This window comes from Streptomyces apricus, assembly GCF_008369065.1.
In the GTDB taxonomy this organism is placed as follows: Bacteria; Actinomycetota; Actinomycetes; order Streptomycetales; family Streptomycetaceae; genus Streptomyces; species Streptomyces apricus.
In genome coordinates this window covers 1-57,671 of the sequence record NZ_VDFC01000006.1, presented here as the reverse complement: position 1 = coordinate 57,671, position 57,671 = coordinate 1, and the positions used below count along the sequence as shown (strand labels likewise).

46 protein-coding genes and 4 pseudogenes (1 of these 50 running past the window's edge) are annotated in these 57,671 nt (G+C 70.6%); 22 read left to right on the top strand and 28 right to left on the bottom strand.

The genetic code is table 11. The features are described from left to right. From FGF04_RS02705 to FGF04_RS02695, 3 genes are all read left to right on the top strand, one after another. Positions 1–179 carry the final stretch of a hypothetical protein gene (locus FGF04_RS02705; RefSeq protein ID WP_149509570.1) on the top strand. Its footprint begins 322 nt before the window's first position, so the window shows 179 of its 501 coding nt (coding positions 323–501); its start codon lies off the left edge, out of view; it ends in the stop codon at positions 177–179. Positions 180–281: 102 nt separating this feature from the next. Continuing rightward, positions 282–1,736: an MFS transporter gene (locus tag FGF04_RS02700; protein WP_149509569.1), complete on the top strand. Its 1,455-nt coding sequence runs from the start codon at positions 282–284 to the stop codon at positions 1,734–1,736. Further along, positions 1,733–2,338 carry a TetR/AcrR family transcriptional regulator gene (locus tag FGF04_RS02695; RefSeq protein ID WP_149509568.1) on the top strand — a complete coding sequence of 202 codons (606 nt, stop codon included), beginning with the start codon at positions 1,733–1,735 and terminating at the stop codon, positions 2,336–2,338. The genes FGF04_RS02700 and FGF04_RS02695 overlap by 4 nt, the downstream gene beginning before the upstream one ends. A 9-nt stretch (positions 2,339–2,347) precedes the next feature. Here the strand turns inward: FGF04_RS02695 and FGF04_RS02690 are convergent, their stop codons facing one another. From FGF04_RS02690 to FGF04_RS02680, 3 genes are all read right to left on the bottom strand, one after another. After that, complete coding sequence (locus FGF04_RS02690) at positions 2,348–4,351, bottom strand: flavin monoamine oxidase family protein (protein WP_235882150.1); 2,004 nt, start codon at positions 4,349–4,351, stop codon at positions 2,348–2,350. A gap of 102 nt (positions 4,352–4,453) precedes the next feature. Then, positions 4,454–5,650: an exo-alpha-sialidase gene (locus FGF04_RS02685; RefSeq protein WP_235882149.1), complete on the bottom strand. Its 1,197-nt coding sequence runs from the start codon at positions 5,648–5,650 to the stop codon at positions 4,454–4,456. A gap of 89 nt (positions 5,651–5,739) precedes the next feature. Then, the gene (locus FGF04_RS02680; protein ID WP_149509566.1) at positions 5,740–6,378 is read right to left on the bottom strand and encodes an isochorismatase family protein; all 639 of its coding nucleotides are present in this window, start codon (positions 6,376–6,378) and stop codon (positions 5,740–5,742) included. A 239-nt stretch (positions 6,379–6,617) separates the two neighbouring features. Here FGF04_RS02680 and FGF04_RS02675 point away from each other — a divergent pair, with 239 nt between their 5' ends. Next, positions 6,618–7,223, top strand: coding sequence for a TetR/AcrR family transcriptional regulator (locus tag FGF04_RS02675; RefSeq protein WP_149509565.1), 606 nt, complete (start codon positions 6,618–6,620; stop codon positions 7,221–7,223). A 296-nt stretch (positions 7,224–7,519) separates the two neighbouring features. Here the strand turns inward: FGF04_RS02675 and FGF04_RS02670 are convergent, their stop codons facing one another. Beyond that, on the bottom strand, positions 7,520–7,924 hold the full coding sequence (locus tag FGF04_RS02670) for a MerR family transcriptional regulator (RefSeq protein WP_149509564.1): 405 nt from the start codon (positions 7,922–7,924) through the stop codon (positions 7,520–7,522). Between the two features lie 70 nt (positions 7,925–7,994). On the opposite strand from FGF04_RS02670, the pseudogene FGF04_RS02665 reads away from it, so the two are divergent. Further along, positions 7,995–9,246: pseudogene (locus FGF04_RS02665) on the top strand (MFS transporter). A gap of 220 nt (positions 9,247–9,466) precedes the next feature. On the opposite strand, the gene FGF04_RS02660 reads toward FGF04_RS02665, so the two are convergent. Both FGF04_RS02660 and FGF04_RS02655 read right to left on the bottom strand, forming a co-directional pair. Further along, on the bottom strand, positions 9,467–10,063 hold the full coding sequence (locus FGF04_RS02660; protein ID WP_149509563.1) for an NADPH-dependent F420 reductase: 597 nt from the start codon (positions 10,061–10,063) through the stop codon (positions 9,467–9,469). Positions 10,064–10,106: 43 nt separating this feature from the next. Continuing rightward, positions 10,107–11,078, bottom strand: coding sequence for an alpha/beta hydrolase family protein (locus tag FGF04_RS02655; RefSeq protein ID WP_223146336.1), 972 nt, complete (start codon positions 11,076–11,078; stop codon positions 10,107–10,109). A gap of 176 nt (positions 11,079–11,254) precedes the next feature. Between FGF04_RS02655 and FGF04_RS02650 the strand changes: the two genes are divergently transcribed. Together FGF04_RS02650 and FGF04_RS02645 are read left to right on the top strand one after the other, a co-directional pair. Continuing rightward, a complete protein-coding gene (locus tag FGF04_RS02650) occupies positions 11,255–11,863 on the top strand; it encodes a TetR/AcrR family transcriptional regulator (protein WP_235882148.1) in 609 nt (202 codons plus the stop codon). A gap of 96 nt (positions 11,864–11,959) precedes the next feature. Then, positions 11,960–12,175: pseudogene (locus FGF04_RS02645) on the top strand (rhodanese-like domain-containing protein); the annotation flags it as partial. On the opposite strand, the gene FGF04_RS02640 reads toward FGF04_RS02645, so the two are convergent. Then, complete coding sequence (locus FGF04_RS02640; RefSeq protein WP_235882147.1) at positions 12,165–12,635, bottom strand: EthD domain-containing protein; 471 nt, start codon at positions 12,633–12,635, stop codon at positions 12,165–12,167. The pseudogene FGF04_RS02645 and the gene FGF04_RS02640 sit on opposite strands and share 11 nt — an antisense overlap. Before the next feature lie 109 nt (positions 12,636–12,744). On the opposite strand from FGF04_RS02640, the gene FGF04_RS02635 reads away from it, so the two are divergent. Next, a complete protein-coding gene (locus FGF04_RS02635) occupies positions 12,745–13,614 on the top strand; it encodes a helix-turn-helix transcriptional regulator (protein WP_149509559.1) in 870 nt (289 codons plus the stop codon). A gap of 219 nt (positions 13,615–13,833) precedes the next feature. Here FGF04_RS02635 and FGF04_RS02630 read toward each other — a convergent pair whose 3' ends face one another. Both FGF04_RS02630 and FGF04_RS02625 read right to left on the bottom strand, forming a co-directional pair. Further along, the gene (locus FGF04_RS02630) at positions 13,834–14,820 is read right to left on the bottom strand and encodes an NADPH:quinone reductase (RefSeq protein WP_149509558.1); all 987 of its coding nucleotides are present in this window, start codon (positions 14,818–14,820) and stop codon (positions 13,834–13,836) included. Positions 14,821–15,103: 283 nt separating this feature from the next. Beyond that, positions 15,104–15,940, bottom strand: a complete 837-nt coding sequence (locus FGF04_RS02625; protein ID WP_149509557.1) for an enoyl-CoA hydratase/isomerase family protein — start codon at positions 15,938–15,940, stop codon at positions 15,104–15,106. 143 nt (positions 15,941–16,083) lie between these two features. On the opposite strand from FGF04_RS02625, the gene FGF04_RS02620 reads away from it, so the two are divergent. After that, on the top strand, positions 16,084–16,440 hold the full coding sequence (locus FGF04_RS02620) for a winged helix-turn-helix transcriptional regulator (RefSeq protein ID WP_149509556.1): 357 nt from the start codon (positions 16,084–16,086) through the stop codon (positions 16,438–16,440). A 159-nt stretch (positions 16,441–16,599) separates the two neighbouring features. On the opposite strand, the pseudogene FGF04_RS02615 reads toward FGF04_RS02620, so the two are convergent. Next, a pseudogene (locus FGF04_RS02615) lies at positions 16,600–17,701 on the bottom strand (hypothetical protein). 154 nt (positions 17,702–17,855) lie between these two features. Then, positions 17,856–20,708, bottom strand: a complete 2,853-nt coding sequence (locus FGF04_RS02610; protein ID WP_235882146.1) for a helix-turn-helix transcriptional regulator — start codon at positions 20,706–20,708, stop codon at positions 17,856–17,858. Positions 20,709–21,131: 423 nt separating this feature from the next. Between FGF04_RS02610 and FGF04_RS02605 the strand changes: the two genes are divergently transcribed. Beyond that, complete coding sequence (locus FGF04_RS02605; RefSeq protein WP_235882152.1) at positions 21,132–21,992, top strand: MBL fold metallo-hydrolase; 861 nt, start codon at positions 21,132–21,134, stop codon at positions 21,990–21,992. Positions 21,993–22,070: 78 nt separating this feature from the next. Here FGF04_RS02605 and FGF04_RS02600 read toward each other — a convergent pair whose 3' ends face one another. The 3 genes and pseudogenes from FGF04_RS02600 to FGF04_RS02595 form a co-directional block, all read right to left on the bottom strand. Then, positions 22,071–24,308: a WD40 repeat domain-containing protein gene (locus FGF04_RS02600; protein WP_235882145.1), complete on the bottom strand. Its 2,238-nt coding sequence runs from the start codon at positions 24,306–24,308 to the stop codon at positions 22,071–22,073. Positions 24,309–24,371: 63 nt separating this feature from the next. Next, positions 24,372–24,578, bottom strand: a pseudogene (locus FGF04_RS41975) (hypothetical protein); the annotation flags it as partial. Positions 24,579–24,663: 85 nt separating this feature from the next. Continuing rightward, the gene (locus tag FGF04_RS02595; protein WP_149509552.1) at positions 24,664–24,999 is read right to left on the bottom strand and encodes an ArsR/SmtB family transcription factor; all 336 of its coding nucleotides are present in this window, start codon (positions 24,997–24,999) and stop codon (positions 24,664–24,666) included. A 169-nt stretch (positions 25,000–25,168) separates the two neighbouring features. Here FGF04_RS02595 and FGF04_RS02590 point away from each other — a divergent pair, with 169 nt between their 5' ends. Beyond that, a complete protein-coding gene (locus FGF04_RS02590) occupies positions 25,169–26,311 on the top strand; it encodes an FAD-dependent monooxygenase (protein ID WP_149509551.1) in 1,143 nt (380 codons plus the stop codon). Between the two features lie 384 nt (positions 26,312–26,695). Here FGF04_RS02590 and FGF04_RS39875 read toward each other — a convergent pair whose 3' ends face one another. Then, positions 26,696–26,929, bottom strand: coding sequence for a hypothetical protein (locus tag FGF04_RS39875; protein WP_188113937.1), 234 nt, complete (start codon positions 26,927–26,929; stop codon positions 26,696–26,698). Between the two features lie 422 nt (positions 26,930–27,351). Further along, complete coding sequence (locus tag FGF04_RS02580; protein ID WP_149509549.1) at positions 27,352–28,095, bottom strand: SDR family oxidoreductase; 744 nt, start codon at positions 28,093–28,095, stop codon at positions 27,352–27,354. A 135-nt stretch (positions 28,096–28,230) separates the two neighbouring features. On the opposite strand from FGF04_RS02580, the gene FGF04_RS02575 reads away from it, so the two are divergent. Continuing rightward, on the top strand, positions 28,231–29,157 hold the full coding sequence (locus FGF04_RS02575) for a LysR family transcriptional regulator (RefSeq protein WP_149509548.1): 927 nt from the start codon (positions 28,231–28,233) through the stop codon (positions 29,155–29,157). A gap of 90 nt (positions 29,158–29,247) precedes the next feature. Here the strand turns inward: FGF04_RS02575 and FGF04_RS02570 are convergent, their stop codons facing one another. Then, a complete protein-coding gene (locus FGF04_RS02570; protein WP_149509547.1) occupies positions 29,248–30,258 on the bottom strand; it encodes an aldo/keto reductase in 1,011 nt (336 codons plus the stop codon). 276 nt (positions 30,259–30,534) lie between these two features. Beyond that, entirely contained in the window at positions 30,535–33,054 is a 2,520-nt protein-coding gene (locus FGF04_RS02565) for an ATP-binding protein (protein ID WP_188113936.1), read from the bottom strand. A gap of 756 nt (positions 33,055–33,810) precedes the next feature. Between FGF04_RS02565 and FGF04_RS02560 the strand changes: the two genes are divergently transcribed. Next, positions 33,811–34,443, top strand: coding sequence for a hypothetical protein (locus FGF04_RS02560; protein ID WP_149509545.1), 633 nt, complete (start codon positions 33,811–33,813; stop codon positions 34,441–34,443). Positions 34,444–34,493: 50 nt separating this feature from the next. Here FGF04_RS02560 and FGF04_RS02555 read toward each other — a convergent pair whose 3' ends face one another. Beyond that, positions 34,494–36,569, bottom strand: a complete 2,076-nt coding sequence (locus FGF04_RS02555) for a glycoside hydrolase family 36 protein (protein ID WP_149509544.1) — start codon at positions 36,567–36,569, stop codon at positions 34,494–34,496. Positions 36,570–36,963: 394 nt separating this feature from the next. Between FGF04_RS02555 and FGF04_RS02550 the strand changes: the two genes are divergently transcribed. The 5 genes from FGF04_RS02550 (at position 36,964) to FGF04_RS02525 (ending at position 42,248) form a co-directional block, all read left to right on the top strand. Continuing rightward, a complete protein-coding gene (locus FGF04_RS02550) occupies positions 36,964–37,752 on the top strand; it encodes a GntR family transcriptional regulator (RefSeq protein WP_223146334.1) in 789 nt (262 codons plus the stop codon). Between the two features lie 371 nt (positions 37,753–38,123). Further along, complete coding sequence (locus tag FGF04_RS02540; RefSeq protein ID WP_149509543.1) at positions 38,124–39,311, top strand: SIS domain-containing protein; 1,188 nt, start codon at positions 38,124–38,126, stop codon at positions 39,309–39,311. Between the two features lie 49 nt (positions 39,312–39,360). Further along, complete coding sequence (locus FGF04_RS02535) at positions 39,361–40,353, top strand: N-acetylglucosamine kinase (RefSeq protein WP_149509542.1); 993 nt, start codon at positions 39,361–39,363, stop codon at positions 40,351–40,353. Continuing rightward, the gene (locus FGF04_RS02530; RefSeq protein ID WP_149509541.1) at positions 40,350–41,300 is read left to right on the top strand and encodes a DMT family transporter; all 951 of its coding nucleotides are present in this window, start codon (positions 40,350–40,352) and stop codon (positions 41,298–41,300) included. Before FGF04_RS02535 ends, FGF04_RS02530 begins: the two co-directional genes overlap by 4 nt. A gap of 96 nt (positions 41,301–41,396) precedes the next feature. Next, entirely contained in the window at positions 41,397–42,248 is an 852-nt protein-coding gene (locus FGF04_RS02525) for a class II fructose-bisphosphate aldolase (protein WP_149509540.1), read from the top strand. Positions 42,249–42,305: 57 nt separating this feature from the next. On the opposite strand, the gene FGF04_RS02520 is transcribed toward FGF04_RS02525, so the two are convergent. Further along, positions 42,306–43,139, bottom strand: coding sequence for a helix-turn-helix transcriptional regulator (locus FGF04_RS02520; RefSeq protein WP_188113935.1), 834 nt, complete (start codon positions 43,137–43,139; stop codon positions 42,306–42,308). A 190-nt stretch (positions 43,140–43,329) separates the two neighbouring features. On the opposite strand from FGF04_RS02520, the gene FGF04_RS02515 reads away from it, so the two are divergent. Then, complete coding sequence (locus FGF04_RS02515) at positions 43,330–43,515, top strand: hypothetical protein (protein WP_149509538.1); 186 nt, start codon at positions 43,330–43,332, stop codon at positions 43,513–43,515. A gap of 316 nt (positions 43,516–43,831) precedes the next feature. Then, positions 43,832–45,283: a glycoside hydrolase family 43 protein gene (locus FGF04_RS02510; RefSeq protein ID WP_149509537.1), complete on the top strand. Its 1,452-nt coding sequence runs from the start codon at positions 43,832–43,834 to the stop codon at positions 45,281–45,283. 109 nt (positions 45,284–45,392) lie between these two features. On the opposite strand, the gene FGF04_RS02505 is transcribed toward FGF04_RS02510, so the two are convergent. Then, positions 45,393–46,337 (bottom strand): AraC family transcriptional regulator, encoded by a 945-nt coding sequence (locus FGF04_RS02505; RefSeq protein WP_149509536.1) that lies wholly within the window; start codon positions 46,335–46,337, stop codon positions 45,393–45,395. Positions 46,338–46,410: 73 nt separating this feature from the next. Here FGF04_RS02505 and FGF04_RS02500 point away from each other — a divergent pair, with 73 nt between their 5' ends. Next, a complete protein-coding gene (locus FGF04_RS02500) occupies positions 46,411–47,388 on the top strand; it encodes an SDR family NAD(P)-dependent oxidoreductase (protein WP_149509535.1) in 978 nt (325 codons plus the stop codon). Positions 47,389–47,524: 136 nt separating this feature from the next. On the opposite strand, the gene FGF04_RS02495 is transcribed toward FGF04_RS02500, so the two are convergent. After that, positions 47,525–48,133: a YdcF family protein gene (locus FGF04_RS02495; RefSeq protein ID WP_149509534.1), complete on the bottom strand. Its 609-nt coding sequence runs from the start codon at positions 48,131–48,133 to the stop codon at positions 47,525–47,527. A gap of 194 nt (positions 48,134–48,327) precedes the next feature. On the opposite strand from FGF04_RS02495, the gene FGF04_RS02490 reads away from it, so the two are divergent. Continuing rightward, entirely contained in the window at positions 48,328–49,512 is a 1,185-nt protein-coding gene (locus FGF04_RS02490) for a PP2C family protein-serine/threonine phosphatase (protein WP_149509533.1), read from the top strand. A gap of 333 nt (positions 49,513–49,845) precedes the next feature. On the opposite strand, the gene FGF04_RS02485 is transcribed toward FGF04_RS02490, so the two are convergent. The 6 genes from FGF04_RS02485 to FGF04_RS02460 form a co-directional block, all read right to left on the bottom strand. Further along, the gene (locus FGF04_RS02485; protein WP_188113939.1) at positions 49,846–51,384 is read right to left on the bottom strand and encodes an MDR family MFS transporter; all 1,539 of its coding nucleotides are present in this window, start codon (positions 51,382–51,384) and stop codon (positions 49,846–49,848) included. A gap of 160 nt (positions 51,385–51,544) precedes the next feature. Then, positions 51,545–52,264: an acyl-CoA-like ligand-binding transcription factor gene (locus tag FGF04_RS02480; protein WP_149509531.1), complete on the bottom strand. Its 720-nt coding sequence runs from the start codon at positions 52,262–52,264 to the stop codon at positions 51,545–51,547. 79 nt (positions 52,265–52,343) lie between these two features. Next, positions 52,344–53,816, bottom strand: coding sequence for an FG-GAP and VCBS repeat-containing protein (locus tag FGF04_RS02475; protein ID WP_235882144.1), 1,473 nt, complete (start codon positions 53,814–53,816; stop codon positions 52,344–52,346). A 149-nt stretch (positions 53,817–53,965) separates the two neighbouring features. After that, positions 53,966–55,288, bottom strand: coding sequence for an FAD-dependent monooxygenase (locus tag FGF04_RS02470; RefSeq protein WP_149509529.1), 1,323 nt, complete (start codon positions 55,286–55,288; stop codon positions 53,966–53,968). Next, positions 55,285–56,691, bottom strand: a complete 1,407-nt coding sequence (locus tag FGF04_RS02465; RefSeq protein WP_149509528.1) for an MFS transporter — start codon at positions 56,689–56,691, stop codon at positions 55,285–55,287. Before FGF04_RS02465 ends, FGF04_RS02470 begins: the two co-directional genes overlap by 4 nt. 260 nt (positions 56,692–56,951) lie before the next feature. Then, on the bottom strand, positions 56,952–57,671 hold a 720-nt coding region (locus FGF04_RS02460; RefSeq protein WP_149509527.1), incomplete at its 5' end, for an SAM-dependent methyltransferase.

The following is a 57,671-nucleotide window of genomic DNA, read 5'->3' as shown; positions in this document are numbered from 1 at the left end:
AGAAGTACAAGCTGACCTGGCTCGACAGCGCGGCGATCTACGGCGGCACGTACCTCGTCGGCCCGCAGTGGGCCATCAGCGCGAAGCCGGAGATGCTCGAACCCCTGCGCGCGAAGGTCGGCGGGACGATCCAGGATCTGGACGCCCGACGGACGGCAACGCCCAGCAGTGACAAGTGAAAAGTAATTCACCGACGCTTCCGCAGGGTTGGTGAACAGCCATTCACCAGATAAGGTGAATGGCTGTTCACCTCTTTCTGTATCGCGTTCGGGGGAAGTGCCATGGAGAGGCTGCGTGCCCGCCTGACGGTCCCGGTCCTCGCCTACGGCGGCATCCTGATGGCGGTCATGCAGACCGCCGTCGTCCCGCTGCTCCCCGACCTGCCGCGGCTCACCGGATCCAGCGCGGCCACCGTGTCGTGGACCGTCACCGCGACCCTCCTCGCGGGCGCGGTGCTCACCCCGGTCCTGGGCCGCGCCGGGGACATGTACGGCAAGAAGCGCGTCCTGCTCCTGGCCCTCGCGCTGATGACGACCGGCTCGGTGATGTGCGCCCTGACCTCGGACATCCGGGTGCTCATCGCGGCCCGGGCGCTGCAGGGCGCCGCCGCTGCCGTGGTGCCGCTGTCCATCGGCATCCTCCGGGACGAGCTGCCGCCCGAGCGCACCGTCTCCGCCGTCGCCCTGATGAGCTCCACGGTCGGCATCGGCGCGGCCCTGGGCCTGCCGCTCGCCGCGCTGATCGTCCGGTACGCGGACTGGCACACCCTGTTCTGGGTGTCGGCCGCGCTCGGGGCGGCCGGGCTGGCGCTCGCCGGATGGGCGGTGGACGAGTCGCCCGTACGGCAGCCGGGCCGGTTCGACACGCCGGGCGCCCTCGGCCTCGCCACCCTGCTGACCTGTCTGCTGCTGGCGGTCTCGCAGGGCGGGGAGTGGGGCTGGACCAGCGCGCCGGTGCTCTCCCTGTTCGCGGGCTTCCTGCTCGTACTGGCCCTGTGGTGGTGGCAGCAGCTGCGGACCGGGCGGCCGCTGGTCGACCTGCGGCTGGCGGTCCGCCCGCGCGTCGCGCTGCCCCATCTGACCGCGCTGCTCGTCGGGTTCTCCTTCTACGCCAACTCCCTGGTCACGGCGCAGCTCGTGCAGGCACCGACGAGTACCGGCTACGGGCTCGGCCTGTCGATCGTGGGCGCGGGGCTGTGCCTGCTGCCCAGCGGTCTGACCATGCTGCTCCTGTCGCCGGTCTCCGCGCGCATCTCGACGGCCCGCGGCCCCCGGGTGACGCTCGTGCTGGGGGCCGCCGTCATCGCGCTCGGGTACGTGACGCGGATCGCGGACAGCCGTGACCTGTGGGTGATTGTCCTGGGCGGCACCGTGGTGTCGGCCGGCACGGCCCTCGCCTACTCCGCCCTGCCCACCCTGATCCTGAAGGCCGTGCCCGCCGCGCAGACCGGCTCCGCGAGCGGGGTCAACGTCCTCATGCGTACCATCGGCCAGGCTGTGTGCAGCGCGGCCGTGGCCGCCATACTGGTGCACCACACCCACCCGGCCGGCGGGTTGCCGCTGCCCGCCCTGCGGGGGTACCTGCTGGCCTTCGCGACGGCCGGGGCGGTCGCCCTGGCCGCATGTGTGATGGCGTTGTCGATACCGGTGGGGGACGGGCCCGCGAAGGCGGGGCGGCCGTCGCGGCGGCGCGGACGGGCCGCCGACCCGCTGCTGGAGGGAGCAGGAGAGTCATGAGGTCCCCGAACGCGCCTGCCGCCACGTCCGCGCCGGCCGCCCCCGACGGCGGTCCGGGCCGCCGGGACGCCGGAGCCACCAAGGCGGCCATCCTGCGCGCGGCCCGCCACCTCCTCGCGCGGCACGCCCACGGCGACATCACCCTCAAGGCCGTGGCCGAGCGCGCCGGGGTCAGCCCGCCCCTGATCATGAAGTACTTCGGCAACAAGGAGGCCCTCTTCGCCCAGGTGATGTCCTTCGACGAGGACGCCGCCGCCCTGCTCGACGCACCCGTGGCGGACCTCGGGCGTCACATGGTCCGCCACGTCCTGGTGAGCCAGAGCGAACGGGGCGCCGACCCGCTGCTGCGCATCGTCTTCGCCCCGTTCCACGGCAGCCAGGGGGACACGCTCCGCACCAACTTCCGCACCCAGGTGAGCGACCGGCTCGCCCTGCGCCTCGACGGCCCCGACGCGGGCCTGCGCGCCGAACTGGCCGTGAGCATGCTGCTGGGCCTGGGCGTGATGTACGGCATCGCGCGGGGCGGCGAACTGCGCGCGACCCCCCTCGACGACATCGTCACCCGCTACGCCCCCGCCGTACAGGCCTGCCTGACACCGTGACCGGCGGCCTCAGCCGGTGTGGACCTTCAGCGCGGTACGGACGGCGGACTCCAGGGCGCCCTCGATCCACGCGGGCTTGACCGACGTGTGGCACCCCGCGAAGTGCAGCGGTCCCTCCGATCCGGGGATGTCCGGGAACAGCTCCGTGTGCTGGCCGGGGAGGAGCACGGACGCCTCGCCGTAGGCGTAGGGGTCGCGCATCCACGACTGGGTCCTGCACCTGCCGGTGAAGAACACCTCGCAGCGGCGCCCGAAGACGGCCTGCACTCCGGCGAGCGCCCGCAGGTACCGCTCCTCGTCGGCGTACGCGTCCCACTTCAGGGCGTCGTCGGACCAGCTGTAGGAGGCGAGGACGACACCGCCGTCGCTGCCCTCCATCGGATGCGCGTGCTCGAAGAACATGAAGCGGTTGGCGTTGTCGCTCACCGAACCGCCGCCGCGGACGTGGGCGGCCCCGGGATCGCCGCCCGAGGCGGGCCGGAAGGCGCTGAAGCACTTCTTCAGGTCCTCGGGGAGGGTCACCCCCAGGTCCCGTACGGAGGCGTGCGCGCCGAGATGCCTGCCGTCCCGGACCCGGCCCGCCCGGTACCGGGCGTGGAGGCCGTCCTCGACGGAGTCCAGCGCCTCCTTCCACTGCGCCTCGGTGAACTCCCACCAGCGCCGGGAGAATTCGAGCAGCACCTTGGTCGCGGCGTCGTAGTGCAGTTCCGTGATGGCGCGCCGCTTGCCGTACGTCAGCGGCGGGTCGAAGGCCACGTGGCGCAGCCCGGAGAAGGGCACGGTGACGATCACCTCGTCGCCCTCGAAGACCTCCGTGACGCCTCCGTCGCCGGTCTGGCAGTCCTCCGACACGGTGTGCACCCGCACCCCGCCGTCGCCGCGTTCGATGCGCACGGCCCGCCGGTCGAGCCGCACCTTCCCCTTCACCGGCGCGTACAGCGCGTCGACGAGGATCGCGGTGCCGCCCTTGAGTTCCCAGAACTTGGTCTTCGGGTCGATCAGCGCGCTGCCCAGGAAGCTGTGCAGGAAGGACAGGTGCAGCCGCGAGGTCAGGTTCTGCACGGTGCCGATCAGGTCGATGGTCCTGGTGTCCAGCCCGGCGGCCTCGGTGAGGTACCGGTACATGGACCAGTGGCCGTACCGCTTGAGGACCTTGACCCACCCCTCGACGAGGGCCGTGCCCTCCTTGCCGCGGATGAGCAGGTGCGCGGGTTCCAGGGCGGTCGCGAGGACGGCCGCGGCGGTCCTCGTACGGTCGGCGCCCCGGACGCCGAAGGTGTCGTTGATCCTCTCGGGGTGCTTCTCGTAGTCGGCCCGGCGCATGCGGACGCCGTTGATGTGCATCCAGGCGCGGTTGGCGCGCCGCTCCGGATGGTCCACCTCCACGTCCACCAGCAGGAACTCCTGGCGGGGCAGGTCGAACTTCTTGATCAGCGCCATCAGGAGCGGATGGCTGTCGGGCAGGCGCATCGCCCCCGCCTCGGCGTACTGCCTCGGGTCGGCGAAGGGCTGCTCGCCGTTCTCGTGGCCGCCCTTGCGGAAGGTCTTGACGCGGCCGCCGACGCGGTTGCCGTTGGCCTCGATCACCACGACGTCGTGGCCCACCCGGTTGAGCAGGTCGGCGGCGAGCAGTCCGGCCGGCCCGGCCCCGACGATCAGGACCCGCTTCGACGCCCTGGCCCGGCTCGGCGGCAGGCCGTTCTCGACGGCCTTCAAGTAGGACGGGACGAGGGGCTTGTCGTGCTCGTCGTAGACGACGATGGCGCGGGCGACCGTGGTGTAGGCCGCGGGATCCGTGCCGGGCGGCGCCGCGGCCGGCGCCGCCTGCGGCACGACGGCGGGGCTCAGGGCGGTCGCCGGCGTGGCGGTGGTGGCGACGGCGCCGGTGAGCCCGGCGGCCAGGACCGTGGCACCGGTCGCCGTCACCACGGAGCGCCGCGTGGGCGGCGCTCCGGGCGTACGGGGGGACGGGAGCGGGGAGTCGTCCGGTGCGTTCGTGTCGTGTGTACTCATCGCGATCATGCTTGGCACACGATCGTCGCGCCGCCAGGGCATTCACACGGACGGGGAGCCCAAACCACTCGTTCCGTCACAGGACGGGCCGGTGGCGTGCGCTCAGGCCGCGGGCACCGTCTTCGTGGCGAAGTACGGCTTGCAGGTGGTGCCCGACCAGTCCGTGGCGATCTCCAGGAGACTCGTGCCGTTCGCCGAAGGCAGCAGGGCGGAGCTGTAGTTGGGGCAGTAGTCCACGACCGTCGACTCGACGGTGACGGGTGCCGCGATCTCCCGCCACGCGCCCGTGCCGCCCGTGCTGTTGACCCACACGGTCCGGCCGCTGCCGGCGGCCACCGTGCCGTCCCTGTTGTAGAGGACCTGGCCGATCAGGAAGAGCCGCCCCAGCGGATTGCCGGCCTCGGGCGCCCAGGCCACCGTCGGGGCGTGCTTGAAGTACTTGCCGTCGGCCGTCTCCGGGCGGTACCCGAGGAACGGCCCGCTCGACCAGTCCCAGCCGTCGGCCGAGGTCCGGTAGTGCACGACGCACTGGTACTGGCCGGGGGCCGAGCAGATCTCGTACGACATGAACCAGGTGCCGTTGCCCAGCTTGCGGACGACCGCCATGCCGGGCCGGTCGGAGACGAGGGGGCTGACGACGGTGGCGTGGTGGCCGGTCCAGGTCGTGCCGTTCGCGGTGCGGGCGGCCATCAGCTTCTGGCTGTGCGCCGCGTCGGTCTCGTCCGAGTAGTGCGCGACCAGCTGTCCGGAGGCGTCCACGGAGAACTCGGGCTCCCAGAGGCCGCCCGTGCTGCCCGCGGTGGCGATCGTGGAGAGGTAGCTCCAGGTACGGCCCACGTCGTTGCTCCTGAAGACGCGCAGCGCCATGCGCCGGTTCGTCTCGTCCTGGCCGACCGAGGCCGCCCACAGCAGGGTGCCGGCGGGCAGATTGCCGATCTGCCGCGGGAGTTCGAAGAGCGTGGAGCAGCACAGGCCCTGTCCGCCCGCCGCCTCCGGGTCGCCGACCGAGCCGACCTGGCGGAAGGACGCCCCGGAGTCGGTGCTCTCGTAGACGGCGCCGAGGCCGTCGTTCCCGGAGAACGTGACCACCGACGCCAGGACGCGGCCGTTGGCGCCGCCGCTCTGCGCGAGGCGGATCGCCCGGGGGTACAAGCCGGTGCCGTCGCGCAGGACGGCGCCGGTCGCGGCGTCCGCCGTCCCGGTCTGTGCGGTGAGCAGCGCCGCCAGGAGCGCGACCAGCGCGGAGACGAGCGCCGCCAGGCGCAGCGGACGCCGGGGTGACAGGGGCGGGGGTGACACGGGCAGGGACGACAGGGAGGGCGCGGATGGAATCGGGGGCGTGGTGTGTGTGGGGGGGCCCCGCCTCCTCCCACTCACGGTCAGTGGTCTCAGGCCGCGGTGCGCTTGCCCAGTTCGAGGGCGTTGCCGAAGGAGCGGGCGCTCATTGCCATGGCTGGCACGTTCTCCATCATCAGGCGCATGCGGTGCGGAGCGTCGTGGAATTTGGGGTCGAGCTGGAACTCGGCGGCCAGGGAGAACCAGGTAACCGGGACGACACCGGCCTGGACCATGCGCTGCACCGCCGCGTTGTGGGCCTCCAGCGAGGGACTGGCGGAGGCGTCGACCGCCACGTGTACGCGGTAGCCCTCGCGCAGGCCGCCCAGCGCGGTCTGCAGCACGCACCCGTCGGTGGCGATGCCGCCGATCACCAGGTTCTGCCGGCCCTGCGCCCGGACCGCCTCGGCGAACGACTCGTCCAGGAAGGAGTTGAAGTCGACCGCGCGCTCGATGACCGGCTGGTCACCGATGGCCTCCAGCAGTTCCGGGTACAGCGGGCCGGACGGCTTGCTGGACTGACCGTTGGTCACCACCAGGCCGCTCTCGTACCACTTCGCGGTCTTCGCCAGGCCCACGACGTTGTTCATGTGCTCCGCGAGGCCGTGGGAGCGCAGGAGGTTCGCGAAACCCACGGCGTAGTCGACGAGAACGACCGTGGTGTTGGCCGGGGTGAGGGGTTCGAGTGCCATGGCTGGCTCTCCTTCTCTGCAGCGAGCAGCGGCAACGGTGCGGCCGCCGAACGGACGGGTTTTTTAGTATCCGATTGGTCATTAGAACGTAGCGATCTGACGCCTTAATGTCCAGGTGGATACTTACGGGGATGCGTAACATGGAGATTCAGAAGGTTATGTACCGCCATGGGGCAACCTCATAGCTCTGCCACAAGCAACGGTGACCCAATTCAAATAACCGAACGTACACTTATGGAATGGATACGCCACCGCCTCCCCGCGCCGATCCGGACGCCGCTCCGGCCAAGAAGCGCCGACGGGACCCCGAAGCAAGCAGAGCCGCGATCCTCGAAGCCGCTCGGGCCGCCTTTGCCGAGCGCGGCTACGCCAAGACGACCGTCCGCGATGTGGCACGCCGGGCCGGAGTGACCCACGGCCTCGTGCTGCGGCACTTCACGTCCAAGGAGCAGTTGTTCCTTGCCGCGGTGCCCAGTCCCCGCACGCTCATGGCGGAGGTGGCCGGTGACCCCAAGACCTTGCCGGTGCGCATCGCACGGTCCTACGTCCGGCGCATGGCCGAGAGCGGAGGCAGCGACCCGTTCGTGGCCATGCTGCGCGCGGTGGCTTCGGAGGAGGAGAGCGCCAAGCGGTTGTTCACCGCGATGCAGCAGGACAGCCTGGAGATGTACCGGGAGGTGATCCCCGGCCCCGAACTGGAGGAACGGGTGGCGTCCGTGGGCGCCTATCTGACTGGGGTGACCTTCTCCCGGTACATCTTCGGACATGGGCCGCTCGCCGAGATGTCGGACGAACAGCTCGTACGGCACCTCGTGCCCAACCTGCGCGGCATCCTGCTGGCCTGACGGCCGTCTCGAGCCCGATCACCGCCAGCCCGGGGTCGCTCTGGATGACGACGCGGGCGTTCGTGTTCGCCACGACACTCCTGAATCGATAGGGGGGAGCGACGGTAGCTTCGTCAAAGGCACCCAGCCGCTGTGCGTGAGGGCCGACAGGAGCCCGTATCGACTGTTGGGCAAGACCCCGGCAGGAATCAAAAGGAGATGCGATACGCAAGGCCGCACTCGTCCCGTTCGTGGCACTGGCACTGGCACTGGCAACGGCACTCGCTCGCCCTAACACCGCAGCTCTGCTACACCGCTTACACGGAGTTCGGTGTCCCGTGAGAACCGCCAGGCGTCAGCGCCCGGCATCCTGCGACTTCGGTCAGGTACTCGCTCATCGCATCACGGTTGCGGATGAGTACGTCGATCCGCTCGGTGAGCCGGTCCCGCTCGGCGGTCAGCAAGGCGAGCATCTCCGGTGTCGCATCGGGAAAGTGGATCGATCGAGGCTTGTCCAGGCACGGAAGGATCTGCTTGATGATGCGGGTGGGGAGCCCTGCATCCAGCAGGCCACGGATTTGGTTGACCCGGTCCACGTAGCGGTCGTCGTACTCCCGATACCCGTTCGCACGCCGGTCCGGGACGATCAGTCCCTGCTCCTCGTAGTAGCGGAGCAGCCGACGGGACGCACCCGTCAGTCGCGACAGTTCACCGATCCTCACACCCGCCGAAACTACTCGGCGCACCTCTGCTTGACCATCACACCTATGTGAAGGTTTCAGGATTCGGTCCATGACCACCACGTCTTCTGACGCACCGTCTCGTACGCGACAGGCCGGCTTGCCCTGGTCGGCGCTGTTGGCACTGGGGACCGCCGTCTTCATCACGAGCTTGACCGAGACCCTGCCCGCCGGTGTGCTCCCCGAGATGTCGGCCTCGCTGGGCACCAGTTCAGGTGCTACCGGCCAGGCCGTCACCGTCTACGCGGCCGGTACGGCGCTGACCGCGATCCCGCTCGCCACGGCGACAGCATCCGTTCCGCGGAAACCACTGCTGCTCGGCGCCATGGCCGTCTTCCTGGTGGCCAACACCCTGACTGCGGCCGCACCGGGGTACATCGTCCTGCTTGCGGGCCGGTTCCTCGCCGGAGTGGCCGCGGGCCTGGCGTGGGCGATCCTCGCCGGCTACGCCCGTCGAATCGCGCCTGCCGGCTCGGAAGGGCGCGCCATCGCAGTGGCGATGACCGGGATCCCTGTGGCGTTGTCCCCGGGGGGTTCCGGCCGGCACGCTGATCGGTGAACAGGTGGGATGGCGGGCGGCGTTCGGCGCCGTCTCCCTGCTCACTCTTGCCGTCATCGGCTGGATCGGCCTGTCCGTCCCCGGCGTGGGGCAACCCGTCATTGAGCGAGCTGACATAGACCGTTCGGGCCTTGCACCGGGATCGGCGAAGTCGCCCCTGCGGCAGACCCTGGCGGTACCCGGTGTCGTGGCGGTCATGGTCACGGTCACGACGTTCGTTCTCGGGCACACGATCATCTACGCCTACATCGCTCCCTATCTGCAGCACGCCGGGCTCGGGTCGGCGACCGACGCGGTTCTCCTTACTTTCGGCGTCGCGTGCCTGGTGAGCATCTGGTACGTCGGTCGCCATGTCGACCGCCGGCCAAGGACTTTGATGATCATCGGCGCGGTGCTGTTCACTCTCGCCACCGCGGCCCTTGCCGTCACCGCAACTCACGCGATCGTTTGGGTCGCCGCGGTTCTTTGGGGCCTCGGGTGGGGCGGCGCCCCGACCTTGCTGCAAACCGCAGCCGGACAGGCCGGAATGCGGCACAGCACCGCTGCCGCCGACATCGCGCAAGCCGTCCTCGTCACGCTCTGGAACACCGCGATGGCATTCGGCGGCATCGTCGGCGGTCTCCTGCTGCAAAGCTGGGGCGTCACTGTGGTCGCCGCGTCGGCCGCCGGCCTCGGGGCAGTCAGTCTGCTCGTCGTCGCCGGGGCCCGGCKCCACGCCTTCCCCACCACTCAGGTCGCGCCATGACCCACGCCGACGCACCCTGAGTACTGAAGGACGCAGGCGTCCGGTCAAGCGTTGCCGCACTCAGCCCCTCGCGTACGTCGCCTCGGTGGGCCGTGCGGCGAGGGTGGACTTGCCCGATGCGCCGGCGCCGATCAGCGGCATGCACCGGCCACGTCTCATCTCGTACCGGGTCCGCGTTGCGGTGCTGTCCTACCGACTCCGCGCTCCGGCGCTGCCCCTGTTATCGCGAAACCGTGAGGTTGAACCTCGCATCGCCGAGGGCCCGTACGGTTGCGAAGTACAGCGAGCCGGCTTGTTCGGTCGCGGTGGCCGTGTCGATGTCGCCCAGGTCGATGATGCCGGTGTCGGGCCAGCCCAGGTCGCCGAGCAGGGCGGTGACCACCGTCTTCGCCGCGGCGTCGTCACCGCTGACGAAGACGGTGGCCGCGGGGACCGATGCGAGCGGGTCGACCATGATGGTGAAGTTCATCGTGTTGAGGGTCTTCACCACGCGTGTACGCGGGAAGCGTCTCTGGACCTGGGCGGCCGCCCCGGCGCTGATGTGCCCCATGGCGGTCTGCGGGGTGATCGTCGCTGAGGGGTCGAGCAGGATCTTGTCGCCCAGCGCCTCCTCCCCGATCTCGCCCAGGACGTCGAGCACGTCGCCGCCGGGCAGGGCGGTGACGACGAGGTCGGAGGAGGCGACGGCGCTGCGGTGGTCGAGCCGGTCCGCTCCTGCGGGCGTCCGGGATCCGTAGAGCACACGGTGGCCTCGTGAGGCCAGGCGCGCGCCCAGCGCGGAGCCGACTTTGCCGGTTCCGAGGACGGCGATGTTCACAGACTGCTCCTTCTCGGCTCTTGGTGAGGGCGACGTCGCGTACTCACCTGGTCTCCACCGTGGCGAGAGGTTCCGGCAGGGACGAGAGCACGTCGAGCGCCGTTTCCCAGGACCGGTCGCCGAGGAGTTGGGAGCGCAGGTACGACAGGATCAGTGCGCGCAGTGCGGCGACGCGGGCCGGGTTCTCGTCCGTGGTCTCGGCCGCGTCGTAGCCGGAGATCCCGCCGAACAGGTGCCCGGCTCCCCGCATCATGAGAAGCGTCTTGTTGCCGCCCGGGCTGTGCGTGTAGGCGTCCCAGCGATAGCTCAGGCGGCTGGAGAAGTTCGGGTTCAGGTCCTCGTCGCCGGCCACGACCAGCGTGGTGCCGGTCATCGTCGCGAAGTCGGGGTACTGCAGCGACGGGTAGTTCTCCCTGGCCCACGAACCGAAGTGCTCGTCGGCGATGCCGGGGCCCCCGATGACGACACCTGCCGTCAGGCGTGGGTCCGACAGGTCCTTCTCCCGGGAGTCCTGCGGTTGCAGGACCTGCATGCCCATCAGCAACGACACCGTGTGGCCGCCCAGTGAGTGGCCGACCGCCGCGATCCTGCTGGTGTCGACGCGTTCCGGCAGTCCGGGAACGGCGCCGAGGATCTCCGGCAGGCGGTCCAGGACGGTGTGCATGTCGAGGGCTCGGTCGCGCCAGAAGAGCGGCGCGTCGGGCAGGTCCTGCTCGCGCAGTCCGAGCACGGTGGAGTCGAGGTGCGTCGGCTGCACGACGACGAACCCGTGGGCGGCCCAGAAGTCCACGAGCGGGCCGTAACCGCGCAGCGAGGAAAGGAAGTTCGCGCCGCCGTGCCCGTGGGAGAACACGATGACCGGGAGCCCGGTGCCCGTCGCGGGCGCCGTGACCTTGAGCTCCAGCCGGACGGGTCTGTCCGGGACGTCAAGGACGACGGGGCTGTAGCTCAGGATCGACGTCGGATCACCGACCGGGAACCCGGATGCGTCGGCGTATGCAGTGTTCAAGACCATCTCCTATGTGCGCGCGGTCCGCAGGCAGTTGCCGTCCGTTCGGACACTGTTGAACCGGCAATGAAAATCTTGCCATCGAAGGCAAGTTTGCGCAAGGAGGCATTTATGCTAGGTGAGGTGTGTATGCTGCGTATGGCAAGAATCGCGTAATGACGAATGGGGAGAGGGAGGCCACGGTGACGGCAGGCAACGGTCCCGGACTGCGGGAGCGGAACAAGGCGCGCCGTCGGCGCCACATCCTGCACACCGCTCTGCGCCTGTTCGTCGAACACGGCTATGAGGGGACGACCATCGCCGACATCGCCGCGGCCGCCGAGGTCGCCCCGCGAACGGTGACGGGCTACTTCCCCTCCAAGCTCGACTTCGTCACCGAGTGGCCGGCCGAACGCGAGCAGCGGCTCATCGCGCTCTACCACGCTGATCCGTCCGTGGGCTTCGTCGAGCTCGTCGACAAGTGGTGGCGGGACCTACGTGACCACCTCGACCACGAGGAGGCGGCGCTGACCCGCGCGATGACGCTCGCCAATCCCGGCGTCGCCGCCCTGGCCGAGGTCGAGGTGTCGCGCCGGACCCCCGGGGCCGAGTTCCCCTTCGACGGCACCGATCAGCAGGACCCGTTCGAGGCCGCCGGTCGTGCGGCGATCAGAGGTGTCAACCGGTCCTTCGAACGCAGTGTCGCCGAGGGCCGCATGACCGACCGCCTGCACGAGGACCTGCTGAACCTGATCCGCAGCATCGCCGAGACGACCCGTGTCGGCCACGGCGCACTCAAGCTCGACCGCTGACACGCGGGCCGCGCCGACCTCAACCGGCCTCGCCGCGGCCCGCGTTGCCTGAAGGACAACGACGGGATGGCGTGATCGCGGACGTACCAGTGGAACAGGGTTCATATCCCCGGCGCCGTGCACCTGCCGCCCGAAACGCTGTCGGCGCGTCTGCCTGAACTGCCCGAGGACCGTTTGCTCATCACCTTCTGCACCGGCGGTATCCGCTCGGCGGGAGCCGCCAACCTGCTCATGGAGAACGGCTTCGAAGCAGCCAACATGAGCAGAGGGCTCTTCGAGTGGCGCGCGGCCGGCGGTCCCCTCACCCCGTGAGGTCGGCGCCGATGACGACCTCCTCTTCGGAGATGATGCTTCCGAAGCTGTTCAAGTCGACGAAGTTCTTGTGGTCCGGGTCGACGGTCTTCAGGAAGTTCTCGCTGAAGAGGAGCGCGTTGAGGTCGTCCATCGTGTCGAACCATGTCTCGACCACAGAGTCGTAGTCCGGTTCGGGACAGTTCGGCACGGGGACGGGATATGACACCACGAAGCGGCGGATGTACTGCTCCGCCTCCGGGATGGACATGAGCAGCGGTCGGTGGACGTTCCGCTGGTAGTGGGTGAACTCGTCATGAGTCATGCCTTCGCGACGCTTCAACGTCATCACCATTTTGATCATGATGCCTGTCCGTTTCTGTTCGATGAGTGATGATTCGCCGGCCGGGAAATTCGCCGGGACGGGACGGGTACACATCACCGTTGACGGCAGGCCCCCGGCGGCGGGGACTGCCGTCAACGGTGATCTGTGCGTTGTCCGTGGCAGCAAGCCTGCGCCCGGCTGCGGAGCTGATCCAGGCACTGGCGGTGCCTGGATCAGCCCCACAGCACCCACGCACACTGGGGGTATGGACAGACAAGAGCTGGCCGGCTTTCTGCGTGGCAGGCGCGAGCACATCGCCCCTGCCGACGTGGGTCTGCCCGTCGGGCCGCGCCGACGCACACCTGGGCTGCGCCGCGAGGAAGTGGCGCAGCTGGCGTTCATCTCGACCGAGTACTACACGCGTCTTGAGCAGGCCCGCGGTCCGCGCCCTTCGCGCGAGGTACTCGCCGGCCTGGCCCGAGCCCTGCGCTTGTCGGACGCCGAGCGGGACCATCTGCACCACCTCGCCGGTGCGCCGCCCGGCCCGTCGGCCGGGCCCTCACGTGAAGTGCCGCAAAGCATCCTCGACCTGTTGCGGCGGCTGCCGCACACCGCGGCGATCGTGCTCTCCGCGACCTACGAGGTGATCGCCTGGAACGATCTGGCCGCCGCCCTCCTGGAGGACTTCTCCCCAGTGCCCCGGCGCGAGCGCAACCTCGTGCGCCGTGTCTACCTCGCACCGCCCTCGCGGGAGCGGCCGCCGTACGACCCGTTCGACGCGGAGGCCTTCGCCCGCGCCGCGGTCCGGCGCCTGCGCGCCGCCGCCGCCCGCTACCCCGACGACCGCGAGGTCGCCACGCTGGTGGGCGACCTCCTCGCGGGCAACACGGAGTTCGCCCGGCTGTGGGCCGCGCACGACGTGCGCCCCGAGCCCACCCTGCTCAAGACCGTCGACCACCCGCTGATCGGTCCCATCACCCTCAACTGCACCTTCCTCGACATCGCCGACCGGGACCAGCAGGTCGTGCTCTTCACGGTCGAACCCGGCTCTCCCGCGCAGGAGGCGCTGCGACTGCTGTCGGTCATCGGCACACAGCGCATGGATGTATCGGATGTATCGGGTGTATCCAGCTGAGGAGTCCTCGCGGACGGTCCTCGCGGACGGTCTTCGTGTGCTTGTCTGCCCGTCAGCAAGGAAGTCTTCGTCGGAATCGGCACCCGCATCGACACCGACACCCACCGCGCCGAGCGCAGCCGACCTGACGGTGGGCAAGCTCAACGCCCCCGGGCCCTGGTCAGCTGCTGCCCTCGGCTGCGGTCAGGAGCTGACCCCTCGTACGAGTCCTTCGAGCGATCAGCGCAGGTCGAGTACGGCCTTTCCGATGAGGCCGTACTCGACGGCCTCGTGTGCGAGCGCCACGTCGTCGAGGCTGAAGGAGTGCACCGGCAGGGGTGTGAGAGCGTCCTCGCGCAGGGCAGCGGTGATCTCTGTGGCGGCGCGCAGCAGCGCCTCCCGTGGTTCGGTGAGGAACAGTGCGAACCGCAGCACCAGGTTGGACCACATGAGCCGGAAGACCGGCAGGGTCGGGTCGTCGGGCTGTGCCGCGTAGGTCACGATGGTCGCGCCCGGGCCGGCGACGGCCAGGTCCAGTTCGAGGTTGTCGGTCAGCGACACCTCGATGATCCGGTCGACGGGCCCGGCTCCGTCGAGGATCTGCCGGGCGACGTCGGCGTCGCGGTAGTTCACGACGAGGTCCGCACCCGCGACCCTGGCCAGCGCGGCCTTCTCGGGGCCGCTGACCGTCGTCACGACCCGGGCGCCGGCGATCCGGCCGAGTTCGATCGCGTAGTGCCCGACGGCGCCCGCACCGGCCGCAACAAGTACGGTGCGGTCGCGGGGCGAGCCGTCGGCGTGCAGGCACCAGTGCGCGGTCATCGCCGGGATGCCTAGGCAGGCGCCGAGTTCGTCGGAGATGCCGTCCGGCAGTGCGACGGCCTGCTCGGACGGCACGACGGTCCATTCGGCAGCGGTTCCCCAGGGATGGCCGGCGCCGGCCATCCAGATCCACACACGCTCGCCGATCCGGCTCGGGTCGACGCCCGCGCCGACCGCGTCGATCGTGCCGGTGCCGTCCTGGTGCGGGATGCGGCCGGTGTGCTCGCCGACGCGCTGGAAGTCCTGCGGGGTGGAGTTCAACCGCATGAACATGTCGCCCGGGTTGATCGCGGAGAGTGCTACGCGGACACGCACCTGGCCGGGGCGGGGTTCGGGGCGCTCGACGTCCAGCACCCGCAGCACGCTCTTGGCGGGACCCGGTGTGTCGTAGAAGGCTGCCCTCATTGGTTCATCTCTCCTCTTGAGTGTGGAGCGATCCGCGGCACGGGCCGGGGAACGCGCACGTCACGACGGCGGGGGCCTTCCCCACGTCGTGGCCCGCAGCTGGATCTCGTGATCCTCTGCGCATCGGCGAGGCACCGGCCGGGCTGGCACGGACGAAACGTGCCGACGAAACACGCCCGGCATGCCGCTCGCCGGCGCGGACGGATTCCGTCCGCGGGCTTCCCGGCCCGTGGCTCCCGCTCTGCAGACCGTCCTCTACAGACCGGCCTTTACAAACCGGCTTCTACAGACCGGCGGCGACGCTTCGCATGACCGATTCCAGATCGCGCTCGCCCGCGGGGGTCTGCGCACCCTGCTCCAGGGCTCCTGTCATGAGCCGTGGAGGCAGGTCCCCGCTCACCAGCTCGGCCCATGCGTCGTTCTCCGCCCGCAGACCGTCGGTCAGGTCCGTCGGCGGGACCAGTTGCTTGGCGGCGGCGATGAGCTCCGGGGAGAGCGCGGCGATCTTTTTCGCCACCCCGTCGACGAACGCGTCCAGCTCGGCCGCGGGCACCGCGCGGTTGATCCACCCGTAGGCGGCCGCGGTGTCCGCATCCACCAGATCGCCGGTGAGCAGCAGTTCCAGTGCCCGGTTGCGCCCGACCCGCTCGCGCAGGTACTGCGTGCCTCCACCGCCCGGCACGATGCCCATCAGCACCTCGCTCTGCCCGATACCCGCGCTCTCCCGCGCGGCGAAGGTCATGTCGGCCGCCGCGACGAACTCGGCGCCGCCGGCCCGCGCCTTGCCCGCCAGTTCGACGATCGTCACCTGCGGCTGGTGGCGCAGCAGTTCGCCGACCCCCTGGAAGAGATTGGCGTCCGGGTTGCGGTCCGCGATCCCCCGCAGCTCGTCCATCTCGTCGAGGATGTGGATGTCGACGTGAGCGATGAAGAACTCGGGATTCGCGCTGGAGAACACGATGACGCGGACCGAGCGATCGTCCCGCAGCGTCCCGAGGACGTCGTGCAGTTCCCGGATCAAGGTGCCGCTGAGCACGTTGACAGGTGGATTGTCCAGGATGATCCGCGCGACTCCGGCGTCGACGGCCACGCGCAGCGTCGTGTACTGGTCCAGGTTCATGAGTGTTCCAAGGTGTGCGGTGAGCAGGTAGGTTTGCAACGCATACCTACCCTGGGCGCTGCGCCGAGGACGGTCAATAACGCACTTTTCGACAACCAAGGATCGTGATGGATACCAGCCCCACGCCCCTGCCACCCCGAGGTATGCCGCGTTTCAGCGCCGAGTGCCCGAGCCGGCCCATCCTCGACCAGATCGCCGACAAGTGGTCGATGATGGTCCTGGCGGTCCTGGAGCGCCCGACGCGGTTCAACGAGATCAAGCGACAGCTGGAGGGCGTCACCCAGCGGGTGCTGACCCAGACACTGCGCAGACTCGAACGCAACGGCCTGATCCGGCGCCGGGTGCTTGAGACCTCCCCCCTCGGCGTGGAGTACTCCCTCACACCCCTCGGCGAGTCCTTCCGTGAGCCCTTCACCCGCCTGTACGACTGGACGGTCGAGCACAGCGACCAGGTCATGACGGCGCAACTCGCATACGACGCACGGTCATCGGGCCAGTGAACAGCCACCAGCCGCCCGACCAGTAACCGCCACGTCCCCAGCGAAAGACGGACCATGCGGCCTGTACGGCGGCGCGGGCGGTGGACCGGCCGGCTGGTACCAGGTGTACCAGGTGTACCAGGTGCGCGGAGCCGGCCCCGGTAGAGCCGGCAGCGGACCTTAGAACAGGTCGGCCGCGGCGCCCCGTGTCAGGTTTTCGAGGATCGCACGCAGCCACGGACTGCGCACGGCCGGCAGGCGGACCAGGGTGCGCCGGAACGTTTCCCGGTCGGCCCGGAACAGGCAGCGGGGCAGCAGCGGGAGCGGGTCGTCGCGGAGTACGTCCTGAGGTATGCGGCCTGACGCGGGAACCGGCAGGTACGGCCGGGGAGAGACCAGCCACAGCCACACCCCCAGCGGCAGAGGCACCGGGTATGCCGACGCAGCCGCTCCGGCGAGGGCCCAGGTCTGGCCTGTCTGCGGGTGGACCGGTACGAGGAGGATGTCGACGCCCGCGTCCGGGCAGGGCCGGTCCAGCCAGAACGGCTCGCCGCTTCGGGGGACCGGGGGGCAGCAGGACGTCGAGCGCGCGTTGGAACACGTCCGAGGCCAGACCCCCTGGTACCTGCACCGGCTGCCCCTGGGAAGCAACCAACAGGTGGGCGAGGGCCTGGCCGGCTGCCGCCTCCCACCGCGGGCTCCACGACCAGTAGTGGCCCGGCCCCAACCGACCTCCCCACGTGGCGATCGGCTCGAACGGGGGCGTTCGCTCCCCCTTCGCCGTCAGCTCCGCCCAGGAGAGGGGTGCGGCGCGGGTACCGCCGACGGGGACACGGCGCACGGCGTCCGGGCTGAGCCATACCGCCTGCCAGAGCGAGCAGTCGTCGATCCTGGTCGCCACGGGCAGGTCGCATGCCTCGCAGGCCATGTTGGGCCCGTCGGCTCCGTCAAGGCCGCAGCACGCACCGCCGCGCTTCTCGGGAATGAGCCGGGTTCCACGGATATCACCGGGCGCGACGACACTCGCCCCGGGCTTGCTGTCGGACAGAGCCGGGACCGGCGCGTAGATGCCGCGTGCCTGTGCTTCACCCGGATCGATCTCGTCCCGGACCCGCCACGGCCCTCCCCAGGGATCGGGGTCCGCGGCGAACGTCCCGGACTCCATGAGCACCGGAAGCTGAATTCCGTTCCCGTACTTCTGACGGGCATGGACCGGCAGGGCGACCTGGGACAGCGGGGCGGTCAACTCGGCCCCGCATCCCGCACACACGAAAACGAACAAACGTCCTCCACCTGGGAAACCAACGCATCGTCGCAGCCCCCTGGCAGTCGGCCAACACGTTTTTCGGTGTGCCGTGTGGCAGAAGGAGCAGCGGGGTGCGCGAGGAGTTGGAGGCATAGGTGTGAGCCGAACCGTCGACCATGGTGCGCGGCGGTCATGGACCGCCCCTCGCGTCGATGTCCCGACCCGCCTCGCCGCCGCCGGCGGTCATGGTGTCGACAACATCCCTCAGTTGGGAGCGTACGGTGATGCCCAGTTTGGGGAACGCCCGGTAGAGGTGCGAGCTGACGGTACGTGGGGACAGATACAGCTTCTCGGCCACCTCACGGTTGGTCAGTCCTAGCGCCGCCAGCCGCACGATCTCCTGCTGTTGCGGGGTGAGGCCGGCGAAGGCGTCCGGTCTCATGGTGGCGTTCCGGGCACCGGCGGCCCTGAGTTCGGACTGGGCCCGCGCCACCCAGGGCTGTGCGGTCAGCCGCCGGAAGAGGGCCTCGGCCTCGACCAGGGGCGGACGGGCATCGGAGATACGGCGGCGTCGGCGCAGCCACTCCCCGTACGCGAGCAGCGCCTGGCCGTGCTCGAAAGGCCGGCGGGCGAGCGCGGGGGGCTCCAGCGCCGCCGTGAAGTGTTCCTCGGCCTTCTCGGCCTCCTCGGCCGGGGCGAGCACCGCCCGGCTCAGACGGACCAGCGCGGCCCTGCGCGGCGCCAGCGCGCCCGCGTCCGCCAGTGACCGCTCGACTCCGTCCACGATCCGGGTGGCCTCCTCGCGACGGCCGACCCGGGCCGCGGCGGCCGCCAGCTCGGGCAGCGCCGGGTAGGAGAGGTGGTAGTGCGTGGGGTTGCCCCGGTCGTCGAAGAGCGCACGGCAGTGCTGGTAGGCGGTCTCGTGGTCGCCTTCCGCGGTGGCGGCGGTGCCCAGCGCGCGGTGGGCGAGCACGAGGACGGAACGGCTCTCCCGCGGGTCGACGAGCGAGAGGGCGTACCGCGCCCGGGCGCGGGCCCCGGCCGCGTCACCGCGCAGCGCGCACAGCAGCGCCTGCGTCGCGGCGGCACAGGCCGCCGCGTGATCGAGACCGAACGACGAAGCGACGTCCGCGAGTTCGGCGCAGGCCGTCTGCGCACGGGCCCACCGGCCCTGTTCCAGATAGGCGAGGGCGGCTGCCCCGCCGAGGCCGTCCGGCAGCGGTCCCTGCGAGGTCCACGAGGCGAGCGCCGCGTCGTACGTACGCGCGGCCAGTTCCGTCTCGTCCAGCAGCCAGGCAGCGGTGGCGAGCAGGATCAGCGTCTGCGGTTCCTCCCGCGCGCCCACGGCCAGGGCGGGCAGCCGCAGGGCGAAGCGCGCGTCGGCGGCCTCCGGATGCGCGACGACCCAGGCCCAGTCCGCCAGGAGCCCCTCCCGCTCTCCGAGCCGGTGGCCGGGGGGCGTCGAGGCCAGGGGCAGCAGGCGTTCGATCTCATACAACTGGGCCGCGTCACCGGAGTAGAAGCGCACCACAGAGGCGGCGGCCAGGGCCTCCGACGCCGCCGCGGGATCGCTGTCGGCGAGGGCGGCGGCAGGGCGCATCAGCTGTCCGAAGGCCGCGTTGTGCGAGCTGGTCAGTGTCATGAGCCGGCCGACCTGGAGGGCGGCGAGGGCCGCGGCGGTCGGGTCGTCGGTGCCGACGCGGGTGCGTGCGGCCAGCCGTTCGACGGAGTCGAGCCTGCCGGTCAGGACCGCCGCACGGGTCGCGGCGACCAGCAGCCGAGTGCTCTCGCCCCGGTCGGGGTGCAGGTCCGCGGCCCGTTCCAGCATGTGGGCGGCGGCTGCGTAGCCACTGCGGTGACGTGCCCGGTCCGCACCGGCTTCGAGCCGGGCCGAGACCGACGCGCTCAGCCCGGAGGTGGCGGCGGCAAGGTGCCAGGCGTGCCGGTCGGGATCCTGGTCGCCGAACAGCTCGGCCAGCCCCAGGTGCGCCGCGCGCCGCTCCTCGGCGGGGGCCGTGTGGTGGATCGCGAGCCGGGAGAGCGGATGGCCCCAGCGCAGTCGTCCCCCGCTTCGCCGCACGAGTCCGGCCTCCTCGGCGGGCGCCCACACCGGATCGCCGATGTCGGGAAGCCAGGACAGCACTGTGTGCGACGGGTCCTCGTCGTCGACGGCGGCCAGGCGCACCACCGCGCGGCGCGTCCGGGCGGGCAACGCGGCCAGCCGGTCGGCGTAGAGCCGCCCCAGCCGTTCGGTGACGGGGAGCGGGCCGTGGATCGTGCGGGACGTACTGTCGTGGTCGCCGACGGCCCGGGCGAGCTCCACCAGGGCGAGGGGGTTGCCCTCGGCCTGGTCGAGGACGGCTGCCCGGATGGGTCCGGCGGGCACCCGCGGTTGGAGGTCCAGCAGCCGTTCCGCCGCGCCGCGGTCGAGGGGGTCCAGGGTGAGGGTCGGTTCCTGAGCGGCGAGCCCGCGCAACGTGGGGTCCCTGGTGGCGACCAGCAGCGTCACCGGTTCGTCGGCCAGCCGCCGGGCGGCGAAGGAGAGGGCGTCCAGCGAGGCGCGGTCGGCCCACTGGGCGCCGTCCACGACCACCAGCAACGGGCGCTCGGCGGCGAGGTCCGGCAGGAGAGTGAGGACCGCTGTCCCGATGAGCATCGGGTCCGGCGCCTCGCTTCGCTCCCCCGCTCCGAAAGCGACGTGCAGCGCCCCTCGCTGCCTGAGGGGCAGGAGGTCGATCCGCCCGCGGACCGGACGGAGCAGCTGGTGCAGGACCGAGAACGCCAGGTGGGTCTCGGACGGGCTGCTGTCGGCCTTGAGCACCCGGCCGCCGTCCGCGGCGAAGCGCTCCGCGACCGCCTCCACCAGGGTGGTCTTGCCCGCTCCGCACTCCCCCACCACGGTCAGCAGAACGTCCGCCGTCCTCGTCACGGACTCCGCCGTACGCGGCGTGGTCACCGCTGCGACCAGCCTGTCCCACTCGGCTCCTCTGATCACGGCGGTGCCGCTGGGGCCGCAGGCGGTTGTCGCTGTGTACTCGTCCACCGGTTCTCCAGACGTGGCGGGATCTTCCGGGGCTCGACGCCTCCGGTCATCGCATCCCGCATCCCGCATCCCGCGCATCGACGCTACCAGGGCGTTCTCGGTGTACCTCGGGTGCAGTCACATGACGAACGGCTCGGGCTCGCCAGGACGGCCTCGGGCCCGCCGCCCTGGAGACCGGAGACGAAGACCGGTGAAGTGCAGTCACGTGTCCGATACCTCCGGGGCACCGCATGCTCGCAGGCTGGAGGACGACGTCCGAACCTTCGAAGGAGAACGATGAACCCCCTTGCCACCCCGTCCTCCGAGACCGGAACAGGAACCGGGACCAAGACCGGGACCGGCACCGACACCGGGACCGGGACCGGGACCGGGACGCCGACGGTGAGCACCATCGAACTCGGTGATGTGCGGATCCACCGCGTCATGGAGTACTCCGACACCACTCCGATGACGACGGATGTCTTCTTCCCCGGCAGCAAGCCCGAGGAGTGGCAGCGGCACACCGAGATGCTGGCGCCCCACCACTGGGATCCGGACACCGATCTCACCCGTACCGCCACCCAGTCCTGGGTACTGCGCAGCGAGGGCAGGATCATCCTGATCGACACCGGCGCGGGCAACGACAAGTACCGCCCGCTGCAACCGATCTGGTCCTACCTCAGCACCGATTACCTGGCGAATCTCGCCGCTGTCGGCGTGCGGCCCGAAGACGTCGACATCGTCGTCAACACGCACCTGCACGACGACCACGTCGGCTGGAACACCCGGCTCGAAGGCCGCGACTGGGTCCCTACCTTCCCCAACGCGACCTACCTCATGCCGCGGCGTGACGTCGAGTACTGGAGGCCCGAGAACCTCCACAACACGGTGTTCGGGCGGGGCAACCAGAACGTCTACGAGGACAGCGTCGACCCGGTCGTCGAGGCCGGACTGGTGGAGACCTGGGACGAGTCGTACACCATCGACTCCCACCTCCGCCTCGAACCGGCACCCGGCCACACGCCCGGCTCCTCGATCATCCATCTGGAGTCCGGGGGCGACCGCGCGATCTTCGCCGGCGACCTCCTGCACGGCGCGATCCAGGTGCACGAGCCGCACATCAACAGCTGCTTCGAGGAGGACGAGGACGGTGCTCGCGCCAGCCGTGCGCGCATGTTCGCGTACGCCGCGGACAACAACGCCCTCGTGCTCCCGGCGCACCTGCCCGGACACGGTGCCTTCGAAATGCGCCGCCGGGGTTCCGGCTTCGAACTGACCGACTGGGCGCCGTTCTCCCGCACCTGATCCGACCGCCCGTCCTTCGTGAAGCGACACCTGCCGCCCGGCGAAGACCGTTGCTGCCCCGGCGAGGTCCCTGGCTTGTCAGGATGCCCTCGACAGCACCCCGACCTCGCAACCGAACCCCACCGCGAAGCGCCCGCCCGGCGCCGCTACGAGGGAGTGCACGGGGAACGGGAGCAGGTGGTCGGTACCGGCTGGGGACCCTGCGATGAGATCGCGGAACCGCACGGTGCGGTCATCGCCGAAGGCCGCGACGAGCCGTCCGTCGGCCGTCGCCGAGACCGCCAGCGTGTTGCCGGAGCCTGACTCGGCGGCCTGGACGGCGTAAATCTCCTGGCCTGCGGACAGGTTCCACAGGCGTATCGTCCGGTCCCGGCTCCTGCTGACGGCGAGGGGGACTCCGTCCAGGGTGGCGGTGGCCACGGCGGTCACCCAGTCGGTGTGGCCGGTCAGGGGTTCGCCGAGCTGCCGACCGGTGGCGATGTCCCACAGTCGCACCGTCTTGTCCCAGCTGCCCGTGACTGCCACGGGCCGTCCGTCGAGAACCGTGGTGGCGACGGCCGTGATACGGCTGGAGTGGCCGGTGAGAGGTGCGACCAGGGGCTGCCCGGTGGTGAGGTCCCAGACGCCCACGACGCGATCACTGCCCGCGGTGAGGAGGACGGGCAGACCGTCCAGGGCCGCCGAGGCCATGGCCAGGACTCTGCCGTGGCCGCTGAGGAACGGACGGTGGACGGTTCGGCCGGTGGCGAGTTCCACCATGTGCAGGGTGGCATCGGGAGCGGCCGTGACGACGACCGGAGCTGCGCCCACCACCGCAGTCGCCATGGCGGACACCTCTGCGCTCAGGGAGTCGGAAACCTGCGAGCCGGTGGTCAGGTCCCAGGTGCGCACGGCGTGGTCGGCGCCTGCACTGACGAGCACTGGGGCACCGTCAAGGACCGCTGTGGCGACCGCCAGGACGGACGCGGTGTGTCCGGTACGCAGCCGGCCGCCGTCTCCCCGGGCAGCGGTGAGGTCCCAGGTGCGGACCGTGTGGTCCTCCCCCGCGGTGACGGCGACGGCGCGTCCGTCCAGCGTGGTGATGGCGACGTCCCACACCTGTCCGGTGTGCCCGGTGAGGGGCTCACCCTCCTGTTCGCCGGTGGCGAGATCCCAGACCCGTACGGTGCGGTCGCGGGATGTCGTGACCGCCAGGGTGCGCGTCCCGACCGGGGTGCCGGCGACGGCCCATACCCGATCGGTGTGACCGGTCTGCACACCGCCTGCGGACGACGGGTCGGGCGTGTGCCGAAGCGTTACGGTGCCGTCCGGACCGGAGAGGAGGGAGAAGGGCGTGTCCCCCGGAACCAGGTTCCGGGAAGTGGCCTCCGCCCAGGTTTCCCCACTGCCCTCGGTGGCGAGCAGGCCGTTGGTACGGGCGGAGATCAGGCGTGCCAGGTCGACGAGGTCTCTCGGTTCGCCCTTGGTCAATTCCTTGCCCGCGGCTGCTTCCAAAGGAATGCTGCGCATGCTGTTGTGCATGTTCCGCGTACCGTCAGAGCCTGTGGGGTCCATGGGGCGCGTCGACAGGTCCCAGAAGCGCAGGGTGTGGTCCACCTCCATGCCCACGCCCACGCCCACGGCGAGCGCGACACGGCGCCCTTCCAGGATCAGTGTCGCGGACGGGTCGTCGGGAAAGACAACAGGGGTGAGGTCGCCGACGAGTTCTGGGGCGCCCTCGTAGTGGGAGTCGAGGACCACGACCCGGTCGTCGACGACCGTCAGGGCCGACACCGTGTCGACGGCCGCCAAGGCTGACAGCGCGTCACCGTACTCGGCGTCCGTCAGCAAGTCCCGCAGATCGGCTGCCAGCAGCACGTGGCGGTCCAGATCCCATACACGGCCCGGCCCGCCCTCCTCTTCGGTCACGGCGATGTGCCGTCCTTCGAGTGTCCACGGCCCCTGGGCTGGCAGGCACTCGCCGACCTCGCGGCCGGTGGCCAGGTCCCACACCTGCGCAGGGTGGTCCGGTGGGCACGTCACGACAACCTTGCGTCCGTCCAGCGTCCCCATGTCCACCATCCAGGGGAACACGCCGAGCCGACTGCCGGTCGCCCGGTCCCACACGCCCAGCGTCCGGTCCGCCTGAACGGCCAGCACCACATGCCGACCATCCAGGACCAATTGCGCGAGGACCAGGGCCAGTTCACCCGCAGAACGCCCCGTCTCCGGATCCCAGAGCCTCGCGGTCCCGTCGGTGTGGCACGTGAGCACCAGAGGCCGCCCGTCGACCACCACCGTGGCCAGGGCCACCAACTCGGGCGACAACGACGACATGGGATCGGGAGGAGCTGCCGTCAGCGTATGCAGCCGTTCGCCTGTCGCCAGGTCCCAGACGCACACCGTCGCGTCGCGGCTCGCGGAGACGACAACCGGACGCGCGTCGACGACCGCCGTCGTCACTGCGACTACGGGGGCTCCGTGACCGCTGAAGGTGCGGAGCAGCCGAGGATCGGACGCGGAACCGCACGTCCAGTCCGCCCGCCAAGAGGCAGGCAGATGCGAGGAATTCGCTTCCCGGGACGCCGGATCAGATCTTTCCGTCATGACCCCAAAGCTATGGGGCCGCACTGACAACGACTTGTGGAGTACGAAACGCTCAGCATGGTGTCGAGGGCGCGCCCGCCCGCGCTCAGCAAGATGCGGCGCCGCCCGTAGCCTGCGCTTCCAGGAGCGCGAGCAGCCCAGGGAACTTCTTCTCGACATCGGTGCGCCGCAGTCGGACGCCCTTGCGGTTGCCGTAGTCGATCTCGTCGATGAGGCCTGCCTCGCGCAGGACCCGGAAGTGGTGGGTCTGGGTCTGCTTCGAGATCGGCAGGTCGAACGAGTTGCAGCCCCGCTCGTTGTCGCCGCGGTCGGCGGCCAACTGCATCATCACCGAACGGCGGTGCTCGTCGGCGAGGGCGCGAAACACCGCACCCAGATCGAGCGCATCGGCCTGCGGACCGGCCAGGTTCTTCCCTGCCACGCGGCACCCTCCTTCAGGTACGACTTGAATCGTACCTGAAGGACATGCTCCACTGAGGTACGAAATTTTTCGTACCTGCCCTGACGGCGCCACCCCATGCCGCCGCGCCCCGATGTCCACCCGGCACTCGCCGGATGCCTGGTCATCGACACTCCGAAAGGTCGTCGTCATGAAGAAGCCCGAAGTGCTGATAGTCGGTGCCGGAATCGCAGGACCCGCACTCGCGTACTGGCTCTCCCGGAACGGCTACCGGCCGACGGCCGTCGAACACGCCCGGCAGCTGCGCTCCGGTGGCAGCGCGATCGTCGTGAAGGGGCCCGCCATCCCGGTCGCCGACCGCATGGGCATCCTTCCGCAGCTCCGCGCGCTCGCCACCCGCAATCGCTCCCTGACCCTGCTCGACCCCGACGGCAGGCGGATCCTGCACCTCCCGCTCACCTCGGACAAGGCGCCGACGGTCGAGGTGACCCGAGCCGACCTGTCCGAGGTGCTCCACCGGTCGGCGCGGACCGGGGCCGAGTTCCTGTTCGACGACACGGTCACCTCTCTCGACCAGGACGCAGGCGGGGTCGACGTCKCCTTCCGGCGGTCGGCGCCACGGCGCTTCGACCTGGTGGTCGGCGCCGACGGGATGCACTCCACCGTGCGGCGCCTGGTGTTCGGCCCCGAGCGGCAGTTCGCCGGCGACCTGGGCCTGTACGGCGCGACCGTGCCGCTGGAACCCGACGCCGTCGAGGACCCGAGCGAGATGACGATGCTGACCGTGCCGAACCGGATGCTGGTCGTCCACCCCTCGCGGACCACTCCGCTCGCGATCTTCACCTTCCGGGCCGAACGGTCGGCGCCCCACGACCGCAAGGACATCGCCCTTCACAAGCAGACCGTGGCCGACGCCTACGCCGACGTGCGGTGGCGGGCACCGGAACTCGTGGCGGCGTTCCTCGACCACCCGGCTCCCTTCTTCGACCCCCTGACGACCATCCGGGTGCCCTCGTGGTCCCGCGGGCGGGTCGTGCTGCTCGGGGACGCGGCGGCCGCGACGGCCCTGCTGGGTGACGGCTCCAGCATGGCGATGGCGGGCGCGTACGCCCTCGCGGAAGAGCTCGCCGCACGCCCCGGTGACCACATTCGCGCCTTCGCCGCCTACGAGGCGCGGCTCCGCCGTGAGGTAGGTCCGCGGCAGCGACGCGTCGGCCCGCTCTCCAGGCTCATGGTGCCCCGCACCCGGCCGGGCCTGGCGGTGCGCAACGCGGCTGCTCGCGCGGTCGGTCGCACGAACCGAATCCCTTCCCGCGAAGCCGCGAACCGGTAGACCACCGGGTCCGTGCCGGGCGGGCGGTCGGTCGGTCGGTCGATAGCGAAGGTGCACGGCTGTCACATACGGCGTTCAACGGAAACGCCGCTGAACCAGGGCGGTGAGTGGGCCGTTCAACGGCCGTACACAGCCGGCTCAGCGACGTCTCCCCCGGCTCCCCTGCGACGGCGGCCGAACTGGGCCGACCGGCAGAGCAGATGCGTACCCGGGCGAAGGTCCGGTAGGCCATCGGCGGCAGGGTCTCCTGGATCTCGGTCGGCTTCGGCTTCGCCATCCCGAGCTGCCAAGAGACCCTGCCTTCATGCCCGCGGCCGACAGCGGTCACCCGACCGAGACCCGCGTTCGACGCGCACTCCTCAAGCTCGGAACGACAACAGCCACTCAGATGGCCCGCAGGAGGTAACTGGTGCTGAGTCCGCTGGTGGAGCAGACGATGGTGCTTGAGGTCGCGGTGTAGGTGAAGCCCCGCGGGACGGTGCAGGCCCACAGGCCCGTCCTGGGCTGCACCACGTCGTAGAGCGGGGCAAAGCCGCTGGTGGAGCAGGTCGTGGTGTTCGTGACCGAGGTGTAGGTGTAGCCGGACGGAACCGTACAGGACAGGTAGGCGACGGACATGTCCGACGGAGGCGAAGCCGGTGCTTCAGCCGCCGTAGCCATTGCCTGGGCGGTGCCCGCGGCGCCGGCGACTCCGGCCATACCGACTTGGGGCACGAGCCCGCAGACCAGAGCGGTAACCGCCACCGTGGCCCCGCGCAGCCGGGTCATCTGTAACCTCATCCGTTCTCCCTCCCGATGGCCGTCTTCGTGGTGGACGGCGACCGGGGAAAGCCTCCTTCACGGCAGATGTTCATGTCTTCGTCGTTTCCGGTGAAAACCGCGTGCCACGGGTATGCCGTTTCACCGGAATTGACAAGAGGAGTCGGGTCGCGGTGGGGAGACCCGGTGGGAGGACAAAGACGCGCCGAGGCGCTGCGGCCGTGCCACGAGCCCGTGTGACGACGCCCGCCACCGCCACCGCCACCTCGCTCAGAGTCGCCTCAGAGTTGCGAAGCGCCCCCGTCCACGACCAGTTCCGCCCCGGTGGTGAAGGTGGCGTCGAACGCCAGGTACGCGACCGCCCTGGCGACCTCGATCGGCTCGCCGAACCGCGCCATGGGATTGTCCGCCATCATCTGCTTCTTGGTCTGCTTCGCTTCCTCCTCCGGCAGTGCCTTCTCCAGGATTCCGGTGTCGATGGGACCGGGACTCACCGCATTGACCCGGATCTTCCGCGGAAGCAACTCGCGGGCGAGCCCGCGGGTCATGGAGCGCAGGGCCGCTTTCGCGGCCGAGTAGGCGCTGATCATCGGAATTCCCAAAACGTTCGCGACCGAGGTGGTGAGTACCACGCCGCTTCCCTCCCGCAACAGTGGGACAAGCTTCTGCACGGCGAAGTAGGGCCCCTTGGCGTTGATTGCGAGCAGCTCGTCGTATGCCTGCGCGGTCATTTCCTCGAAGGGCGTGAAACGGGTGACGCCGGCGCTCACGAACAGTGCGTCGACCGTCCCGAACTCGGACTTCACGCGTTCGGCGAGAACGTCTAGGTCGGGCAGCGAGGCGATGTCACCACGGACGGCAACGGCATTCGGCCCGAGCCGCTCGCTGGCGGAGTCGAGTGCGGGCCGGCTGCGACCGCTGATCAGTATTCGGGCTCCGCCGTTCACCAGCATCTGGGCCGTCGTGAAACCGAAGCCGCTGCTGCCGCCCACGATCACGACATTCCTGCCGTCATAAACTCCCATGACCGCCCTCTACTTCCTATGCTTCCTGCGTTTCCCGAATTCCTTCATCCGATTCAAGAACAGTCAGCGGCGGCGGTCCAATGCCTGTTTCACACCCCGTCATACGGCAGGTGTATGACGACGTAGGCTTGCGGTGTGCGTGACATCCCTTCGCCCCCGGCGGGGCCGGACACCGGTCCGGACCTCGACCTCCGGCTGGTGCGGTACTTCACGGTCGTGGCGGAGCACTTGAACTTCGGCCGGGCCGCCACCGCGCTGCATCTCGCGCAGCCGTCGCTCAGCCGTCAGATCCAGCGCCTGGAGCAGCAGTTGGGGGTGCGACTGTTCGACCGCACCCCGCAGGGCAGCCGCCTCACCGAGGCGGGACAGGCGTTCCTGCCGCAGGCACGGACGCTGCTGGAGACCGCCCACCAGGCGGCGCTGACCGCGCGGGCCGCCGCGCCCGTACGGACGATCACCATCGGGTACGTCGAGGACCTGGTCATCACCCCGGCGGCGCGGGAACTGCGTCGCCGCTGGCCCGACGCCCAGGTCCGTACCCGCCATCTGAGCTGGCAGGACACCCACGCCCTGCCGGAGCGCCGGGTGGACGCGCTGGTCGCCCGGCTGCCGTTGCCGTTGCGGGCCGGCCAGTTGCGGGTGAGCGTCCTCTACGAGGAGCCGCGGGTGCTCGTCATGGCGGCTTCCCACCGCCTGGCGGGCAGGGAGTCCCTCACCCTCGGCGACCTCGGCGACGAGAAGTTCGTCGAATGCACCGCCACGGCGGCCGCCTGGAGCGTGCCCCGGACCGCCGAGTCGTGTCCGGGTGGGTGGCCGGTGCCGTCCGCGCCCGGCGTCGAGGACACCTTCGAGGACAAGATGGAACTCGTGGCAGGCGGCCACTCGTTCGCGATCCTGCCGGCCGGCGACCGGCGCGGCACGCTCCGCCCGGACATCACCGCCGTTCCCATCGAGGGGACCGACCCCTACCAGGTCGTGGTCGCCACCCGCGCCGACGACCACAACCCGCTGGCTGCCGCCTTCCACCAGGTCGCCCGGACCCACCTCACCGGCCGCGGCTGAGCGGGCATGCGCGTCACGTATGGCAGAGGGTGATGTAGCAGTCCTTGGCCCAGCGTTCGTACTTGTCGAAGGTCCGGCCGGTAGCGCGGACTACCGGGAGCCCGCCGCGGGGCGCGACTTGTAGAAGGACTCCTCCAAGTAAGCGGTCTCGTGCGGCTGGTAGGGCTCTTCCAGGTAGGCGGCCTCGTCGTCGTCGAGTTCGATGTCCACCGCGGCGACCGCCTCGGCCAGTTGGGCAGGCTTGGTGACCCCGACGACGGGCGAGGTCACCGCCGGGTTGCGCATGACCCAGGCCAGGGCGACCTGGGCCGGGGACAGACCCCGCTTGCCCGCGATCTCGTGGACGCGCTCGGCCACCGCCTGGTCCCCGTCGCGGTACAGGATCTTGCCGCCCGGGTCTGTCGCGGCACGCGCCGTGGCGGTGTCCTGGATCCGCGTCAGCCTGCCCCGCGCCAACGGGCTCCACGGGATCACGCCGACACCCTGGTCGGCGCAGAGCGGAATCATCTCCCGCTCCGCTTCCCGGTGGATGAGGTTGTAGTGGTCCTGCATCGACACGAACCGGGTCCAGCCGTTCAGGTCGGCCAGGTACAGGGCCTTGGCGAACTGCCAGGCGTACATGGAGGAGGCTCCGATGTAGCGGACCTTCCCGGACCTGACCGCGTCGTGCAGCGCCTCTAGGGTTTCCTCGATCGGGGTGTCGTAGTCCCAGCGGTGGATCTGGTACAGGTCGATGTAGTCGGTCCCCAGCCGCTTCAGGGAGGCGTCGAGCTCGGCGAAGATCGCCTTGCGGGACAACCCGGCGCCGTTCGGACCGGGGCGCATCCGCATCCAGACCTTGGTGGCAAGAACGACTTCCTCGCGCCGGGCGAAGTCCCTGACCGCCTGGCCGACGATCTCCTCGCTGCTTCCGGCGCTGTACCCGTTGGCCGTGTCGAGGAAGGTGACACCGCTCTCAAGGGCCTGCTTGATGATGTCCCGACTGGCGTCCGCGCCCAGCGACCAGGGCTCGCCGCCCCGGTCCGGCTCGCCGAAACTCATACAGCCCAGGGTGATGGCGGAGACTTCCAGTCCGGTCGTCCCGAGTTTGATGTATCGCATGCCTCCGAACCTAGGAATTGGAGCGCGCTCCAACGCAAATTCGGAGGCGTGAGGCCTGCGCGCCCTGTCAGGTCTCGACCGTCTCGGCCTGACGTACCGGCTGGGGCTGGGACTGCGCCCGTGCGACGCGAGCAGGCGTTGCGCGTCGGCGAACACCCTGCCACCGTCCAGTCCCGGGATCCGCAGCACACGGAACCCTGCATCGTCCAGGCTGCGGGCGGTGTGTCCGATGGGGAGGTTCGCAGGGATGCAGGGCACGTCAGGGTCGGACGCGGCCTAGCGGTCGATGGGATCGGCTGTGGTGGCGTGGAGGTCGTCGGGGACAGGGACGCCGGTGTCGGTGAGCAGGGACACGGCCCGGTCCCGGGCATGCGGGGCGGCAGGGTCGTCGAGAGCGTGCAGGGCCCGGCTGCACACGGCCAGGGCGCGGGCCTCGCCCAGGCGGTGGCCGGTGCGGCCCTGGATCCTCAGTGCGTCGTGGGCGTGGGCGAGCGCCACGTGGTACTCGCCCTCGGCGGCAGCGATCTCCGCGAGTTCTGTCAGGGCCTGTCCTTCCACGACCCGGAATCCGCTGCGCCGGGCCAGGTCGAGCGCCTGGCCGGCATGTGAACGCGCCTCGCTGCGGTGGTGTAGTCCGCGCTGGAGGGCGGCGAATCCGAGAAGGGTGTCGGCCTGGACACGGGGGTATCCCGACCGCTGGGCCAGCAGCAGCGCCTGGCGCTGGAGGTGGGCCGCCCGCCGGTCCTGCCCCAGTCCGTGGTGGGCGCCTGCGAGCACGTTCAGGATGGTGGCCCGGACGGAGAGCCGTCCGGTGTCCTCGACGAGCGCGTGGGCGCGTTCCCCGAGTTCCAGCGCGATGCGGTGGTGGCCGAGGTCTCGGTGGATCATGGCGATGGTCGCCAGGGTCATGGCGTGGCCCACCCGGGATCCGGCCGGTGCCTCCGCGGTCAGCACTTGTTCGAGGTCTTCCAGACCTTCCCGCAGCATGCCCATCTCCCACCGGACCACGCCGAGGGCCTGACGCGGCAGGGTGGGGGGCTCGCGGCGCCATTCGAACCGCGGGTTCATGCGCAGCGCCAGCTCCAGCAGGTCGGCCGCCTCCGCCAACCTGCCCATGTCCCGGTAGACCTTGCCGATGGCGGCCAGGACGGTCGACTCGGCGGGAGTGTCGCCGTGCGTACGGGTGATGCCCAGCATGACGGTGTAGTGCCGCAGCGCCTCGTCCAGGTGCCCGGTGCTCCAGCTCGCCAGGCCCAGGCCGCCGTGCGCCCAGCCCTGGCCGATCGGCCAGTCGGCTCGTCCGCTCAGTTCCAGCGAGCGCGCATAGTGGTCCTGTGCGTCCTGGTAGCGGGCCATGTCCCAGGTCGCCAGGCCGAGCGCCACGTGCATGGCGGCTTGGCCGCGCAGGTCGCCTTCCGCGGCAGCGGCGTCCAGGGCGGTCCGCGCGGTGGTCCACCACACGGACCGGGGCAGGCAGAACCAGAAGTACCGGTACATCGCGTCGGTCAGGTGCCAGGAGATCGCGCGGGAGCCGTGGCGTGCGGCGTGGTCGACGGCGGCGAGCAGGTTCGCGCGCTCGCCTGCGAGCCGCTCCAGGGCCTGCGGTCCTTCTGCCGTGGCCTGCGGCCCTTCTGCCGTGGCCCGTGCCCCTTCTCCCGTGGCCCGCGGCCCTTCTGCCGTCGGGTCGGGCCGCGTCGGTCCGTCCGTGGGCACGGTGTGCGCTGTCTGTGCGTCCGGAGCCGGCTCGGCCGGTGCTTCGGCCGGGCTGCCGAGTTCCGGCGGTACCTCCGGGAACAGCCACGGCCCGGCGGCGGCCCGGACCGTGCGCAGGTACCACCCGGCCAGGCGCTGGAACGCTTCCGTGCGCTCCGTCGGCGTCTCCTCCTCCCCGGCCCGTTCCCGGGCGTACTCGCGCAGCAGGTCGTGGAAGCGATAGCGGCCGGTGCGGTGGTTCTCGACCAGGTGCGCGGCGGCCAGGGTCTCCAGCAGCAGCCGGGCCCGCGGCTGCGCCACCGCCAGCAGCGCGGCCGCGGCCGGGACGGTGAAGTCGGGGCCGGGTACCACGCTCAGCCGGCGGAACAGCTGCCGCGCCCCGTCGTCCAACGCCTGGTAGGACAGGGCGAACGCGGAGCGCAGGGCACAGGAGGGGTCGTCGTCGAGTTCCAGGGCGGCCAGGCGTRCCCCCACCGCCAGTTCCGCCACGAGGTCGGCGATGCGGCGGCCGGGACCGAGCTGGAGGTGGGCCGCGGCCACCCGCAGGGCCAACGGTAAGAAACCGGACAGCCGGACCAGTTCCGAGGCCGCGTCGGGCTCGGCGGCGGTCCGTTCCCGGCCGAGGAGCGCCTCCAGCAGCGTACGGGCTTCGCCGGGATCGAGGACGTCCAGGACCAACGGGACCGCCCCGTCGCGCGCGATGAGGCCGCCCAGACGGTTCCGGCTGGTGACGAGGGTGTGACAGGACGGGCTACCGGGCAGCAGGGGACGGACCTGGTCGGCGGAGGCGGCGTTGTCCAGCACCAGCAGCAGCCGTCGGTCGGCCAGGCGGGAACGGTAGGTGCGTGTCAGCTCGTCGAGGTCCGCGGGGATGTCGGCGGGCGCGACGCCGAGGCTGCGCAGCATGTGGCCCAGCGCGGTCTGCGGGGGCACCGGTGCGTGGTCGTGGTCGAAGCCGCGCAGGTTCACGTACAGCTGGCCGTCGGGGAAGTGCCCCCGCACCCGGTGCGCCCAGTGCAGGGCCAGGGCGGTCTTGCCGACGCCGGCGCCGCCGCCGATCGCGGCGATCACCACAGCAGACACGGCGGGCGCGGCCGGCGCGGCGGGTGCGTGACCCTCCGTCGGCAGAAGGGCACCCGGCCGCAGAAAGGCGTCCAGCGCCGCGAGTTCGGCGGTCCTGCCGCTGAAGCCGACGACGGCGTGCGGCAGTTCGGCGGGGACGTCTGCAGGGACATCTCCGCCGTCCGCCCGTGGGCGTGGGCGTACCGCTGGAATCCGTCGAGCAGCCCTCGCACCACGTCCCAGTCGGGCAACCGCCGGACGTCGCCGCTGAGGATCGCACCCACCTGGCTCTTTCCCAACCCCACCTGGGCACCGAGCACACGCAGACTCGGTCCGCCCGCCTGGCTCCACAACAGGCGCAGGTCGTGGCACAACTCCTCCAGGAGCATGCCGGGCGTGTCCGTCTCCGTCACGCCACACCCCTCTTCCACGGTGTAGTCCTCACCCGGGTCGAGCTGCCGATGAGCATGGCACAGAGCATGCGCCGGAACAGGCCGGCAACGAGGGAAACGAACACGTCGAATCTCGCGCTCCACCCTGGTGCCTGCCGCCCCGCAGAGCCCTCTGTCCCCGCGTCCGCAGGTGTCCGGACGTCCGGTGGTGTCCGGTGGTGTCCGGTGAGCAGGACGCCGTCGTCCCCGCGGCCAGCGCAGGTCCGTCGCCCGTCCGTCGTCCGTCCGTCGCTGTCCGGTCCCAGCGGCTTCCGGCCGCTGCCTCCCCGACGATCAGCCCGACTCCGCTGCGCGTCCCCGCTGTTCCGCTCTGCGACGAGGAGGCATGATGACCGATCACCCCGCGCGGCCCAGAGGTGGCTCGCGCCGCTCGATGCGCCGGAGGTCCCGGATCGCGGCCGGGGTGGTACTGGCCGCCCTGATGTCGACACCGGCCATGGGCACGGCGGCGGCGCGGGCCGCCGACACGAGCTGCCCGTCGGGGCTGAACTGGGTCCACCACAGCTGGCCCGAATGGGGGTTGAGCTACTGGGCGGCCGAAGAGTACGTGGTGAACTCGTCGCAGCCCACCTTCCTGGTCGCCGAGGAGCGCTCGGTCAGCAACAACACGGACACCGTGGCCACGGCCACCTTCACGTCCTCGGTGTCGAGGACTTACAGCCTGACCGTCACGGTCGGCGTCTCCCTCACCCTGTTCGAGAAGTTGACCACCAGCGTCAGCGCGAGCATCACGACGAGCACGACGACCACGACCGGTGTCTCGGCCGGCGCGTCCGTTCCCGCACACGGCCGGGTCGTCGGCCAGTACGGCGTCGAGGCGTACAACGTGAACTACTCCGTCAACACCTACGAGTCCTACAGCTCGACTCCTGGCGAAAACTGCTCCCGCACGAGTTCGTCCCAGGGCACGACCGTCGCGCCGACGGTGTACACGGGCTGGCGGGTACTGCCCGGCTGACCATCTCCGCCCGCCGGACGGCCGGTCAGCCGACGCTGCCCGACGGCCGGTCAGCCGACGGGCTCGGCCACGACGAGCTGGAACCTCTCGAAGGACAGCTTCACGGTGTTGTGCCGGGCAGTGGCGGTTCCGAGCGACCTGCCGGTGAACGGGTCGGTCAGGCGGTACCGCGTGCGGCCCAGACCGCGCAGCTCGACCGTCCCGTCCCACCGGTCGGCGTAGAAGGCGTAGTGCAGGGTCCGCTTCTTGGCCACGACATGTGCCTCGGGCCTGTCGAAGCCGATGTCGTACAGCTCACCGCGGTACTCGCCGGTGGGCAGCATGTTCTCCTCGTACAGCGAGACCCACTTGCGCCAGAGGACCTCCTTCTCCGGGGTGAGGTCGGTCGCCGTGTCCGGGGCCCCGGTCCCGGGGAGGGTGAACTTGGTCGACAGGACGGCTCCGACCCCGTAGGAGGACGCGAAGTCGTCGCCGCCGTCGCTCAGTTCGACGTGGTCGCCGGCGTAGCTGCTGCCCGCGCCCATCAGCGCCTTCATCGACTTGCCCTTGGTGCGGACCTGGTAGGAGGACTCCGGGTCCGAGCCGGGGTACTGGTCGACGTGGGGCAGGTTGTGGAAGGCGAAGGCGGTGCCGCAGGGGCAGAGTTCGACGAGGGCGTCGGGGTTCACCGCGTGCACGGCTTCGTGGATCGCCTTCCAGAACCGGGCCACGCCCTCGGTGGACTCCTCGGGACGGGCGTGCCGGTGCGCGGGGTTGTAGCAGGGCGCGACGCTGTTGAGGTGCTGGCCGTCGATCTTGAGTCCCTCGTAGCCCCAGTCGCCGATGAACCTCTTCGCCTGCTCGACGAAGTAGTCCACGGTCGGCCGGTAGGCCGGGCAGAGCGTGTAGGCGTCCCACCAGGTGACGTCCTGCTTGTTGCCGTCGCGGTCCAGCAACAGCATGTCGGAGCGGTCCCGGATCAGGTTGCTGTCGGGGTCCGCCGCGAGCGGGGCCCACCACAGGCGCGGTCGCAGCCCGGCGTCCCGTATCTCCTTGGTGAAGGCCCGCATGTCGGCTTCGCCGCGCGGGAACTTCGCCGTGTCGATGTCCCAGTCGCCCTCATTGGTCTGCCAGCCGTCGTCGAGCGCGGCCCAGCGCAGGCCGACGTCGTGCGCCTTCGGCAGCGTTGCGGTGATCTGCTCGGTGGCGAAGTTTCGCTCGTAGCCCCAGGCGCACCAGATGGGCTCGAAGGCCGAGGCTGGGGCCTTGGGGGCGCGTTGGCCGATGTCGCTCATGTAGTCGCGGTACCGCTGGAGCGGCACGAAGTGGTCGCCCGGCAGGGCGGTCAGGAACGTGGTGCTGGTGCTGAACCGACGGCCCGGCTTCAGGGTGCGGGCGGTGTCGTCCTGGACGGCGATGCTCGCTCCGGCGGCCGTCTTGCGGACCGGCATGCGCAGGATCGTCGCCACGGGCTCGACGTGTCCGACGGAAAGGCCCGCGCCGCGGCGCCAGACGGTCGCCAGCGGGGTGCCGCCGCCGTAGTCGGAGGAGTCCATCCCCAGCGAGTTCTCCTGGACGTAGCCGTCCTTCACCCGCCTCACCCAGTCGCGGCGGTCCGTGTGCGTGGTGCCGGAGAAGGTGTAGAAACCGCCGGGTGTCTCAAGGAGTTCGTGGGCCGCGTTGCGCCACCCGGTGACCTTCAGCGCGGTGGAGGACCTGTTGGTGTAGGTCACCTTCATCACGATCATGCCGGCCAGACGCTCGAAGGAGGTCAGCTCGACCGTCTTGTGCACGCCTTCCTCGGACATGCCCTCGATCGTCACCTGGACGCCTGCACCGTGGCGGGTGTGCCGGGTGCTGCGGGTCCGGTGCCCGCGGTAGGCGAACGTCTCGATGGTCCTGTCCCCCACCAGCAGGGCTTCGCCGGCGTCGAAGCGCGTGAGGTCGACGCCCTTCAGCGCCACGCGGCTGCGCAACCGGTCGTCGAACTCCAGGGTGATGGAGGTGTCGCCGACCCCGACGAGGTCAGGACCCGGGTCCGTTACGGCGGCCGCGGGTGAGGCGCCCATGGCCACGGCGGGGACGGCGGCCAGGCCGGCACCTCCCAGCGCCACCTTCAGTACGCTTCGCCGGTTCATGTCCGTCATGTCGAACTCTCTTTCGGTCGTGCGTGCCCGCCTGGGGCAGCCGCCTCTGGTCCGTCGTTGTGGATCGTCCGGGTCGAGCAGCGTGCTCACGACGAAGCGACCGCCCGCGGGGCTGGTCGACTCCTGGTCCGCCACCGGTTCTCGCAGCGGGTCGCCTCCGGCGGCAGTGCGCGGCCGTCCTCGGTGAGCTGCGCCGACGCCGCCTCGCCCACCGGACGGCGCCCGTAACGCCCGGAAAGCCCGGAACGCGACGAAACGGAAGGTCGCTCGGGGGCGACTTCCTCATCACCGGGCGGTCTGCATCGAGAACGTAAGTGGTATGCGAGTGGCATGTCAACGGGTGGGCCGTCCGGAGGCCGATTCGCGCCTTCCCCCGGATTGGTATGTTTCTGGTATGAGCGATGCGAGAACGCCGATGCCCAGGGGCCTGTTCGGGGACGACGTCCTTCCGTTGTACGAGCGCACGGCCGCGCAGCTGCTCGACGACCTGCGCGCCGCCTCCGCCCGCCCCGGTGACCGGCTGCCCTCCGAGCGGGCCCTGGTCGAGCGGTACGCCGTGTCGCGTGTGACGCTGCGGGCGGCCCTCGCGCAGCTGCAGGCGCGGGGCGTCGTGCGGCCGTCGTCGTCGCGCGGGTGGTTCGTCGCCGAGCTCGGCCTGCTCCCCGAGGCGACCGTGACGTCCGCGTCGGCGGCCCCGCAGGTCCAGGGGTTCGCCGATTACGCCCAGGCCAACGGCCTGACGACGGCCGGCAAGGTGCTCTCCTCCACCGTCCGCCCGGCCACGGTGTACGAGGCCGAGCAGCTCAGGATCGCTCCGGGCGCCGACCTCTTCGACCTCCACCGGCTGCGTTTCCTGGACGGCCTGCTGGTCGTGCTCGAACACAACCGGCTCCCCCTGGCGGCCTGCCCGGCCCTGGCCGAAACCGACTTCACCACGGCCTCGCTCTACGCCACCCTGCGCGCCGCCGACCCGCCGCAGCTGCCCCGCATCGCCGACTACTCGGTCGAGGCCCGCCACCCGACGCCACGGGAGATCGAGCTGTTCGAGATCGGCGAGACCATGCCGATGCTGGTCGCGACCCAGCTGACGTCGAACCAGGACGCACGCCCGATCGAACTGACCGTCCAGGTCTACCGGGGGGACCGCTACCGGTTCCGGGCCTCCATCACCAACCAGACCTGAAGGTTCACCGACCGGACCTGAAGGTTCACTGACCAGACCTGAACCCCACCGGCCGGTTTTGAACGACCGCCGCGAATCAGTCGCCGGTCATTCAATACCAGATGCATACCGGAATAAGACTATTGACGGCCCTAATCGAGACCAGCTACTGTCCGAAACAAGCCGCAGGTCAGGGCAGCACATGGTCTTGAGATGCGCGTCGAGCGAGGGGTTGGCCCTGTGCCGCCGCTCAGCGCACGTCTTCCGCCCCAGTACGTCCGTGTCCGTCACGGCGGGCTCGCCGCCCGGCCGCGCGACCTGGCCGTGGACCATGTCCGCGATGTTCCGCGCGACTACGGCCACGCCTCCCACCCGCACCAGAAGGAGCACGTGTGACCACGCCCTTCGGCACGCCGTCCCCGGACGACGGCGCCGCCCACACCGTCCGCGAGATCGCCCAGCAGCCCGCGCTGTGGCGCGAGGTCGACAAGATCGTCGCGGCCTCCCGGGACGCGCTGGACACGTTCCTGCATCCGCTCCTCGCCCGCGGCGACCTGCGCGTGGTGCTCACCGGCGCCGGCACCTCCGCCTTCGCCGGCCAGGTGCTCCAGCCCGCTCTGGCCCGGCGGCTGGGACGGCGCGTCGACGCGGTCCCCACCACGGACCTCGTCGCCGACCCCCGCGGTTGCCTCGCCGAGGACGTGCCCACGCTGCTGGTCTCCTTCGCCCGGTCGGGTGACAGTCCCGAGTCCGTGGCCGCCACCGCCCTGGCCGACCAGGTCCTCTCCGAGGTGCACCACCTCGTGATCACCTGCAACGAGCAGGGCCACCTGGCGCGCGAACACGCGAAGCTGCCGACGTCGCACGTGCTGCTGATGCCGGCCGAGTCCAACGACCGCGGCTTCGCCATGACGTCGAGCTTCACCTGCATGACGCTCGCGGCGCTGCTCGCCCTGGGCCGCAGCGCCTACGACGGCGTCGCCGAACGCCTGGCCCGGGCAGCCGAGTCGATCATCGAGAGCAGCGCTGTCGACCGCACCGTCGGCGCCCTTCTGGAGAGCGCGCCCAAGCGGATCGTCTTCCTCGGCAGCGGCCCGCTCAAGGGCCTCGCCGAGGAGTCGGCGCTGAAGGTGCTGGAGCTCACCGGTGGGACGCTCATGGCCGTCGCGGAGTCCTCGCTGGGGTTCCGGCACGGTCCCAAGGCGGTGCTCAACGACCGCTCGGTCGCGGTGGTGTACATGTCGAACGACCCGTACACCCGCAAGTACGACCAGGACATCCACGCGGAGCTGTGCGGAAACCTGCCCGCCGGCAGCGTCGTCGCGGTCTCCGCGGACGCAGCGGACTCTGCGGACTCCGGCGCGCGAACGCAGGGCACCGACGCTGGCGCCGGCGCCTGGCCGCTGCCGGGCCTCGACGGCGTCGAGGACGTCGCCCTGGCGCTGTCCGCCGTGGTGTACGCCCAGCTCATCGCCCTGCGCGCCTCCCTGGCCCGCGGTCTGCGGCCCGACAACCCGTTCCCCTCGGGTGAGATCAACCGCGTGGTGCAGGGCGTGACCCTGCACTCCTTGCACCACTGAGCGAAGGCATCGACGGCGCGGATCGGGGGCGCCGGACGGAGGTACAACGATGTTCCTAGGTGTCGACGGCGGCGGTACGAAGACCGCCTTCTGCATGGTCGACCGGTCCGGACGAGTCGTGGCGCGAGCGCAGGCGGCGAGTTCTTACTACTTCTCCCACGGCATCGAGCTGGTCGAACGGGTGCTGAAGGAAGGCGTCGAAGCTGTCTGCGCGGCGGCGGGGCTGGCCCCCGCCGACATCGAGTACGCCTTCTTCGGCCTGCCCGGCTACGGGGAGGCGGCCCGCGACCTGCCCGTCCTGGACGCGGCCCCGCGAGCGGTGCTCGGGCACGACCGCTACGGCTGCGACAACGACATGGTCTGCGGCTGGGCGGGTTCGCTGGGCGCGGTCGACGGCATCAACGTCATCAGCGGCACCGGCTCGATGACCTACGGCGAGCGGCTGGGCCGGGGCGTGCGCATCGGTGGCTGGAGCGAGTTGTTCGGCGACGAGGGATCGGCGTACTGGATCGCGATCCGGGGCCTCAACGCCTTCTCGCGGATGGGCGACGGGCGGCTCCCCGAGGGCCCCCTGGCCGAGGTGTTCCGGCGCCATCTGCAGCTCGCGTCCGACCTCGACGTGATCGACGTCGTCCATAACCGGTGGCAGGGCGACCGGAGCCGGATCGCCGCGCTCAGCCGCCCGGTGGCCGAGGCCGCCGCTCTGGGCGACGCGGTCGCCACGGAGATCCTCACCGACGCGGGCCGGGAACTCGCCCTGCTCGTCGACGTCACCCGCGAGCGGCTGGGGTTCGGCCCGGACGAGACCGTACCGGTCTCGTACTCCGGCGGCACCTTCGGCGCCCGCCTGGTCCTGGAGGCGTTCACCTCCGGACTGAAAGATCGTTCCGCCCGCTACGAACTGCGACGCCCTCTCTACGAGCCCGTCGTAGGCGCTGCTCTGTACGCGGCGAAACTCGCTGGAACCTCGCTCGACCGGCCCGCGCTCGACGCGCTGCGCCTGGCCTCCCGGACCCCCGCCTCAGGAGAGGACGACCGATGAACAGAGGTACGAAGAGCTGGATCGTGTACGCGTCGCTGCTGGTCCTGTTCTGGGGGGTGTGGGGCGCCTTCTCCAGCGAGCCGAACAGCAGGTACGGCTATCCCAACGAGATGATCTACATCATCTGGGCCTTCACGATGCTCATCCCGGCGTACTTCGCGATGCGCGGCCACACGTTCGATCGCCGGCCGGTCGCCGCGGGCTACGGACTGGTTGCGGGACTGACCGGCGCCGGCGGACAGCTGCTGCTGTTCTACGCGCTCTCCAACGGACCGGCGTACCTGATCTTCCCCGTGGTCTCGCTCTCCCCGGTGGTCACTGTCGTCATGGCGATGGCGCTGCTGCGCGAGCGGATCAACCGGCTCGCCCTCATAGGTGTCGTCGCGGCGCTGGCGGCGATCGTGCTGTTCAGCATTCCCAGCAGCAAGGACGACTCGGACTCGAACGGCCCGTGGCTGCTGATGGCCGTCCTGATCTGCGTCGCCTGGGGCGTGCAGGCGTTCTGCATGCGCAAGGCGGCGGTGGTCGGGGTCAACGACGCGACGACCTTCGGCTGGATGACCATCAGCGGACTGCTGCTGGTGCCGGTGGCGTTCGTGATGATGGGCGATTTCCCCTCGGACGCCCCGTGGCAGGCGCCCGCGCTCACCGCGGTGACGCAGGTCCTCAACGCGGTCGGCGCGCTGTTCCTGGTCATGGCGCTCAGCCGGGGCAAGGCCACGGTGGTCGCCCCCGTCACCAACGCGCTGGCGCCGGTGCTGACCATCGTGCTGTCGCTGGCGGTCTACCAGAGGCTCCCCAACGTGTGGGGCACCCTCGGCATCGTGCTGGCCCTCGCGGGCTCCACCCTCATGGTCTACAGCGACGAGAAGAGCGGCGAGAGCGCCGTGGCCCCGGGGGCGGTGGACGACGGCGCGGACGTGCGTCCGGCCCCGCAGACGTCCTGATCGCCGGTACATCCGTACCGGCCGAACCATGGAGCGTTACGGGCCCGCACCGGCCCGTACCCACCGAACCGACATGAAAGCGAGGGGAACACCCTCATGCCCCTGGTTCCCACGCGCGAACTCGTCTCGAAGGCCGCCGCCGCAGGCCGGGCCGTCGCCGCGTTCAACGTGATCACGCTGGAGCACGCCGAGGCGATCACCGCCGGCGCGGCCGCGGCGGGCGCCCCGGGGGTGATCCTGCAGATCAGCGAGAACGCCGTACGGTTCCACGGCGGCCGGGTGGAGCCGATCGCGCGGGCGGCGGCCGAGGTCGGCAAGGCCTGTGACGTGGACGTCGCCCTGCACATGGACCATGTGACGGACATGCGGCTGCTGCGCACGGCGGCCGACGCGGGGTTCTCCTCCGCGATGTTCGACGCCGGGGCGCAGCCGTACGCGGAGAACCTCGCCGCCACCCGCGCCGCGGTCCGGTGGGCCCATGGTGAGGGCCTGTGGCTGGAGGCGGAACTCGGTTATGTGGGCGGCAAGCCCGACGCCCCGGCGAGCGCGCACGCGGCCGGGGTGCGCACCGATCCGCAGGAGGCGGCGCGCTATGTCGCGGACACCGGCGTGGACGCCCTGGCCGTGGCCGTCGGCAGCAGCCACGCGATGACCGAACGCTCCGCGACCCTGGACCACGCGCTCATCGGACGCCTGAGGGAGGCCGTGCCCGTACCTCTGGTGCTGCACGGTTCGTCGGGCGTCGGCGACGACGATCTGCGGCAAGCCGTTCGGGCGGGCATCGTGAAGATCAACATCGGTACCGCTCTCAACGTCGCGTTCACCGGCGCGGTCCGCGGGACGCTGGCGGAGCGCCCCGACCTGACCGATCCCCGCCCCTACGTCACCCAGGGCCGGGAGGCGATGGCGGAGACGGTCCGGGTCCTGCTCGGTGTGGTGGGTGGCTGAGCGGGGCCGGAACTCTCCGCGCACCCGACCTCGGCTTCGTCCTGCGCCTTCACCGTGTCACCGCCGGTTGCTCGTCATGGACATCTCCAGCAGCGCCGCGGCGGACGGCGACCCGGGGGTGGTCGTGTACACGAGCACTATCTCGTCCGGGTCGCTGGTCAGTTGGAGGCCTTCCCAGGAGAACTCCAGCCGTCGGTGGGGAGGGTGGCAGCGCAGGACGACGGTCGAGTGCATGGTCTCCAGGACGTGCTGTTCCGACCACAGGCGCCGGAAGTCCTCGCTGCGGTCCGCGAGTTCGTCGATCTCGCGCATGAGCTCCGGGTCCCGGGGCCTCTTGCCGGTCTCGGTCCGCAGGTACGACACCGCCTCGCGGGCCTTCGCCTCCCAGTCGACGTACAGCCACCGGGCGCGCGCATCCAGGAAGACGAGCCGGCCGACGGTGCGCTGTGCGGCGGGAATGCTGTCGAAGTCGGCGAAGACGACCGACGCCAGGTGGTTCCACGCGCGTATCGCGCCTCCCCGGCCCACGAGGTAGGCGGGAGTGCCGGCCATCGAGTCGATGATGTGCTGCACACTGGGCCGTACGCCGCGCGAACCCTGGCGGCCGGAGCCCGTGCCCGGCCTCGCCAGACTGCGCAGGTAGCGGCGCTCGCCCGGACTCAGCCGGAGCGCCTCGGCCACGGCGTCCAGCACGGCGTCGGACACCCGGGACGCCTGTCCGCGTTCGAGCCGTATGTAGTGCTCGACGCTGACAGCCGCGAGCGTGGCGACCTCCTCGCGGCGCAGTCCCCTCACCCGTCTGACTCCGTGGTCGGGTAACCCGACGTCCTGGGGGCGCAGTCGGGCCCGGCGGGAGACGAGGAAGTCGCGTAGGGCGTCGTAGGTGTCCATGCCGGGAATCTTGTCGCAGATCTCGGCGCCTGCCAGGGGGCGCGGACCTCGCTGCACGATCCCGCCAGGGCATGGCGTGATCTCCCTCGGGCATCCCGGTCGTCGCATCCTCGTACCGCACCCCCGTCACCGGGGGCACCCACCGCGCAGCCGGAAGGCTCGGCTGCGCGCCACCGAAAGGACGAGCAGCATGCCCCACAGTGCACGCACCCGCAGGCAGCGAACGGCTTCCGCGATCGGCGTACTTGTCGCGGTGATCGGAATGACCGTGGGCGGCGGCGTGACGGCGTCGGCGGCCACCGACACAGCCAAGAAGTGTTACATCGAGGTCCTGGTCGACGGGACGTGGACCAAGTACGAGGTGCAGTGCGACTGAGTTGACGATCCTGCCGGTCGGGTCCGAGAGGGCGCGACCGGCAGGGCTCACGACCGTGCCCGTGTGCCGTCCGCCGCGCTGTTCTCGGCCATGACCTCGCCGCGGGCGATCGCGTGGGGGTGCCGGCGACCGGGCCCGCGTACGCCCTCCTGTCCCGCGTCCGTGGCGGATTGCCGGCGCGGGAGCGAACCTGCCGACACGTCAGAATCTGTCGGTCCGCCTCTTTACATCGATGTAATCGCTGTGTTGCCATGAGCAACCACCAGCTCATGTCGCACCGTCCGTCACAAGGACCTCGATACGTGGGGAGCCAGCGATGCGCGCTCGGCCCATCACTGCTTCGGCAACCGCCCTGTTCGCTCTGCTGATCGGGCTGATCTGGGCCCCGCAGGCCCCCGCCACGACATCACCGACCGCTGCCGCGGTTGCGGCAGCCTCGGGGACCTTCCGCAATCCGCTGAACACGGGGCCCGACCCGTTCATGACGTACGCGAACGGGGCCTACCACCTCACCACCACACAGGGCGGCAGCATCAAGATGTGGCGCTCCCCCTCGCTGGGAACCCTGCTCGACGCCGAACCGATCACCGTGTGGACGGACACCGACGCCTCGCGCAACCAGCACATCTGGGCAGCCGAGTTCTACCGCTTCGACAGCCGCTGGTACATGTACTACACGGCCGATGACGGGGTGGACGACCACCACCGGCTCTACGTCCTGGAGTCGGCCGGGGACGACCCGGCGGGGCCCTACCGCTTCAAGGCGAAGCTGACCCCGCCCAACCACACGAACGACTTCGCCATCGACCCCGGGATCCTGCAGCACAACGGCCGGCTGTATCTCGCCTACAGCGGCATCAACGCGTACCAGCACAACGGGCTGAACATCGCGCCGCTGTCGAACCCGTACACCGTCTCGGGCGACGCCGTCGCGCTGAACGGGGCGGGAGGCTGCCCGGAGGTCCGTGAAGGCCCCGAGTTCCTGTATCGCAACGGCCGTACCTGGATGACCTACTCGACGTGCGACACCGGGAAACCCGACTACCAGGTGTGGGAGATGTCCCTGCCGAGCGGGGCCGACCCGCTGGTGGCGAGCAACTGGACGCAGCGCAGCGGGCCCGTCTTCGCACGCAACGACGCCAGGGGTGTGTTCGGTCCCGGCCACCACGCCTTCTTCCGCTCCCCCGACGGAACGGAGGACTGGATCATCTACCACGCCAAGACCACGTCGGACCTCACCTACAGCAACCGCACGACGCGCGCCCAGAAGATCGGCTGGCGGGCCGACGGCGGCCCTGATCTCGGCATCCCGCTCGCCCTGGGCGCCACACAGAACCTGCCCTCCGGTGATCCCGGGTCCGGCAACCACTGGATCAACGACGACGGCCGCTCCAGCGGCAACGGCACGGTGACGTACCAGGGTTCGTGGAACTCGGGCACCGGCTGCGCCGCGCAGTGCTTCTGGGGCGACGACCACTGGAGCGACCGGGCCGGCAACACCGCGACGTTCACGTTCACGGGCACCAGGCTCGCGCTGCTGTCCGTGAAGGACACCGGCAACGGCATAGCGGGCATCCGTGTCGACGGGGGCGCCGAACAACGCGTCGACTTCCACGGCCCCATCCGGACCGGCGAGACGCTCCAGTACCTCAGCCCACGCCTGCCGTACGGCACGCACACCGTGCAGGTCCGGGTCACCGGGGAACGCAACTCCTCCGCAGGAGCGGCGTTCGTGAGCGTGGACCGTGCCGAGGTCTACACGGACTGACGCTCCTCCTGTGCCGCAGGTTCCGCCACTGCTCGGCGTTCGGCCGCACGCCCGACGGCGGGAGATCGCAACGCGCCGGCGACATCCGCCCGCCGCATCGCCCAGTGGTCTACGCCGTCGTCCGCAGCCGTCGCCGGTAGTGCAGGGGAGACTGTCCGACCGCGCGTTTGAACGCGGTGCTGAACGCGCTCTCCGAGCTGTAGCCGAGCTCCGCGGCGAGGGAGCCGACCCGGACGTCGGGATCGCGCAACGCCCGCTGGGCGAGAAGCATCCGCCAGCGCGACAGATAGGTCAGCGGCGGAGTGCCCGCGGTGGTACGGAACCGCTCGGCGAAGCCGGTGCGGGACATCCCGGCGGCGCGGGCCAGTTCGGACAGCCCCCAGGCATGTCCGGGCTGTTCGTGCATCAGGCGCAGCGCCGGACGAAGGTGTTCGTCGGCCAGCAGCCGGAGCCAGCCGACCGGTGTCTCCTCCTGTTCCAGATACGCGCGCACCATCTCCAGCAGGAGCAGCTGGCCGTTCTGCCGGATGGCGAAGCCCGAACCGAGCCGTCCGCCGGAGGCCTCGTCGAAGAGCCGCTCGACGATGCCGCCCAGGCGGGAGGCGGCCGATGTCGCCGCGCGCACGTGGACCAGGCCGGGCAGCGCGGTGCTCAGCAGCGCGAGGCCGGCCGGACTCACCTCGATCCCGCCGCCGACGAGCACGTCGTCGGCGGTGAGGTCGGCCTCGGCCAGAGCCATGGCGTCGAAGTCGGCCCCGGGTATCAGCTCCACCGGTGTCCCGTCGCCCCCTCCTCCGCGCATGTCGACCCAGGTGCGGTGGTTGAGCAGCGCCACGTCGCCGGGGGCCAGTTCCACAGGGCCGTCCGGGCCGCCCGGCCCGTCCACCGTGATCCGGGCCGATCCGGCGACGAGCGCGACCAGCTTGAGCGGCCGGGAGACCGCGCCCCTGGACACCCACGGTCCGCGTACCGCGAACCCGCCGGTCAGCATCCCCCGCACTTCCACCACGTCGAAGACGTCGGACAGCACGTCCGTGACCGTCAGATCAGACATGCCCGTACTCTCGCGCAGAAAATGCGGACGCACAACGATTCAGCGTCCGCGGAACGCCGCCGAGACTGGACACATGACGACACAGCAAGTTCCTCTGGGCACCCCGTTCACCGCCTCCTCCACCGCCGCCGACGTCCTCGACGGCCTCGACCTGTCCGGTCGGGAGGTGATCGTCACCGGTGGCCACGGCCGGCTCGGCCGCGAGGCCACCCGTGCCCTGTCCGCCGCGGGCGCCACGGTGACAGTGGCTTCGCGCGACCCGGACAGGGCCGCCGCGGCGGTGGACGGGCTCCCAGGGGTGCGTGTCGAGCGCCTCGACCTCACCGACCTCGCCTCGATCGGGGCTTTCGCCCGGCGGTGGCTCGACTCCGGCCGGCCACTGCACGCCCTGGTCAACAACGCGGCCGTGATGTTCATGCCCGAGCTGGTGCGTGACGCACGGGGTCACGAGCTGCAGTTCTCGACCTCGCACCTCGGCCATTTCCATCTCACCAGGACACTCCTGCCGGCCCTGCTGGCGGCAGGGGGTGCCCGAGTGGTGACGGTGACCTCGGGTGCGGCACGCTTCGGCGAGATCCGCTGGGACGACCTGGACTTCGCCACCGGGTACGACCCCGTCACGGCATACGGTCAGTCCAAGCGTGCCAATGTCCTGTTCACCGTCGAGCTGGACCGCAGGTACGCCGCTCAGGGCATCCGCGCTTTCGCCACCCATCCCGGGGTGGTCATCGGGCCGGGCCCGTTCACACCGCAGGAGGCCGCGTCGTACCGTGCGCAGGGCCTGGTCGACGACAACGGCGAAACCGTCATCGACCCGGACGCCGGCAAGAAGACCGTCGCGCAGGGGGCCGCGACCCTCGTCCTCGCCGCCGCCAGCCCGCTCCTGGACGGTCACGGCGGCGTCTATCTCAAGGACAGCGACATCGCCGTGCTCGACGACGAGCAGCGCCCGCTGACCGCACACAGCATCCCGTCGGACGCCAACTCGGCGATGCTCGACCCCGACGACGCGCGGCGGCTGTGGAAGCTGAGCGAGCAGCTGCTCTCCTGACGACCGGGTGCCGCTGAGCGTGGGCTTCGGCATCCGCCGCCGACGCGCGGCGGGGCCCGTCCGGCACGGGGGATCGCCGCCGCATGCGCCTGCCGTGGCGGCGATCATCGGATGATCGAGGTCGCACAAGCGCGCTTCAGCCCACCGTCGTCCACGGCGACACCCTCCGTTCCTCGGCGTCGAGGACGCGCAGGGTCCGCAGCCCGTACAGGGCCAGCAGCGGTTTGCGGAGCATCCACTCGCCAGGACGGTAGTCGTCGGCCCGCACCAGCCGCTGCGCGAGATCGGGGCGCTGCCGCCGCAAGTACGCGCGGGCCTTGAGCGCATGAGCCGGTTGAGAGACGATCTTGATGCGATCGACGTCCTCCAGCAGCGGGATGACGTTCGTGATGTTCTCCCATGTCGTCGTGCTCCGCTCTTCGAGGAGCACCGTGCCCTCGAAGTCGAGCACGGACTTCGCGTAAGCAGCCATCAGCTCCGCTTCCGAACTCCGGCTGCCCACAGGGCCGCCGCTGAAGATCACACGGGTGTCACGACCGTCGCCCGAGACGGAGCGAATGCCGGCACGGACCCGCCAGCGGTTGACGAAGTTCACCGACGGTTCCGGATTCCGGTAACCCAGCACGACCACGGCCTCGGACGCACCTCGGTCCCTCCCCACCAGAGCACGGGACCAACGCCAGTTCAGCCACTCCCCCCAAGCCAGAGCCGCCCCCACCACCGCTGCCGCTGTCCTACGTCGCATGCGGCGACTCTAGGGCGCCGGCCGAGCAGCGACGTACGGTCCCCACCGCTTCCACACCCGTTCGCAAGACGGCTTGCGAGCGCCTGGTGTCGGATCGGTGTGTCCTTCGCGCGTCCTGCCTACAGACGACTCAACCGGGTGAAAAGGTGCATACGGTGTTAATGTGTCTGCTGATGGGTTCGCACAGGGGTGAGATGAAAGAGTGGACGTCGCCGGACAGCCTGCTGGGGGAATTCCTCGCCGATCCGGCCCACCTCCCGCTGGACCTGGCGACGTCAGTGGCCGGCTGCGCACGCGCGCTGGGGCTGGGGGCCACCGTGGTCTACCTGGCCGACCTTCAGCAACGACAGCTGTCGGCGCTCAATGCTGTCGCTTCACCGCAACCGGTGGACGGGTCCGTCGCCGGTGACAGCTACCGGACCCAGACCATACGGCTCGACGAGGGGCCGCACGGGGTGACGCTGTGGCTCCCGTTGATCGACGGGGCGGAGCGTCTGGGCGTGATGTCCGTCCGCGCACCGGCGACGGATCCCCTCACGGAGCGCCGCGCCCGGACCCTGGCCACGGTGTGCGCCATGATGATCACGTCCAAGCGCGCCTACAAGGACACGTTCGTGCGTCACTCGCGTACGGAGTCCATGGAACTGCCCGCCGAGATGATGCGCGCGTACCTGCCGCCCCGCACGATCGGCACCCGATGCGTGGTCTCCACCGCCGTCCTTGAGCCGGCCTACGAGATCGGCGGTGACGCCTTCGACCACGCCTTGTCGGAGGACACACTGCACGCCGCCGTCCTGGACGCCACCGGGCACAATCTCGCCTCCGGTCTGACGACCGTCGTCGCGCTGGCCGCATGCCGCAATGCCCGGCGCACCGGTGCCGATCTCCTCGACCTGGCGGAAGCCGTCGACTCGGCCTTGACGATGTGGCTGCCCGACCTGTTCTGCACGGCCGTCCTGTGTCGGCTGAACCTCACCACCGGGGTGCTGCGCTGGGTCAACTGCGGCCATCCGCCGCCTCTGTTGATCCGCGATGGCCGTGTGCTGGACGGCGCTCTGGAACGCCGGGCCAACCTCCCCATGGGCTTTCCAGCCCAGCTGGTCCCCGGTCGACGGCATGCTTACGAGACGGCGTTGCAGCCTGGAGACAGGGTGCTGCTGTACACGGACGGAATCATCGAGGCGCGCACTGCCGAAGGGCAGGAGCTGGGTGTCGAGCGTTTCGCCGAATACGTCATCGATGCCGGCGCCACCGGGGAACTCGCCCCTGAGACGCTGCGCCGTCTCATCCATTCCTTCCTCGATGCCAACGACTACCGGATCAGTGACGACGCCACGATCCTCCTGTTCGAATGGCGGCCCCCGGCTCTCGGCACATGACGTGCGCCTCTGTACGGGAGACGCCGGGCAGAGCCCCACAGACCCCCGGTCAGATCGCCGTGCCGCCCTCAGTCACCCCGCGGCGCGAATGCGTCGGCGACGGCCTCGCCGGCCCGGGCGAGCGTCGCAGCCCGTGTCCCGTGTCCCCTGCTCAGCGATGAGAGCGACGGCGGTTTCGATGACGCGCCGTTCGGCCGGCTCCCGGCGCTCGGTCCGGGTGCGGCGTTCGGCTGGTTTCGGCATGGCCCCAGACCGTCAGATCACGCCGTCCGTGTCGGAGGAGCGGCCGTCCCTGCGCCGCCCCTCCGACCTCGTCATGTCAGCCCTTTGGGATCACCGTGCTGCCGACGGCTCCTTCTCCTCGGCGAGGCGCTCCATGCCGCTGGTGTCCTTGAGCGGCTTCTCCTTGATGAACAGCACCGCGACCAGCGCCAGGAGGGCGAACGGGGTGGCGACGAGGAAGAGGTCACCCGTGGCGACTCCGTAGGCGTGCTCCACGATCTCCCGCATCGGGGCCGGCAGCTTCGTCATGTCCGGAACGCTGTGGGCACCGCCCTCGGCGGAGCCGGCCGGGGTCCCTGCGTCCTGCAGGCCCTTGGTCATCTCGCTGGCGACGCGGTTGGCGAGGATCGCACCGAGCACGCTGGTCCCGATGGTGCCGCCCATGCTGCGGAAGAAGGACAGTACCGAGGTGGCGGCGCCGAGTTCGGCGGCGGGGACGTCGTTCTGGGCGGCGAGGACCAGGTTCTGCATCAGCATGCCGACGCCGACACCCATGACCGCCATGTAGAGGCTCAGCAGACCGAAGTGCGTGTCGGCGTCGATGGTGGACAGCAGGGCGAGGCCCGCGGTCATGCACACGCCGCCGATCACGAGGTAGATCTTCCAGCGGCCCGTGGCACTGATGATCTGCCCCGCGACGGTCGAGGACACCAGCAGGCCCAGGATCATGGGCAGGCTCATCAGGCCCGCGACCGTCGGGGACTTGCCGAGGGAGACCTGGAAGTACTGCGAGAGGAACACGGTGCCGCCGAACATGGCCACACCGACGAACAGGCTGGACAGCGTGGTCAGCGACACGGTGCGGTTGCGGAAGATCCCCAGCGGGATGATCGGCTCCGCGACGCGCGACTCGACGTGGAGCGCGGCGGCCAGGGCCAGGACGCCTCCCCCGGTCAGGGCCGCGGTCTGCCAGGAGGCCCAGTCGAACTCGTTGCCGGCCAGCGAGACCCAGATGAGCAGCGCGCAGACGCCCGCGACGATCAGGAAGGCGCCCAGGAAGTCGATCTGCGCCTCGCGGCGGACGGTGGGCAGTTTGAGGGTGCGCTGCAGCAGCACGATGGCCAGCAGCGCGAACGGTACGCCGATGAAGAAGCACCAGCGCCACCCCAGCCAGGAGGTGTCGACCAGGACGCCGCCGATGAGCGGTCCCGCCACGGTGCCCACGGCGAAGACCGCGCCGAATATCCCCGCGTACTTCCCCAGTCGACGGGGCGGGATGACGGCCGCCATCACGACCTGCGCCAGCGCGGTGAGGCCGCCCGCGCCGATGCCCTGGGCGACCCGGCTGAAGATCAGCAGTCCCACGTCGTGCGAGAAGCCCGCGAGCAGGGAGCCGACCACGAACATGCCGAGGGACAGCTGGAGCAGCAGCTTCTGGTCGTAGAGGTCGGCGAGCTTGCCCCACAACGGCACGGTCGCCGTCATGGCCAGCAGTTCGGCGGTGACGACCCAGGTGTAGGAGGACTGGCTCGCCCCCAGGTCGGCGATGATCCTCGGCAGTGCGTTGGCCACCACGGTGCCGGCGAGGATGGCGACGAACATGCCGGCCATCAGCCCGGACATGGCCTGCATGATCTGCCGGTGGGACATGGCGGTCGGGGACGCCTCTTCAGGCGCCGCTGGTGAAGTCACTTCATCTCTTTCACAGTTCGGAACGGGGCACCCCGCGCCCGCGGAAACCGCAGAACCCGCAGAACCTGCGGCACTCGCGGAAGGAGAGCGGCGGGGTGCCCCGAGGCAAGGAGTCCGGTCAGCGTCGACCGGGAGTGGTCGGCTCCGGCGGTTGCGGGAGTCCCGCGGCCAGCTGCTCGAAGACCTCGCGGAACACGTCGGCGAAGCGGGCCCCGTCCTGGCGGACGCACCAGTGCTCCACGGCGACCCGCCCGGCGGTGGCACCGACCGCCGCCAGCAGCCGCGGGTAGAGGTCGAGCGCACGTCGCCGCTCGTCCTCCGACGGGCCGTCCGGCCCGGTGCCGGTGTCGGTGCCGGTGCCGGTGAGCGGGGACGAGGGACCGCCGATCCGCTCGGCGACGGCTTCGGCCAGACCGATCTCGTCGGCCATGTAGGCACCGAGACTACGGGCGAGCAGAGCGGGAGTCCTGTCCAGCACCTCGGCGTACAGGCGCCACAGCTCCGTCTGCTGCTCGACCTCCTGCAACTCCTCCGCCATGGCATCGCGCAGCGCCTCAAGCGGCGACAGCGCGCGGGGGGCGTCCAGTACGGCACGCCGCACCCGGGCGCTCGATTCCGCGCCGATCAGGACGAACACGTCGTCGCGGGAGTCGAAGTAGTTGAAGAAGGTGCGCGCGGAGACCCCCGCCGCGGCGCTGATCGCGTCGACGGTGACGTTCTCCAGCCCGTGCTCGGCGGCCAGCCGTACCGCCGACTCGACGAGTGCGGCGCGGGTGGCTCGCTTCTTGCGCTCGCGCCAGCCGTCTTCCGCGGCCCTCTTCTCACTCACGTATTGCATAGTACGCAAAAATGCAGGCTCTGCAATAATCCTCCGCCAGGGCCGGGAGCAGAAGCTGCCCCCGGTGCCGTCCGGGTGGCTAGGGGATCGCCACGCCCGGGCCGTTGTCGCCGCCGAGGTCCCAGCCGTACTGGGCGTTCGCCACCGGCGTTCCGAGGTCCACGGGGTTGTGCGCGGCCGACTTCGACGCCGTCAGACCGGCCGTCGCGCCGCGCAGCAGCCACACCGCGCCGCCGTTCCGCACCGTGCCGAGGTCCTCGCCCGGGGCGCTCACGGTCAGGTCCGCCTTTCCGTCCCCGGTCACGTCGAGCAGCCGCAGCGAGGCGCCGAACACGTCGTTCTTCTCGGCGACCCCCGGCACGTCCGGGGTGTCCTGGTGGAACGCCTGCGCCCCCGTGCCGGTGAGTCCGGCGCCGCCGCCCTTGAGGAGCACCGTGGCACCGGCTTTCGCCACCGAGCCGATCGCCTCCCCGGGGACGCCCACGGCCAGGTCGGGGTATCCGTCGCCGTTCGCGTCGCCGGCGCTCAGGCGCGCGCCGAAGTGGTCGTTCTTCTCACTCGCGCCGGGCACGCCCGCGCTCTCCTGCGTGAAGGTCCGCGTACGGGTCTGGCTGGGACCGGCCGGCGAACCGTAGTAGATCTTGACGGTCCCCGGGTCGTCCACCATCTCGGTGTCGCCGCCCGGGAAGACACGCGTGGCGAGGTCGGCGTAACCGTCCCTGTCGAAGTCGGCGACGGCGGTGGCGGACGCGGAGGGCAGCCGCTGCGGGACGGTGGACAGGCCGTCCTCCGTGCCGAGCCACAGCTTGCCGCCCTCGGCGTGGTTCTCGTAGACGTAGAACGTCGCGAGGTCCTCGATGCCGTCGCCGTCGAAGTCGCCGGCCGCGGTGGAGGAGAGCGTGTTGTCGGTGCTGAACACCATCAGGTCCTGCTCGCGCGCGGGGGCGCCGCTGCGGTCGAACGGGCCGTAGAGCACGCTGCGGTAGTCGTAGTCGTCACCGTTGCCCATGAACAGGTCGACGTGTCCGTCCCCGTCGAAGTCGCCCGCGGTGATGCCGGTGCCGACCTCGGCGTTCGCGGGTGCGCCGACGCGAACGGCGTCCTGGCCGGATATGCCCGTCGTGCGGCCCCACAGGACGATCACCGATCCGCTGACGTTCTCCTCGGGGCGGTACTCGCGGGTCGTCACGGCCAGGTCGGTGAGGCCGTCGCCGTCCAGGTCGCGGGGGACCATCGCGTAGCCGAACACCGCGTTGTCGCCCGCGGCGCCCGGGACGCCCGCGGTGTCCTGGGTGACCACGGTGGTACGAGCGGTGTCGAGGCCGTTCGCCGAACCGTAGGTGACCGTGAGGTAGCCCGCCCAGGCGTGACCGCCCACCGTGGCGGCCGGCGCGCTCACGGCGACGTCCTGGTAGCCGTCGCCGTTGAAGTCCTCGCGCACGGTGGTGGCACCGCCCGCGGCGGATGCGGTGCCCGCGGCGAGCGGCACACCGAAGGTGCCGGTCAGAGCGGCGACCACCGCGGTCGATACGGCCAGTCGACGGATGCCCACGAGTCCTCCTACCAGAAGCACGCGGCACAGGAGCCGCGCGCGGGTGACCTTCGCCTGTGAGACACACGGCAACGACCGAGGGTTGTGTCCGGTGAACGGGAGATGAACCGGAACCGAGATCCACCGGATCAACTCTTTTCGGCCGAGATCTATCCCGATGGCTGGTTTGTAGTGCACGCTGTCGTCCGGGCCCCACCACATCCCCCAGGMGGGAACCCCGCCGCAGGGTCCTGCCGTCCCGTCGACGGCAGGACCCTGCGGCGGGGTTCCCACCTGGGGGGTGTGGTGGGGCCCGGTCGCGCCGCCGTGGGAGGCATGGTGACGAGACCGCGCAGCCTGGCGTTGCGCTGCTCCAGCGCCCGCGCCGTGGTGGGGAAGAGCGTGGCCGCACCGTTGTCGACGAGTGCCTGGTTCATGGCCACGAACGCGCGGAGGTCCCGCTCGTAGGCGGCGAAGGCGGCCGTGTGGTCCCGGTGCGCGGCCAGGGAGTGGGCGAGCATGTAGGCGCCGGCCAGCGCGAGGCTTGAGCCTTGTCCGGTGAGGAACGAGGGGGCGTACGCGGCGTCGCCGACGAGGGCGACCCGGCCGCTGGACCAGGAGGGCATGCGGATCTGGCCGGCGGTGTCGACGAACAGGTCCTCCGCGTCGCGCATGGCGTCCACCAGGGCAGGAATCCTCCAGCCCGCGCCCGCGAAGGTCCTGGCGACCAGGTCCCGTCGGGCGTCGGGGTCCCGGAGGGCTTCGAGCGGCGGTTGCGGCTGGTGGAAGGTCAGGAAGGCGTGCAGTTCGTCGTCGTCCCCGACCGCGTAGAGGGCCGCGGCCTTCCCCGGGGTGTTCCACATCATGAGTTCGCGGGAGAGCCCGAAGGTGTTGGGCATGGTGAAGATCGCGAAGCAGTAGCCGAGGTGGCGGTGGAACCGCGTCTCGGGGCCGAACGAGGAGGTCCGGGTCCACGAGTGCATGCCGTCGGCGCCGATCACCAGGTCGAAGGTGCGCCGTCCCCCACTGCGGAAGGTCACGTCGACCCCTGAGCCCGACTGGTCGAGGGTGTCGACGGAGTCGCCGAACAGGAACTCCACGTCGTCGCGGACCACCGCGTGGAGGGCTTCGGCCAGGTCTCCGCGGCGCACCTCAAGATCCTGTCCGCCCGCACTGCCGGTGACGGCGCGCAGATCGAGCGAGGCCACCACGCCGCCGTCGGCGTCGAGGAACGTACCGCGACGCGCGTCGATGTGCGCGTCCCGCAGGCGCGGCAGCAGGCCCATCCGCCGGACCACCTCCGTCGCGGTGCCGCGGATGTCGATCGGGTAGCCGCCGCCGCGCAGTGCGCCCGCCTTCTCCACGACGGTGACCGCGCACCCGGACCGGGCCAGCCAGTACGCGAGCGCGGGTCCGGAGATGCTGGCCCCGGAGATCAGGACTGTGCGCTTCGCGACACCGCTCACGGCGGTCGACGGACGAGTGGGGGTCATGCTCGGGCCTCCTTCTTGGTGACACGGACGACGAGCAGCGACGAGGCGGCGACGAGACCGGCGACGACGAACCCCGTGACGAACGCCGATTCGCTCGTCGCCCCCGTCGCCGGATCGGCCCCGGCGTCGAGGATCGCGGCGCCGGCCTGGGCCCCCAGCGCGACCCCGATCACCCGCGTCACCACGAGCAGGCCGGTGGCGATGCCGGTCTCCTCGGTCCCGACGGCGGTGGCGGTGCGGGCGAGCAGCGCCGTGGTGGCGACGCCCGCCGCGAACGCGGTCAGCACCTTCGCGAGGACGAGGTGCCACTGCGCGGTGTGCAGCGACGCCAGGGCGAGCGTCGTGGCCGCCATGACGACGGCGCCCACGACGACGACGGCACGCGGGCCGAAGCGTCGCGCCGCGATCCCCCCGACCGAATCGCTCGCCGCCCCGGCGACGGCGCCGGGCAGCAGGAACAGTCCGATGTCGGTGGCGCCGGCCCCGAAGCCGTACGTGTCGGCCGGCGCCGCGAACAGCTGCGGGAGCAGGAGGAGCACCATCCCGGAGCTGATGGTGACGAGGAAGGTGAAGACGAACGCGGGCCCCGTCGCGGGCCTGGTCAGCAGGCGCAGATCGACCATCGGTGCGGCCGACCTGCGCTCGACGACGACCCATCCGGTGGCGAGGGCGGCCACGGCCACCGCGAGGGCACCGACCGCGAAGGGCGGCAGGCCGCCGTCCCTCGTCACCGTCACGAGGCCGAGCATGAACGCGAGCAACGTGGCGCTCAGCAGGACCGCGCCGGGCCAGTCGATCCCTTTGTCCGACCGAATCGGCGGATCGTGCGGCATGAGCCGCGTCACGGCCAGTGTCGCAGCGATGATCACAACCGTCGGCAGGGCGAACATCCAGTGCCAGGACAGTCCTTCCGCGACCGGCCCGGCGAACAGCGTCCCCACCATGCCGCCGCCGGTGAACAGCGCGACGACCAGTCCGATCGCCACCTGTGACTCCGCCGCCGACAGGTGCTTGCGCACCAGGATGAAGGAGAGGGGAAGTGCGCCCACCATGGCGCCCTGCAGTACCTGACCGAGCAGCAGGACCGGCAGGTTCGGCGCCAGGGCGGCCAGGAGGCCACCGGCCGACACCACGGTCATCAGCCACATCAGCACCCGCTTGCCGCCGTGGCGGTCGCCGAGTTTGCCCGCGACGGGTGTGACGACCGCACCGGTGACGAGCAGTGTGTTGCCGATCAGCGCGCCTTCGCCGGAGCTGACCCCCAACTCGCTCTGAAGTAAGGGCAATGCGGGCTCCACCACGGACTGCAGGGCGCCGAGGGCGAGTGCCAGGACGCCGAGGGCGCCGATCGACGCTCTCCCCATGCGGACCGGAGACACGACGGCTTCGTACGCGGACGTCATGTGCGTCACCTGTTGATCACTCCAGATCGTGGGACCGGGGACGGGACGAGGGAAATGCGTGAGGTCCACGCGTCTCCCACCCTTCCTTCCGGCCCCCTCGCCCGGCATCGTGCGAGGCCGCCGTCCTGCCCTGGTGCGCACGGACCAGCCGCTCACGTCTCCTGGTGCCTGCGGACCAGCCCGTGGTGCTTCCGCGTCCGGACCGGTCGGCCCCGGCTGGCCCCGGTCGGTCCCGGCCGACTCCGGTCGGCACCGGTCGGTCAGGGGATCCTTGCGACGCCCACGTGGAAGCCGCTGCGTTCCGGCGTCGGCGCCGGGCCCTCCCGGTACCACTCGGTGGCGGACACCAGCCCCGGGGCGACGAGTTCCAGTCCCTCGAAGAAGGGCTCGACCTCACCGCGGGTACGCAACCGGAGCGGGATCGCGCCCTTCTCGTACGCGGACTCGATGCTCCTCCCCCGCTCCGGGTGCTGGTCGGCCGTCCCGTGCGAGAGCACCAGGAAGCTGCCCGCGGGGAGGGCTCCCACGAGCGAGCGCACGACGGCGTAGGGGTCCTCGTCGTCGGGCAGGAAGTGCAGGACCGCGAGCAGGGACAGGGCGACGGGACGGTCGAGGTCCAGTACCGCGGCGGCGCGTTCCAGAAGGGCCTCCGGCCGGCGCACATCCGCGTCGAGGAAGGCGGTGGCGCCCTCCGGGGTACCGGTCAACAGCGCCTGGGCGTGCGGCAGGACGCTCGGGTCGTTGTCCGCGTAGACGACCCGAGCGTCGGGCCTGACGGCCTGCACGATCTGATGCAGGTTGGGCTCGGTGGGGATGCCGGTGCCGATGTCGAGGAACTGCGCCATGCCGTTCCTCGCCAGCCAGGCGGTGGCGCGGTGCATGAACGCCCGGTTCCGGGCCGCGTTGCCCCGCGTCTCCCCTGGCAGCGCCTCGCCGACCTTCCGGTCGACGGGGTGGTTGCTGCTGCCGCCCAGCAGCCA

Bases quoted from the DNA above. Each gene is read 5' to 3' on its own strand.
- FGF04_RS02700 (WP_149509569.1), top strand. From the start codon at position 282: ATGGAGAGGCTGCGTGCCCGCCTGACGGTCCCGGTCCTCGCCTACGGC.
- FGF04_RS02695 (WP_149509568.1), top strand. From the start codon at position 1,733: ATGAGGTCCCCGAACGCGCCTGCCGCCACGTCCGCGCCGGCCGCCCCC.
- FGF04_RS02690 (WP_235882150.1), bottom strand. From the start codon at position 4,351: ATGAGTACACACGACACGAACGCACCGGACGACTCCCCGCTCCCGTCC.
- FGF04_RS02680 (WP_149509566.1), bottom strand. From the start codon at position 6,378: ATGGCACTCGAACCCCTCACCCCGGCCAACACCACGGTCGTTCTCGTC.
- FGF04_RS02675 (WP_149509565.1), top strand. From the start codon at position 6,618: ATGGATACGCCACCGCCTCCCCGCGCCGATCCGGACGCCGCTCCGGCC.
- FGF04_RS02655 (WP_223146336.1), bottom strand. From the start codon at position 11,078: ATGGTCTTGAACACTGCATACGCCGACGCATCCGGGTTCCCGGTCGGT.
- FGF04_RS02635 (WP_149509559.1), top strand. From the start codon at position 12,745: ATGGACAGACAAGAGCTGGCCGGCTTTCTGCGTGGCAGGCGCGAGCAC.
- FGF04_RS02630 (WP_149509558.1), bottom strand. From the start codon at position 14,820: ATGAGGGCAGCCTTCTACGACACACCGGGTCCCGCCAAGAGCGTGCTG.
- FGF04_RS02625 (WP_149509557.1), bottom strand. From the start codon at position 15,940: ATGAACCTGGACCAGTACACGACGCTGCGCGTGGCCGTCGACGCCGGA.
- FGF04_RS02620 (WP_149509556.1), top strand. From the start codon at position 16,084: ATGCCGCGTTTCAGCGCCGAGTGCCCGAGCCGGCCCATCCTCGACCAG.
- FGF04_RS02605 (WP_235882152.1), top strand. From the start codon at position 21,132: ATGGAGTACTCCGACACCACTCCGATGACGACGGATGTCTTCTTCCCC.
- FGF04_RS02600 (WP_235882145.1), bottom strand. From the start codon at position 24,308: ATGTCGTCGTTGTCGCCCGAGTTGGTGGCCCTGGCCACGGTGGTGGTC.
- FGF04_RS39875 (WP_188113937.1), bottom strand. From the start codon at position 26,929: ATGTCCGTCGCCTACCTGTCCTGTACGGTTCCGTCCGGCTACACCTAC.
- FGF04_RS02580 (WP_149509549.1), bottom strand. From the start codon at position 28,095: ATGGGAGTTTATGACGGCAGGAATGTCGTGATCGTGGGCGGCAGCAGC.
- FGF04_RS02570 (WP_149509547.1), bottom strand. From the start codon at position 30,258: ATGCGATACATCAAACTCGGGACGACCGGACTGGAAGTCTCCGCCATC.
- FGF04_RS02560 (WP_149509545.1), top strand. From the start codon at position 33,811: ATGATGACCGATCACCCCGCGCGGCCCAGAGGTGGCTCGCGCCGCTCG.
- FGF04_RS02555 (WP_149509544.1), bottom strand. From the start codon at position 36,569: ATGACGGACATGAACCGGCGAAGCGTACTGAAGGTGGCGCTGGGAGGT.
- FGF04_RS02550 (WP_223146334.1), top strand. From the start codon at position 36,964: ATGAGCGATGCGAGAACGCCGATGCCCAGGGGCCTGTTCGGGGACGAC.
- FGF04_RS02535 (WP_149509542.1), top strand. From the start codon at position 39,361: ATGTTCCTAGGTGTCGACGGCGGCGGTACGAAGACCGCCTTCTGCATG.
- FGF04_RS02530 (WP_149509541.1), top strand. From the start codon at position 40,350: ATGAACAGAGGTACGAAGAGCTGGATCGTGTACGCGTCGCTGCTGGTC.
- FGF04_RS02525 (WP_149509540.1), top strand. From the start codon at position 41,397: ATGCCCCTGGTTCCCACGCGCGAACTCGTCTCGAAGGCCGCCGCCGCA.
- FGF04_RS02520 (WP_188113935.1), bottom strand. From the start codon at position 43,139: ATGGACACCTACGACGCCCTACGCGACTTCCTCGTCTCCCGCCGGGCC.
- FGF04_RS02515 (WP_149509538.1), top strand. From the start codon at position 43,330: ATGCCCCACAGTGCACGCACCCGCAGGCAGCGAACGGCTTCCGCGATC.
- FGF04_RS02510 (WP_149509537.1), top strand. From the start codon at position 43,832: ATGCGCGCTCGGCCCATCACTGCTTCGGCAACCGCCCTGTTCGCTCTG.
- FGF04_RS02505 (WP_149509536.1), bottom strand. From the start codon at position 46,337: ATGTCTGATCTGACGGTCACGGACGTGCTGTCCGACGTCTTCGACGTG.
- FGF04_RS02500 (WP_149509535.1), top strand. From the start codon at position 46,411: ATGACGACACAGCAAGTTCCTCTGGGCACCCCGTTCACCGCCTCCTCC.
- FGF04_RS02495 (WP_149509534.1), bottom strand. From the start codon at position 48,133: ATGCGACGTAGGACAGCGGCAGCGGTGGTGGGGGCGGCTCTGGCTTGG.
- FGF04_RS02490 (WP_149509533.1), top strand. From the start codon at position 48,328: ATGAAAGAGTGGACGTCGCCGGACAGCCTGCTGGGGGAATTCCTCGCC.
- FGF04_RS02485 (WP_188113939.1), bottom strand. From the start codon at position 51,384: ATGTCCCACCGGCAGATCATGCAGGCCATGTCCGGGCTGATGGCCGGC.
- FGF04_RS02480 (WP_149509531.1), bottom strand. From the start codon at position 52,264: ATGCAATACGTGAGTGAGAAGAGGGCCGCGGAAGACGGCTGGCGCGAG.
- FGF04_RS02465 (WP_149509528.1), bottom strand. From the start codon at position 56,691: ATGACGTCCGCGTACGAAGCCGTCGTGTCTCCGGTCCGCATGGGGAGA.